The sequence below is a fragment of the Haemophilus parainfluenzae genome, from assembly GCF_014931275.1.
Classification (GTDB): Bacteria; Pseudomonadota; Gammaproteobacteria; order Enterobacterales; family Pasteurellaceae; genus Haemophilus_D.
In genome coordinates this window covers 115,344-173,014 of sequence record NZ_CP063110.1, presented here as the reverse complement: position 1 = coordinate 173,014, position 57,671 = coordinate 115,344, and the positions used below count along the sequence as shown (strand labels likewise).

59 protein-coding genes and 1 riboswitch (1 of these 60 only partly in view) are annotated in these 57,671 nt (G+C 39.7%); of the genes, 34 read left to right on the top strand and 25 right to left on the bottom strand.

The genetic code is table 11. The features are described 5' to 3' along the window. From INQ00_RS00850 to mnmA, 4 genes are all read left to right on the top strand, one after another. Positions 1-381, top strand: the 3' portion of a protein-coding gene (locus INQ00_RS00850; RefSeq protein WP_005695379.1) for an FAD:protein FMN transferase. It extends 660 nt beyond the left edge of the window; 381 of the gene's 1,041 nt are visible here — the last part of the coding sequence; its start codon lies off the left edge, out of view; its stop codon occupies positions 379-381. A gap of 2 nt (positions 382-383) precedes the next feature. Beyond that, the gene (gene nqrM / locus INQ00_RS00845; protein ID WP_049362637.1) at positions 384-644 is read left to right on the top strand and encodes a (Na+)-NQR maturation NqrM; all 261 of its coding nucleotides are present in this window, start codon (positions 384-386) and stop codon (positions 642-644) included. Positions 645-674: 30 nt separating this feature from the next. Next, positions 675-881: a tautomerase family protein gene (locus tag INQ00_RS00840; protein WP_014064153.1), complete on the top strand. Its 207-nt coding sequence runs from the start codon at positions 675-677 to the stop codon at positions 879-881. A 111-nt stretch (positions 882-992) separates the two neighbouring features. Then, positions 993-2,144 (top strand): tRNA 2-thiouridine(34) synthase MnmA, encoded by a 1,152-nt coding sequence (gene mnmA / locus INQ00_RS00835; RefSeq protein WP_197547013.1) that lies wholly within the window; start codon positions 993-995, stop codon positions 2,142-2,144. A 45-nt stretch (positions 2,145-2,189) separates the two neighbouring features. On the opposite strand, the gene rplS (INQ00_RS00830) is transcribed toward mnmA, so the two are convergent. The 4 genes from rplS (INQ00_RS00830) to rpsP (INQ00_RS00815) are packed head-to-tail and all read right to left on the bottom strand — an operon-like array spanning position 2,190 to position 4,171. Then, on the bottom strand, positions 2,190-2,540 hold the full coding sequence (rplS, locus tag INQ00_RS00830) for a 50S ribosomal protein L19 (protein WP_049358025.1): 351 nt from the start codon (positions 2,538-2,540) through the stop codon (positions 2,190-2,192). 36 nt (positions 2,541-2,576) lie between these two features. Next, on the bottom strand, positions 2,577-3,317 hold the full coding sequence (trmD, locus tag INQ00_RS00825) for a tRNA (guanosine(37)-N1)-methyltransferase TrmD (protein WP_197547012.1): 741 nt from the start codon (positions 3,315-3,317) through the stop codon (positions 2,577-2,579). Between the two features lie 37 nt (positions 3,318-3,354). Beyond that, the gene (rimM, locus tag INQ00_RS00820) at positions 3,355-3,882 is read right to left on the bottom strand and encodes a ribosome maturation factor RimM (RefSeq protein ID WP_197547011.1); all 528 of its coding nucleotides are present in this window, start codon (positions 3,880-3,882) and stop codon (positions 3,355-3,357) included. Positions 3,883-3,925: 43 nt separating this feature from the next. Next, positions 3,926-4,171 carry a 30S ribosomal protein S16 gene (rpsP, locus tag INQ00_RS00815; protein WP_111303547.1) on the bottom strand — a complete coding sequence of 82 codons (246 nt, stop codon included), beginning with the start codon at positions 4,169-4,171 and terminating at the stop codon, positions 3,926-3,928. A 310-nt stretch (positions 4,172-4,481) separates the two neighbouring features. On the opposite strand from rpsP (INQ00_RS00815), the gene INQ00_RS00810 reads away from it, so the two are divergent. The 16 genes from INQ00_RS00810 to rplS (INQ00_RS00735) all read left to right on the top strand — a co-directional run bounded on the left by INQ00_RS00810 (position 4,482) and on the right by rplS (INQ00_RS00735) (position 20,702). Further along, a complete protein-coding gene (locus tag INQ00_RS00810) occupies positions 4,482-5,261 on the top strand; it encodes a hypothetical protein (protein ID WP_197547010.1) in 780 nt (259 codons plus the stop codon). A gap of 24 nt (positions 5,262-5,285) precedes the next feature. Next, positions 5,286-7,097: an NAD nucleotidase gene (nadN, locus tag INQ00_RS00805; protein ID WP_049357781.1), complete on the top strand. Its 1,812-nt coding sequence runs from the start codon at positions 5,286-5,288 to the stop codon at positions 7,095-7,097. 345 nt (positions 7,098-7,442) lie between these two features. Beyond that, the gene (locus INQ00_RS00800; RefSeq protein WP_232086619.1) at positions 7,443-8,090 is read left to right on the top strand and encodes a phosphate/phosphite/phosphonate ABC transporter substrate-binding protein; all 648 of its coding nucleotides are present in this window, start codon (positions 7,443-7,445) and stop codon (positions 8,088-8,090) included. Positions 8,091-8,143: 53 nt separating this feature from the next. After that, a complete protein-coding gene (locus INQ00_RS00795) occupies positions 8,144-9,310 on the top strand; it encodes a cobalamin-independent methionine synthase II family protein (protein WP_197547009.1) in 1,167 nt (388 codons plus the stop codon). Beyond that, entirely contained in the window at positions 9,294-9,758 is a 465-nt protein-coding gene (locus INQ00_RS00790) for an OsmC family protein (RefSeq protein WP_197547008.1), read from the top strand. Before INQ00_RS00795 ends, INQ00_RS00790 begins: the two co-directional genes overlap by 17 nt. Before the next feature lie 255 nt (positions 9,759-10,013). Then, entirely contained in the window at positions 10,014-12,041 is a 2,028-nt protein-coding gene (locus tag INQ00_RS00785) for a BCCT family transporter (protein WP_197547007.1), read from the top strand. 64 nt (positions 12,042-12,105) lie between these two features. Beyond that, entirely contained in the window at positions 12,106-14,025 is a 1,920-nt protein-coding gene (locus tag INQ00_RS00780; protein ID WP_197547006.1) for a BCCT family transporter, read from the top strand. A 165-nt stretch (positions 14,026-14,190) separates the two neighbouring features. Further along, positions 14,191-14,421, top strand: coding sequence for a twin-arginine translocase TatA/TatE family subunit (tatA, locus tag INQ00_RS00775; protein ID WP_005695386.1), 231 nt, complete (start codon positions 14,191-14,193; stop codon positions 14,419-14,421). Positions 14,422-14,423: 2 nt separating this feature from the next. Beyond that, positions 14,424-15,029 carry a Sec-independent protein translocase protein TatB gene (gene tatB / locus INQ00_RS00770; RefSeq protein ID WP_111327818.1) on the top strand — a complete coding sequence of 202 codons (606 nt, stop codon included), beginning with the start codon at positions 14,424-14,426 and terminating at the stop codon, positions 15,027-15,029. Between the two features lie 9 nt (positions 15,030-15,038). Then, entirely contained in the window at positions 15,039-15,833 is a 795-nt protein-coding gene (gene tatC / locus INQ00_RS00765) for a twin-arginine translocase subunit TatC (protein WP_111316033.1), read from the top strand. A gap of 56 nt (positions 15,834-15,889) precedes the next feature. Continuing rightward, entirely contained in the window at positions 15,890-16,912 is a 1,023-nt protein-coding gene (gene hemB / locus INQ00_RS00760; RefSeq protein ID WP_197547005.1) for a porphobilinogen synthase, read from the top strand. 231 nt (positions 16,913-17,143) lie between these two features. Next, on the top strand, positions 17,144-18,493 hold the full coding sequence (gene gdhA, locus INQ00_RS00755) for an NADP-specific glutamate dehydrogenase (protein WP_197547004.1): 1,350 nt from the start codon (positions 17,144-17,146) through the stop codon (positions 18,491-18,493). A 226-nt stretch (positions 18,494-18,719) separates the two neighbouring features. After that, a complete protein-coding gene (gene rpsP / locus INQ00_RS00750; protein ID WP_049374354.1) occupies positions 18,720-18,965 on the top strand; it encodes a 30S ribosomal protein S16 in 246 nt (81 codons plus the stop codon). Between the two features lie 44 nt (positions 18,966-19,009). Continuing rightward, on the top strand, positions 19,010-19,537 hold the full coding sequence (gene rimM / locus INQ00_RS00745) for a ribosome maturation factor RimM (RefSeq protein WP_065244522.1): 528 nt from the start codon (positions 19,010-19,012) through the stop codon (positions 19,535-19,537). Positions 19,538-19,574: 37 nt separating this feature from the next. Further along, positions 19,575-20,315, top strand: a complete 741-nt coding sequence (gene trmD, locus INQ00_RS00740; protein ID WP_005634352.1) for a tRNA (guanosine(37)-N1)-methyltransferase TrmD — start codon at positions 19,575-19,577, stop codon at positions 20,313-20,315. A gap of 36 nt (positions 20,316-20,351) precedes the next feature. Then, a complete protein-coding gene (gene rplS, locus INQ00_RS00735) occupies positions 20,352-20,702 on the top strand; it encodes a 50S ribosomal protein L19 (RefSeq protein ID WP_014064141.1) in 351 nt (116 codons plus the stop codon). Positions 20,703-20,762: 60 nt separating this feature from the next. Here rplS (INQ00_RS00735) and rho read toward each other — a convergent pair whose 3' ends face one another. After that, positions 20,763-22,025, bottom strand: coding sequence for a transcription termination factor Rho (rho, locus tag INQ00_RS00730; RefSeq protein WP_014064140.1), 1,263 nt, complete (start codon positions 22,023-22,025; stop codon positions 20,763-20,765). Positions 22,026-22,255: 230 nt separating this feature from the next. Here rho and argH point away from each other — a divergent pair, with 230 nt between their 5' ends. Next, positions 22,256-23,629 (top strand): argininosuccinate lyase, encoded by a 1,374-nt coding sequence (gene argH, locus INQ00_RS00725; RefSeq protein ID WP_197547003.1) that lies wholly within the window; start codon positions 22,256-22,258, stop codon positions 23,627-23,629. A gap of 58 nt (positions 23,630-23,687) precedes the next feature. On the opposite strand, the gene INQ00_RS00720 is transcribed toward argH, so the two are convergent. The 3 genes from INQ00_RS00720 to serB form a co-directional block, all read right to left on the bottom strand. Beyond that, the gene (locus tag INQ00_RS00720; RefSeq protein ID WP_178164080.1) at positions 23,688-24,098 is read right to left on the bottom strand and encodes a hypothetical protein; all 411 of its coding nucleotides are present in this window, start codon (positions 24,096-24,098) and stop codon (positions 23,688-23,690) included. 70 nt (positions 24,099-24,168) lie between these two features. Then, the gene (locus INQ00_RS00715; RefSeq protein WP_005695407.1) at positions 24,169-24,660 is read right to left on the bottom strand and encodes a YajQ family cyclic di-GMP-binding protein; all 492 of its coding nucleotides are present in this window, start codon (positions 24,658-24,660) and stop codon (positions 24,169-24,171) included. Between the two features lie 20 nt (positions 24,661-24,680). Beyond that, complete coding sequence (gene serB, locus INQ00_RS00710) at positions 24,681-25,625, bottom strand: phosphoserine phosphatase (protein WP_197547002.1); 945 nt, start codon at positions 25,623-25,625, stop codon at positions 24,681-24,683. 68 nt (positions 25,626-25,693) lie between these two features. Between serB and INQ00_RS00705 the strand changes: the two genes are divergently transcribed. From INQ00_RS00705 to raiA, 5 genes are all read left to right on the top strand, one after another. Then, the gene (locus tag INQ00_RS00705; protein WP_041918191.1) at positions 25,694-26,371 is read left to right on the top strand and encodes a YtjB family periplasmic protein; all 678 of its coding nucleotides are present in this window, start codon (positions 25,694-25,696) and stop codon (positions 26,369-26,371) included. Positions 26,372-26,456: 85 nt separating this feature from the next. After that, positions 26,457-28,454, top strand: coding sequence for a transketolase (gene tkt, locus INQ00_RS00700; protein ID WP_197547001.1), 1,998 nt, complete (start codon positions 26,457-26,459; stop codon positions 28,452-28,454). A 64-nt stretch (positions 28,455-28,518) separates the two neighbouring features. Continuing rightward, a complete protein-coding gene (locus tag INQ00_RS00695) occupies positions 28,519-29,001 on the top strand; it encodes a pyridoxamine 5'-phosphate oxidase family protein (protein WP_197547000.1) in 483 nt (160 codons plus the stop codon). Between the two features lie 268 nt (positions 29,002-29,269). Then, positions 29,270-29,391: riboswitch (glycine riboswitch) on the top strand. A gap of 88 nt (positions 29,392-29,479) precedes the next feature. After that, positions 29,480-30,850 (top strand): alanine/glycine:cation symporter family protein, encoded by a 1,371-nt coding sequence (locus INQ00_RS00690; protein WP_197546999.1) that lies wholly within the window; start codon positions 29,480-29,482, stop codon positions 30,848-30,850. Positions 30,851-31,091: 241 nt separating this feature from the next. Next, positions 31,092-31,415, top strand: a complete 324-nt coding sequence (raiA, locus tag INQ00_RS00685; protein WP_054419886.1) for a ribosome-associated translation inhibitor RaiA — start codon at positions 31,092-31,094, stop codon at positions 31,413-31,415. 64 nt (positions 31,416-31,479) lie between these two features. Here raiA and INQ00_RS00680 read toward each other — a convergent pair whose 3' ends face one another. Next, on the bottom strand, positions 31,480-33,774 hold the full coding sequence (locus INQ00_RS00680; RefSeq protein ID WP_197546998.1) for a TonB-dependent hemoglobin/transferrin/lactoferrin family receptor: 2,295 nt from the start codon (positions 33,772-33,774) through the stop codon (positions 31,480-31,482). Positions 33,775-33,922: 148 nt separating this feature from the next. On the opposite strand from INQ00_RS00680, the gene INQ00_RS00675 reads away from it, so the two are divergent. Beyond that, entirely contained in the window at positions 33,923-34,945 is a 1,023-nt protein-coding gene (locus INQ00_RS00675; protein ID WP_197546997.1) for a transferrin-binding protein-like solute binding protein, read from the top strand. Between the two features lie 48 nt (positions 34,946-34,993). Here the strand turns inward: INQ00_RS00675 and INQ00_RS00670 are convergent, their stop codons facing one another. The 5 genes from INQ00_RS00670 to pnp all read right to left on the bottom strand — a co-directional run bounded on the left by INQ00_RS00670 (position 34,994) and on the right by pnp (position 41,754). Continuing rightward, the gene (locus tag INQ00_RS00670; RefSeq protein ID WP_014064130.1) at positions 34,994-35,137 is read right to left on the bottom strand and encodes a hypothetical protein; all 144 of its coding nucleotides are present in this window, start codon (positions 35,135-35,137) and stop codon (positions 34,994-34,996) included. Positions 35,138-35,193: 56 nt separating this feature from the next. Then, positions 35,194-36,588, bottom strand: coding sequence for a membrane-bound lytic murein transglycosylase MltF (gene mltF, locus INQ00_RS00665; protein ID WP_070590331.1), 1,395 nt, complete (start codon positions 36,586-36,588; stop codon positions 35,194-35,196). Between the two features lie 95 nt (positions 36,589-36,683). After that, positions 36,684-38,534 (bottom strand): DEAD/DEAH box helicase, encoded by a 1,851-nt coding sequence (locus tag INQ00_RS00660; protein ID WP_197546996.1) that lies wholly within the window; start codon positions 38,532-38,534, stop codon positions 36,684-36,686. A gap of 75 nt (positions 38,535-38,609) precedes the next feature. Beyond that, positions 38,610-39,551: a lipoprotein NlpI gene (gene nlpI / locus INQ00_RS00655; RefSeq protein ID WP_197546995.1), complete on the bottom strand. Its 942-nt coding sequence runs from the start codon at positions 39,549-39,551 to the stop codon at positions 38,610-38,612. 64 nt (positions 39,552-39,615) lie between these two features. Then, entirely contained in the window at positions 39,616-41,754 is a 2,139-nt protein-coding gene (gene pnp / locus INQ00_RS00650; RefSeq protein WP_197546994.1) for a polyribonucleotide nucleotidyltransferase, read from the bottom strand. A gap of 243 nt (positions 41,755-41,997) precedes the next feature. On the opposite strand from pnp, the gene nanQ reads away from it, so the two are divergent. Then, positions 41,998-42,465 carry an N-acetylneuraminate anomerase gene (nanQ, locus tag INQ00_RS00645; RefSeq protein ID WP_054419872.1) on the top strand — a complete coding sequence of 156 codons (468 nt, stop codon included), beginning with the start codon at positions 41,998-42,000 and terminating at the stop codon, positions 42,463-42,465. Between the two features lie 67 nt (positions 42,466-42,532). Here nanQ and INQ00_RS00640 read toward each other — a convergent pair whose 3' ends face one another. From INQ00_RS00640 to polA, 5 genes are all read right to left on the bottom strand, one after another. Beyond that, positions 42,533-42,754, bottom strand: a complete 222-nt coding sequence (locus tag INQ00_RS00640; RefSeq protein ID WP_005631077.1) for a sulfurtransferase TusA family protein — start codon at positions 42,752-42,754, stop codon at positions 42,533-42,535. A gap of 9 nt (positions 42,755-42,763) precedes the next feature. Continuing rightward, on the bottom strand, positions 42,764-43,807 hold the full coding sequence (locus INQ00_RS00635) for a YeeE/YedE family protein (protein WP_115912191.1): 1,044 nt from the start codon (positions 43,805-43,807) through the stop codon (positions 42,764-42,766). Between the two features lie 166 nt (positions 43,808-43,973). Further along, a complete protein-coding gene (locus tag INQ00_RS00630) occupies positions 43,974-45,278 on the bottom strand; it encodes an L-cysteine desulfidase family protein (RefSeq protein WP_197546993.1) in 1,305 nt (434 codons plus the stop codon). 17 nt (positions 45,279-45,295) lie between these two features. After that, a complete protein-coding gene (locus INQ00_RS00625; protein WP_197546992.1) occupies positions 45,296-45,610 on the bottom strand; it encodes a cupin domain-containing protein in 315 nt (104 codons plus the stop codon). 11 nt (positions 45,611-45,621) lie between these two features. Beyond that, positions 45,622-48,420: a DNA polymerase I gene (gene polA / locus INQ00_RS00620; RefSeq protein WP_197546991.1), complete on the bottom strand. Its 2,799-nt coding sequence runs from the start codon at positions 48,418-48,420 to the stop codon at positions 45,622-45,624. A 160-nt stretch (positions 48,421-48,580) separates the two neighbouring features. Here polA and INQ00_RS00615 point away from each other — a divergent pair, with 160 nt between their 5' ends. Then, a complete protein-coding gene (locus INQ00_RS00615; protein ID WP_049362360.1) occupies positions 48,581-48,886 on the top strand; it encodes a cell division protein ZapA in 306 nt (101 codons plus the stop codon). 48 nt (positions 48,887-48,934) lie between these two features. On the opposite strand, the gene INQ00_RS00610 is transcribed toward INQ00_RS00615, so the two are convergent. Both INQ00_RS00610 and ispB read right to left on the bottom strand, forming a co-directional pair. After that, positions 48,935-49,675, bottom strand: a complete 741-nt coding sequence (locus INQ00_RS00610; protein ID WP_049379906.1) for an epoxyqueuosine reductase QueH — start codon at positions 49,673-49,675, stop codon at positions 48,935-48,937. Position 49,676: 1 nt separating this feature from the next. Continuing rightward, positions 49,677-50,666 (bottom strand): octaprenyl diphosphate synthase, encoded by a 990-nt coding sequence (gene ispB, locus INQ00_RS00605; RefSeq protein WP_197547481.1) that lies wholly within the window; start codon positions 50,664-50,666, stop codon positions 49,677-49,679. Between the two features lie 229 nt (positions 50,667-50,895). Here ispB and rplU point away from each other — a divergent pair, with 229 nt between their 5' ends. From rplU to cgtA, 4 genes are all read left to right on the top strand, one after another. After that, the gene (gene rplU, locus INQ00_RS00600) at positions 50,896-51,207 is read left to right on the top strand and encodes a 50S ribosomal protein L21 (RefSeq protein WP_111406854.1); all 312 of its coding nucleotides are present in this window, start codon (positions 50,896-50,898) and stop codon (positions 51,205-51,207) included. 20 nt (positions 51,208-51,227) lie between these two features. After that, entirely contained in the window at positions 51,228-51,485 is a 258-nt protein-coding gene (gene rpmA / locus INQ00_RS00595; RefSeq protein WP_005539872.1) for a 50S ribosomal protein L27, read from the top strand. Between the two features lie 186 nt (positions 51,486-51,671). Next, positions 51,672-52,589 (top strand): DMT family transporter, encoded by a 918-nt coding sequence (locus INQ00_RS00590; protein WP_197546990.1) that lies wholly within the window; start codon positions 51,672-51,674, stop codon positions 52,587-52,589. Positions 52,590-52,616: 27 nt separating this feature from the next. Beyond that, positions 52,617-53,789, top strand: coding sequence for an Obg family GTPase CgtA (cgtA, locus tag INQ00_RS00585; protein WP_005697855.1), 1,173 nt, complete (start codon positions 52,617-52,619; stop codon positions 53,787-53,789). 50 nt (positions 53,790-53,839) lie between these two features. Here the strand turns inward: cgtA and ykgO are convergent, their stop codons facing one another. From ykgO to arcA, 4 genes are all read right to left on the bottom strand, one after another. Next, entirely contained in the window at positions 53,840-53,977 is a 138-nt protein-coding gene (ykgO, locus tag INQ00_RS00580) for a type B 50S ribosomal protein L36 (protein ID WP_197546989.1), read from the bottom strand. A 9-nt stretch (positions 53,978-53,986) separates the two neighbouring features. After that, entirely contained in the window at positions 53,987-54,253 is a 267-nt protein-coding gene (locus INQ00_RS00575; protein ID WP_005695437.1) for a type B 50S ribosomal protein L31, read from the bottom strand. Positions 54,254-54,413: 160 nt separating this feature from the next. After that, the gene (smpB, locus tag INQ00_RS00570) at positions 54,414-54,896 is read right to left on the bottom strand and encodes an SsrA-binding protein SmpB (protein WP_197546988.1); all 483 of its coding nucleotides are present in this window, start codon (positions 54,894-54,896) and stop codon (positions 54,414-54,416) included. 112 nt (positions 54,897-55,008) lie between these two features. Next, positions 55,009-55,722, bottom strand: a complete 714-nt coding sequence (gene arcA, locus INQ00_RS00565) for a two-component system response regulator ArcA (protein ID WP_049374344.1) — start codon at positions 55,720-55,722, stop codon at positions 55,009-55,011. 179 nt (positions 55,723-55,901) lie between these two features. Here arcA and INQ00_RS00560 point away from each other — a divergent pair, with 179 nt between their 5' ends. After that, positions 55,902-57,668 carry a protein-disulfide reductase DsbD gene (locus INQ00_RS00560; RefSeq protein ID WP_197547480.1) on the top strand — a complete coding sequence of 589 codons (1,767 nt, stop codon included), beginning with the start codon at positions 55,902-55,904 and terminating at the stop codon, positions 57,666-57,668. Positions 57,669-57,671 lie beyond the last annotated feature (3 nt).

Sequence of the window (57,671 nt, the reverse complement as noted above, 5' to 3'; positions counted from 1 at the left end):
CCTTGGCAGATCGCAATTGAAAAACCAACTACAACAGGTGAAAGAGCGGTTGAAGCTGTCATTGGATTAGACAATATGGGAATGGCAAGTTCTGGCGATTATCGAATTTACTTTGAAGAAAATGGTAAACGCTTTGCTCATGAAATTGATCCGAAAACAGGTTATCCAATTCAGCATCATTTAGCCTCAATTACGGTACTTGCACCAACTTCAATGACTGCAGATGGCTTATCAACAGGGTTATTTGTGCTTGGTGAAGACAAGGCGTTAGAAGTGGCTGAGAAAAATAATCTTGCCGTTTATTTAATCATTAAAACAGATAATGGTTTTGTGACAAAATCATCCTCTGCTTTCAAAAAATTAACAGAAACAAAAGAATAGTTATGCAAACTTTATTTTTTACTTTAATCGCTTTCGTCGCAATTATATTGTTGATGTCTATCGGATTTATTATCAAAAAACAAAGTTTAAAAGGCAGCTGCGGTGGTTTATCTACCCTTGGTATTGCCAAAGCTTGTGATTGTGATAAACCTTGCGACACGCTTCAATCAAAATTAGATGCGGGCGATAAACAAGCAAAAGCCGAATATGAACAAAAATTTGCGAAGAAAGACGATGATTCGCAATTTTATGAAGTGAAGTAGTTCCATTTAACGTTGTGATGAGAGAACAGTATGCCCTATGTCAATATTAAAGTGACCGGTGGAGCAGAGGCGCCGACAGCTAAACAAAAAGCAGAGTTAATTGAAGGTGTCACCCATTTATTACAGAAAGTGTTAAACAAAAATCCCGAAACAACAGTGGTGGTTATTGACGAAGTCGATATGGATAACTGGGGGATTGGAGGGAAAACGGTAACTTCTCGACGTTCAATGAAGTGATCATGCCGTAACCTGTATGAAAGTGCCCGAAATTGTCGGGCATTTTTACTCTTACTTGATTTGCGGTAGAATGCCCAATTATTTATTTAGTGGAACATTTATTACTAAACTATGAAATCACAAACCTACGAAAAACATTTTCCGAAACTCTCTGCAGAACAACTTGCCGAAAATGCCACTAAAAAAGTCATTTGCGGTATGTCCGGCGGGGTAGATTCTTCGGTGTCTGCCTTTATTCTTCAACAACAAGGCTACCAAGTGGAAGGCCTGTTTATGAAAAACTGGGAAGAAGATGACGATACCGATTATTGTACAGCCGCAGCGGATCTTGCTGATGCGCAAGCAGTATGTGACAAGCTAGGTATTAAGCTACATAAAATCAATTTTGCGGCAGAATATTGGGATAACGTGTTTGAACATTTCTTAACAGAATACAAAGCTGGTCGTACGCCAAACCCAGATATTTTGTGCAATAAAGAAATTAAATTTAAAGCTTTCTTGGAATATGCAGCGGAAGATTTGGGCGCTAACTATATTGCTACCGGCCATTATGTACGTCGTCGTGGTGCAGATGATCAAGCGGAGCTATTGCGCGGATTAGATGGCAACAAAGACCAAAGCTATTTCCTTTACACGTTGAGTAAAAATCAGGTAGGCCAAAGCCTTTTCCCTGTTGGTGAAATTGAAAAGCCGATCGTACGTGCTATTGCAGAAGATTTAGGTTTAATTACCGCGAAGAAAAAAGACTCTACCGGTATTTGTTTTATCGGTGAGCGTAAGTTTAAGGATTTCTTAGCTCGTTACTTACCGGCTCAACCTGGTGATATTCGTACTGTTGATGGTGAAATTATTGGTCGCCATGATGGTTTGATGTATCACACGTTGGGACAGCGTAAAGGGTTAGGCATTGGTGGTTTAAAAAATGCGGGTGATGAGGCTTGGTATGTGGTAGATAAGGATGTTGAAAATAATGAGCTTATTGTCGCTCAGGGGCATGACCATCCTCGTTTATTTTCAAAAGGTTTGATTGCTAGCCAATTACATTGGGTTGATCGCGAGCCAATTCGTGAATTAGTACGTTGCACGGTTAAAACACGTTATCGCCAACAAGATATTCCTTGTGTGATTGAACCGATTGATGATGAAACTATTCGAGTGATTTTCGATGAACCTCAATCAGCCGTCACACCAGGACAATCTGCCGTATTTTACCTTGGTGAAATTTGTTTGGGCGGTGGGATTATCGAAGAACGGATTAAATAACCTAACAAAAAAGGCTTGGGATCCCAAGCCTTTTTCTTTGCGAAATTATTCGCCCAAACGCTCTTTAATACGAGCAGATTTACCTGAACGTTCACGTAAGTAGTAAAGTTTAGCTTTACGTACTGCACCTTTACGTTTAACAGTGATTGAATCTACAACTGGTGAGTGAGTTTGGAATACACGCTCAACACCTACACCGTTAGACACTTTACGTAAAGTAAATGCTGAGTGCAAGCCACGGTTACGAATTGCAATAACCACGCCTTCGAATGCTTGCAAACGACGTTTGCTACCTTCAACTACCCATACTTTAACTTCTAAAGTATCACCTGGGCGGAAGCTAGGTACGTTTTGTTTTAATTGTTCTTGTTCAAGTTGTTTGATAATGTTAGACATTGTTTGATCCTTTATTGATCCTAGATTTAACTGAAACTAACTGTTATATTCGGCTTGCGCCTCTTTTAACAGCTTACGTTGTTCGTCAGTCAGAGCTAGGCCTTCTAAGAGCTCAGGGCGTCGGAGCCACGTTCTTTGTAGCGATTGTTTTAATCGCCATTTGCGAATTTCTTCGTGATGTCCCGACATCAGCACGGATGGCACAGTTAATCCTTCTAACACTTCCGGTCTGGTGTAATGCGGGCAATCTAATAAACCGTCTGCAAAAGAATCTTCTTCTGCGGAGGCTTGTTTGCCTAATACACCGGGAATAAAACGAGCAACAGCATCAATTAATGTCATTGCCGGCAATTCCCCACCGGTCAGAACGTAATCGCCAATTGACCATTCTTCATCAATTTCAGTTTGAATCAACCGTTCATCAATACCTTCGTAACGTCCACATACCAAAATCAATTTCTGATTTTGAGCAAGCTCGGTTACACCGCCTTGATCGAGTTTACGTCCTTGTGGCGAAAGGTAAATCACCTTTGCGCCTTCTCCTGCCGCTGCTTTCGCAGCATGAATCACATCCCGTAAAGGTTGCACCATCATCAGCATTCCCGGGCCACCACCATAAGGACGGTCATCCACGGTTTTATGCTTATCGAATGTAAAATCTCTTGGATTCCAACATTCCACTTGCAGAAGATTATGTTTTACGGCTCTACCTGTAACCCCAAATTCCGTAATCGCTTTAAACATTTCGGGGAATAATGAAATCACCCCTATCCACATAAAAAGCCTACTACATTACGTTTGTGCATACTTGAGATTAGAAACCAGCGTCCCAATCCACTTCAATTGTTTTCGTGGTGAGATCGACTCTTTTAACTACTTGTTCATACAAGAACGGAATTAACCGCTCTTGTTTTCCAAAAGCATCTTTGGTATTGGCTTTTATCACTAACACATCATTAGAACCGGTTTCCATCATCTCTGTTACCGTTCCCATTGTATAACCTTCTAAGTTGACGACTGAACAACCGATTAAATCGTGCCAGTAATAATCCCCTTCTTCCAGTTCTGGGAATACAGATAAATCCACACCAATTTCAACAGTTGCTAAAATTTGTGCGGCTTCACGGTCATCAACGCCTTTTAATTTAACGATGATTTCGTGATTATGATGACGCCAATTTTCTAATTCTGCAGGCTGCCATTCACCTTTGATTTTTAAAAACCAAGGTTGATAATCAAAAATACTTTCAGCTTGTTCTGTTGATGAATAAATACGTAACCACCCACGAATACCGTAGGTTGAGCCTAATTTGCCCACAACTTCAATACGTTGTTGTTCCATATTTTCACCTATCTTAGTTTAAGAACTAAATCAAAAAGCGAGATTATGCTTTTTGAGCTTCTTTTACCAAAGTTGCAACACGGTCTGAAAGTGAAGCACCTTGAGCAACCCAGTGGTTTACACGCTCAAGATCAACACGAAGACGCTCTGCGTTACCTTGTGCGATTGGGTTGAAGAAACCTATACGCTCAATGAAACGACCGTCACGTGGTGAACGGCTGTCAGCTACTACGATTTGATAAAATGGGCGTTTTTTAGCTCCGCCACGAGATAAACGAATGGTTACCATAACCTTCCTCTAAATGTTTAATTACTAAAAGAATATTCCTAAACTCGAAAGCGATTTAAGAATATAGCTTACTTTTTTCTCTGTATATATAGACAAAAAGCCTGCGAGTTTTATACTTTTTGAGCAAAATTGCAAGTTTTGGATGAGCATTCTAATAAGTACGTTATATTCTCTTGAAAAAGTAAACATTATCATTCACATGCAATTTTGTTTTACGTATAATCTAAGAAACTCTCAAATAGTTTTAGGTCAAGTTTACGCGTTAAGCGGTATTTTATATTGATAAAATATCAGTTAAATGAGGTTTATTATGAAAATCAGTTTTCATTCTGTGTTACTTGGATTAGCGTCATGTATTGGCATTCAACAATCTGTGATAGCGAGTCCTCCTTCGTCTTCTCACCAATCAATATCTACTGAGTCCGCTGAGGCTTTAAAGCAACAATTTTCAATCGCTTTAGCTAAACAAGAAAAGCAACAAATTTCTATTTTACAGAAAAAACTCACCGCACTTTTTTCTTTACCTCCCCAATTTATTGATAATCAGATCCAAATAAGCGAAAAAATCCTCACTCGCATTTTTAAAACAGATAAAAATCTCACCCCTAAATTTCTTGATTATTTATACTTTGAACCGATAAATACTGGCGATGCTAATTTAATTCAGGAAATGAAGAAAAACTTACTGGTGTCTTTTTTAGCGAATGAGCAGGCAAAAATTTATATTCGTCAAACAGATAATTCGGAGCAATTTGTTCAGGCTTTAATAGAACGGGGAGCCAAACCAGATCAAATTATATTATTGTCTTTGGATGCTAAAGGCATATTTCAAAAAATTATTGAACAGATGCGTCAAGATTTTCCTAATCAAACAACTTTTTCTATTACTGAGAATCGAGTGAGTTTGATAACCCCTTCTTCTGAAATTAAGCCCCGCCTCGCTCTAGCCAATATGATGTTTGCTCGCCAATTTAAAGGGGTGGAGGTTGATGATTTTTCGTATTTGGATCAAGCACGTGAAAATCTTCAACACAATAACTATGCTATTCGTTATAAGACTTTCCAAGCAATGCTTGAAGGCTTAAATTAATCCGTTTACTCACAAGGAGCCATTATGTTTTTATCTAAAAAATCAGTTACCTTTGCAGTTAGTGCGTTAGCAATGCTTTGCTCAGGTGCAGCCTTTGCTAAAGAAGCGCCGCAAGCACATAAAGCTGTGGAGTTAAGTATCTTACATATTAACGACCACCATTCTTACTTGGAACCGCACGAAGCGAGAATTAATTTAAATGGTCAACAAACAAAGGTTGATATTGGTGGTTTTTCTGCTGTGAATGGGAAACTTTATGAGTTACGTAAAAAGTATAAAAATCCATTAGTGCTACATGCAGGTGATGCGATTACCGGTACGCTGTATTTCACCCTTTTTGGTGGTTCTGCTGATGCGGCTGTCATGAATGCTGGTAATTTCCATTATTTTACTTTGGGTAACCATGAATTTGACGCGGGTAATGAAGGTTTATTAAAACTACTCGAGCCATTAAAAATTCCAGTACTTTCAGCCAATGTTATTCCTGATAAAAATTCAATTTTATATAACAAATGGAAACCTTACGATATTTTCACTGTGGATGGAGAAAAAATTGCCATTATCGGTTTAGATACCGTGAATAAAACGGTTAATTCATCTTCACCAGGTAAGGATGTGAAGTTCTATGATGAAATTGCTACCGCACAAATTATGGCAAATGCGCTAAAACAACAAGGCATTAATAAAATCATTTTACTTTCACATGCAGGAAGTGAAAAAAATATCGAAATTGCTCAAAAAGTAAATGATATTGATGTGATCGTTACTGGGGATTCACATTATTTATACGGAAATGATGAATTACGTGGTTTAAAACTTCCAGTAATCTATGAATATCCGCTTGAATTTAAAAATCCGAATGGCGAACCGGTATTTGTAATGGAAGGTTGGGCTTATTCTGCTGTTGTGGGTGACTTAGGTGTTAAATTCAGTCCTGAAGGTATTGCGTCTATTACTCGTAAAATTCCTCATGTGTTAATGAGTTCTCATAAACTTCAAGTGAAAAATGCGGAAGGTAAATGGACTGAATTAACAGGCGATGAACGTAAAAAAGCGCTTGATACTTTAAAGTCAATGAAGAGTATTTCACTTGATGATCATGATGCAAAAACAGACATGCTTATTTCAAAATATAAAAGTGAAAAAGATCGTTTAGCACAAGAAATTGTTGGCGTCATCACCGGTTCTGCAATGCCGGGTGGTTCAGCAAATCGTATCCCAAATAAAGCAGGCTCAAATCCAGAAGGTTCTATTGCAACGCGTTTTATTGCAGAAACAATGTATAACGAACTCAAAACAGTGGATTTAACCATTCAAAATGCAGGCGGTGTTCGTGCGGATATTTTACCAGGCAATGTAACCTTTAATGATGCTTATACTTTCTTACCTTTCGGGAATACGTTATATACCTATAAAATGGAAGGTTCGTTAGTGAAACAAGTGCTTGAAGATGCGATGCAATTTGCTTTAGTTGATGGTTCTACAGGGGCATTCCCTTATGGCGCGGGCATTCGTTACGAAGCGAATGAAATACCAAATGCGGAAGGTAAACGTTTAGTCAGCGTGGAAGTATTGAATAAACAAACCCAACAATGGGAACCAATTGATGATAATAAACGTTATCTCGTTGGTACTAATGCTTATGTAGCTAGCGGTAAAGATGGTTACAAAACTTTTGGTAAATTATTTAACGATCCGAAATATGAAGGCGTTGATACTTACTTGCCTGATGCGGAAAGTTTCATTAAATTTATGAAAAAACATCCGCACTTTGAGGCTTACACTTCATCAAATGTGAAATTTAATGCTTCTAGTGATGCGTTACCTAAAAAATAAAAGCTAAAATATATTGAAAATAGCGCGTATTTAACACTCGATTTTATACCTCAGGCAAACCCACTTTATAGACCATCTGGTAAAGGTGGGTTTATTTTTTGTCGTTTTATCTCTTTCTATTACATTTCACTTTAGATTGCCATTCAAGCAGTCAGTTTCGTAGAGTTTTTACCATTACCTCATATTAATAAAGTCTGAATTATAAAAAGCGTAAAAAAGCCCATAGCACAAGGGCATTTTCTTGATATTTTGTGCTTGCTTGCATGTGTACTTTCGACGAACCTCTGTAATGGGCATAACTATGTCTATGGTGTTGTTCTGCTTCCGTAAAGTTATGATAATGAAATTGATGTAGCGTGGAACTCTCCCCTAGCTTGGTTAGACGGTTACTTACGTAGTGGTGGAAAAACCTTAAATGGTGCCATGCGTGATACCGACCAAGATCGTCAAAGCTATTTAGTTGTTAATGATCCAACTATCCAATCGATTGAAGATTTAAAAAATAAAACTATTGCTTTTGGTGCAATTGATTCTCCACAAGCGCGGTTAATTCCTATCGAGTTTTTACATCAACATGGCTTGGAATTTGGTCAAGATTATGTAGAAAAACGCTTTGATGTGGGTGTTGGTTTGCATGGCGATCATGTAGGCGGTGAATTAGATGCAGCCAATGCATTAAAAGATCGCCAAGTCTCTGCAACATGGATGTTAGATTTCAACTTTGAACGTTGGACAAAAGATGGCACACTCGATCCAGCAACAGTTCGAGTACTCGCAAAAACACCATCATTTGACCATTGTATTTTTAGTGGGCGCTTGGGATTAAATGAAACCAAATTCAATGCATTCACCGAAACCTTGTTCAAAATGGATTACAACAATCCAGAACATAAAGAAATGATGGATTTGGAAGGATTAAAACGTTGGGTTGCGGGCAGAACAAAAGGTTTTGCTCAATTACAAGCTGCCAATGAATATTTAAAATTCTTTTAAGATTGATATGTCATGATGGGCGTGTAATAAACGCCCATCATTGTGGATTTTCTATGGAACTTTTCATAGGCTCAATGCCTCGTAGCCAAGCACTTTTGATGGCGCGTAAAAAGCACGCACTTGGTAAAATAACCACAACAGAGCTTAAGCAAATCGTTGTTCAAGAAACAAAACAAATTGTCGAACTTCAACAACGTACTGGCATTGATATTATCACGAGTGGCGAATTACTTCGCGACAATTACCTTTCTTTTATTGCACAAAAAATTCAAGGCGCAATCTTGATGAGCATGAGTGAAATGCTCGATCACATTAAAGAAAAGCAAATTTTTGAGTCAATGCTAGAAACCTTGGATGTTCCCGCACTTTCCATAAAAAATGCTATTTGCGTGGGAAAAATCAGCTACAAACAATCTTTAGTAGCAGATGAAATGCTGCTACTAAAAAATCTAACCAGGCAACCAATTAAAGCAACCTTGCCAGGGCCTTACTTAATGGCTCGATCTATGTGGCTTTCGCCTGTGTCAGGGCTACATTATTCATCAAAAGAAGAAATGGCGAAGGATGTTGTATCTATATTAAAGCAAGAAATTGATCATTTATGTGAGCTAGGCGTAAGTGTAGTTCAATTTGATGAGCCTGTTTTGACAGAAGTTATTTTTAGCCATCATCAAACACGTTCATTTATGTGTGCCGCGTTAAGCGAAAAACAAGATTTTGCTGCGGAACTACAGTTTGCGAAAAGTTTAATTACTCAAATCTTTGAGTATGCAAGAAATAAAAATATCAAAACCGCATTACATGTATGCCGTGGTAACTGGAGCAAAGATGAGAGCGTATTACTACGCGGACCTTATACGTCATTAGTGGATTTATTTGAATCGGCATTACCTGATATTTTAATGCTCGAATTTTCTACGCCAAGAGCGGGAGAATTAAGTTCGTTGTTAGAAAGTGAAATCTTAAGACAAAAATGTATTTTAGGCTTAGGCGTCATCAATCCTCGTTCTGATGAGGTGGAAACCGTAGATCAGATTGTTCAACGAGCGGAAAAAGCTTTAAATTACCTTCCACCAGAGCAAATTTGGCTAAATCCAGATTGTGGATTTGCCACTTTTTCTAACCGCCCTTTAAATGGTTTTGATATTATTGAAGCCAAACTTAAGGTATTAAATGAGGCAAAATCAATATTGAGGGAACGTTATGTATCACGTACCTGAAAGTGAATGTTTTACAGCGAAATATCGAGCCGTATTACGCGGAGAAGAAATTAAATTATTCACACCGAATGACAGTATTTCGCTCTATTCACAAGTCAATTTCGATAACCAATCGTTACAAAAAAGTGCGGTAGATTATTTTGCTGTTTCTATTCTAGGTGGCATTTTGAGTAGTGTAAAAGCGCATTTTGCTCAACAACGTACCGATATTGTAGAAATGGAAGGAAAAATTTGGCTCAACCTCGCCAATCCTTTAACCTTACTTGGTGTGCATGGTTATGATGAACCTCCACACATAACCGATTGTAAAATTAAAATTTTTATTTCATCTGATTTAGATGATCAGACGTTTGATAAGCTTACTGAAGCTGCATTAAGAAATTGTTTTATCTACAATACATTAAATAAAACGTTTTCTTTTACTGTCTTGTTTGAGCAAGTTTTGTAATTCATTATATCAGTTAAAAATACGACTTAAATTAAATACCATCAATATTTTCCTAATTTGAAATAATTGGTATTTTTTGATACCATAAATGCACTTTTGGAAACAATCCACTCAAATCCTACTGAGCGTTTTCTTCAAAATCGCACTTCTCCGTGCTATCATTTGCGATGGTTCCATCTCACCATTTAGGGCTTAAGGCCTTATTTTATTTAATCTGATTTTATTTTTATTCACTTAATTTTTAAGGGGGAAGCGTTGTCCTTATCTAAATTTATGGAAAAGCAAACGTCGTTCAATCCTTTAGTGATTGGTGCAACGTTATTTTTTGTGGTGTTGCTTGTCGCGATGATTTTAATCGCACCTGAACAAACACAAACTTTATTAAATGCTGCTAAATCGGGCATTTTTGCCAACTTTAGTTGGTTTTACATCTTAGCATTCTCGGTGTTTTTGGGCTTTTTAGTCATTTTATCAGTCAGTAGCTTAGGTAATATCAAATTGGGCAATGATGAAGAAGAGCCTGAATTCGGTTTTCTCTCTTGGTTAGCAATGTTATTTGCTGCCGGTATGGGGGTAGGGTTGATGTTCTTTGGTGTCGCAGAGCCCTTAACGCATTACTTATCTGATATTACCACAGGTAGCGCAGAGCATAAGCAACAAGAAGCCTTGTTACACACCTTATTCCACTGGGGAATTCATGCCTGGGCGGTGTATGGCACGATTGCGTTGGCATTGGCTTACTTTGGATTCCGTTACAAATTACCTTTGGCATTACGTTCTTGTTTCTATCCGTTATTGAAAGAGCGTATTAATGGCAAGTTAGGCGATCTTATCGACATTATGGCGTTACTTGCCACCTTATTTGGTGTTATCACAACATTAGGTTTTGGTGCATCACAATTGGGTGCAGGCTTACATCAATTAGGCTGGATTAGTGAAAATAGCTTCAGCTTACAAATGGTTGTGATTGCAGTGGTAATGAGTTTAGCGACATTTTCCGCGATTTCTGGCGTAGGGAAAGGGGTAAAAATCTTAAGTGAGCTGAATTTAACACTCGCTTTCTGTTTGTTGATTTTCGTGTTAGTGGCGGGACCGACACTTTATTTGTTATCAGCTTTTAGCGACAACATCGGAACGTATCTTAGCAACTTAGTAAAATTAAGTTTCAAAACCTATGTTTATGAACAAGAACATACTAGTTGGTTTAGCGGTTGGACAATTCTGTATTGGGCATGGTGGTGTTCTTGGGCGCCATTTGTCGGTTTATTTATTGCTCGTATTTCGAAAGGGCGTACCATTCGCGAATTTATTTTCGGCGTGTTGGTGATTCCTAGCATGTTCGGTATCTTGTGGTTTACCGTATTTGGTAATACAGCCATTTGGTTGAATGATGGTGAAGCTGCAGGTACGTTAGGACAAATGATTTCTTCGCCTGAAACGTTGCTCTTTAAGTTCTTAGATTATTTACCGCTTTCTGGCGTGACGGGCTTAGTGAGTTTGGTGGTGATTTCTTTATTCTTTATCACCTCAGCAGACTCCGGTATTTATGTATTAAATAACATTGCATCACGCGATAAAAGCCTTGCAGCACCTCGTTGGCAGGCCGTGATGTGGGGCATATTAATGTCAGTTGTCGCCATTGTTTTGATGCAATCAGGCGGCTTGGCTAATCTACAGGCAATGACGCTATTAGTGGCGTTACCTTTCGCCATGTTGATGTTGTTGATGTGTTTTAGTTTATGGAAAGGCTTGAATGCGGATAAAAAATATTTTGATACCAAAGTTAATCCAACCAGTATTTTCTGGACAGGGGATAAGTGGAAAGAACGTTTGGAACAAATGATGAACCAAACGCAAGAAAAAGATATTTTACGTTTCCTTAAACATACGGTATTACCGGCTATGCGTGAGCTACGCCAAGAGTTAATTAGTAAATATGAATTGAGTGTGCAAATTAACACGTTATTTGATCAAGATGAACCTGCAGTCGAGTTAGTCATTCAAAAAGATTTGATGCGAGACTTTATGTACGGGGTGAAATCTATCGGTCGTGAGGTGTCAGAGCAATTAATTAATGATGATAACTTGCCACATATCCAACATAGTATGACCTATGAGCCATACACTTATTTCTTTGATGGTCGAGTGGGTTATGATGTGCAATATATGGACCAAGATGAATTGATTGCCGATATGTTGAAACATTATGAACGTTACTTAAGTTTGCTAGACGATGTGGGTCAAGAATTGATGGCACATGAGCAAACAGAACTGGCTGAATAATAAGACTAAAGTGCGGTTGAAAATCCTCTTAATTTTTAACCGCACTTTTTATCTTAAAACAAATATGAAGATACAAAATACTTTCAAAGCAAATGTTATTTGGGGCAGTTTAGGTTTTAGTTTAGCGATTATTGCAGCCCTTTTATTTGATACGCAGCAAACGATATCTTATCTTGCTGCGGCGAAAGCCTTTATTTTCTCTCAATTTAGCTGGTTTTATATTTTACTGAGTGCATTTTTTCTATTCTTTTTACTTTTCTTGGCGTTAGGACGATACGGCGATATTAAACTCGGGAGTGATGAGGAAGAACCCGAGTTTAAATTAGGCTCTTGGATTGCATTACTCTTCACCTCTGGAATTGGTATTGGCATTGTTTTTCTTGGTGTTGCTGAACCGCTTTCACATTTTCTTTCACCAATAGGTGAATATGAGAAAGTTCGAACAGCATTATTTTTTAGTATTTTTCATTGGAGTATCAGTGCTTGGGCTATTTATGGATTAATTGCACTTACGATAGCTTACTTCGGATTTCGCTATAAATTACCCTTTTCTTTACGCTCTTGTTTTTATCCCTTGCTGAAAGAAAAGATTAATGGAAAAGTGGGGGATGTCATTGATATTCTCGGGATTTGTACCACCTTATTTGGCGTAGTCGCAACCTTAGGTTACAGTGCGATTCGGTTGGCTGCCGCATTCCACACAATGCATTTATTGGATAACTCACCCTATTTGGTTCCCCTTATTTTAGTGAGTGTTTTTATCATTGCTATCTTAATTTCACTGCAGGGTATCGCCAATGGGTTCCGAATTCTTAGTGAGCTTAATCTAGGCATTACCTTTCTCTTTATGCTATTGGTTTTGCTATTCGGTCCGACAATATATTTAATTTCTGCTTTTACGGAAAATATTGGTACCTATTTAAGCGGTTTAATTAGAGTCGGCTTCAAGGCTTATGCCTATGATGTAGAACATCTAGATTGGTTTATGGATTGGACGGTTTTTTACTGGGCATGGTGGTTTTCATGGGCGCCAGGCTTTGGGATTTTTATCGCACGGATTTCTCGCGGACGAACTTTGCGGGAGTTTATTTTCGGCGTATTGATGGTGCCAAGTTTATTCTTCGTTTTGTGGTTCACGGTATTTGGTAATGGAGCAATTTGGGTGAATGAGCATCTTGCTAAGGGGGCATTAGGTCGAGCTGTAAATGATGTGGGATCACTTCTTTTTGATTTTTTGAGTTATTTACCCTATTCTGGTTTAACTAAAACGTTAGCTTTATTTATTATCACACTCTTTTTTATTGTAACCATTAACTTTGGTATTTATACGCTTAATAATATCGCAATTGAAGACAAAAGCCAGGTTTCACCTCGTTGGCAATCTATGTTTTGGGGTGGTTTATTGTCAGCTGTTACATTTGTTCTTTATCTTTTTGGCGGTATTGAAATACTACAATCAACGATGTTGTTTTTCTCTTTACCTTTTGCTCTGTTGATGTCAGTGATGGCATGGAGTTTGTTAAAAGGTTTACGATTTGAACGTCAATATTATTCCACAGAGGTTTCAGATTTGTGGACAGGTGCAAACTGGCGTAGCCGTTTAAGACAGTTAGTGATTGAACCTAAGCGAGATGACGCCATTTCCCATTTAAAAACAACGGCACTTTTAGCAATGAGAGAGTTACGGCAGTTACTCATTGGTACCTATGGTCTAAATGTGACATTACAGCAACGTTTTGACGTCGATAATAATCAACTGGTCCTTTCTATTGAAAATGGATTAGCAGAAGATTTTTTTTACCAAATTACCTTGTTTGAGAAGCCCGCATCTGAAACAGCACAAGTTCATCATGCATTAATGGTTTCAACCAATATTCAATTGGAAGGTTATCCTTTGAATATCACAAAGGAAGAGGATTTGATCGTGGACATCTTGCAATGTTATGAGCGATACATGAGAGAGCTGGATTTTGTTATTTCATAATTCCTGTCTCATGAGCAAACAGAACTGGCTGAATAATAAGAATAAAGTGCGGTTGAAAATAACATTATTTTTTGACCGCACTTTTAAAATTACCTCTTGAGACAAATGCATAAAAAGAGTATATTCAAGCCCAAATTTTCAATTTAATTCTAACGGAGTTTTTCTATGTTTGGTTTATCCCCAGCACAAATGATTATTTTATTAGTCGTGATTTTATTAGTATTCGGTACAAAAAAATTACGCAATGCGGGATCTGATCTTGGCGCAGCAGTAAAAGGCTTTAAAAAAGCGATGTCTGATGACGAGCCAAAAAAAGATGCGGAGTTTACTCAAATTAAAGACGGCACAACAACCGCTGAAAAAACTGAAACTGTAAAAGATAAAGAACAGGCATAACCGTGTTTGATATTGGTTTTTCCGAACTTGTTTTATTGATGCTTGTGGGCTTAGTAGTACTAGGCCCTAAGCGTTTACCTGTGGCTATCCGCACGGTAATGGGCTGGGTGAAAACGATCCGTGGGTTGGCAGCTAATGTTCAAAATGAATTAAAACAAGAGCTTAAATTGCAAGAATTGCAAGATAGCATTAAGAAAGCGGAACAACTGAATCTAAAACAGCTTTCCCCAGATTTAAGTAAAACCGTTGAAGAGCTGAAAGAGCAGGCTCAAAAAATGCGTGCAGAGCTAGAAGAAAAAGCGGCTGCAGCGGGCACAACGGTAGAAGAGCAAATTAAAGAAATTAAAAGTGCGGCTGAAAATCCTGCTAATTCTGCTGAAAAACTCGTGGTGAATTCACAAGAAACTACAGAAAAACCATCTGAAACAGCATCGATAGAGCATGTAGAGAATGAACTTGCTGAAGTTTCAGAACCTGAAAAAATAGAAGTGGATTTGACCGCACTTGAAGCCCATGAACAAGCTGAATTAACCGAGCGTTTATCTGATTACTATTCGCCGGATGATGTGGAACTGCAACCAGCACCTAAATCTGAAGCTAAGTCCTAGAGAATAATTATGAGCAATACGACGGACGATTCCCAACCGTTAATTACCCATCTTGTTGAACTCAGAAACCGCTTATTACGTTGTGTAATTTGTATTTTAGTGGTTTTTGTGGCGTTGGTTTATTTTTCTAATGATATTTATCATTTTGTCGCCGCACCTTTAACGGCAGTAATGCCAAAGGGCGCAACGATGATTGCAACCAATATTCAAACGCCTTTCTTTACGCCAATTAAATTAACCGCGATTGTATCGGTATTTATTTCGGTGCCTTATTTGCTTTATCAAATTTGGGCGTTTGTTGCACCGGCGCTGTATCAACATGAAAAACGTTTAATTTATCCGTTATTATTTTCCAGTACAGTTTTATTCTATTGCGGTGTGGCATTTGCTTATTACATCGTTTTCCCTTTTGTGTTTAGTTTCTTTACTCAAACCGCACCAGAAGGGGTGGCTATCGCCACAGATATCAGTAGTTACCTTGATTTTGCTTTAGCATTATTCTTGGCATTCGGTGTGTGTTTTGAAGTACCTGTTGCTATTATTTTACTTTGTTGGACAGGTGTAACCACGACGAAAGCATTGGCTTCAAAACGTCCTTATATTGTTGTCGGTGCGTTTTTTGTCGGTATGATCTTAACGCCACCCGATGTTTTCTCACAAACGTTACTTGCCGTACCAATGTGCCTTTTATTTGAATTAGGCTTATTAGTTGCTCGTTTCTATCAACCGAAAGATGATGAAGAAGAGACAACGGATGAAGAAAGTGCGGTAGAAAATCAGGCTGATTTGAATCACAAAGATTAAGAAAATGGGCGTAGGTGATACGCCCTTTTAACATCATAAAAAACAGGAATATTATTATGACTCAACAAATTTTAGGCGGTTTCCCAACCCGTCGTCTTCGTCGCTTACGTAAACATGATTTTAGCCGCCGTTTAGTGGCAGAAAATACTTTAACCGCGAATGATTTAATTTATCCGGTATTTATTATTGAAGGTGAAAATAATCGTGAACCAGTGCCTTCTATGCCTAAAGTTGAGCGTTTAACCATCGATCAGTTATTAATTGAAGCAGGTCTTTTAGTGAAATATGGTGTGCCAGTGATCGCATTATTCCCTGTGGTTGAGCAAGATAAAAAATCTTTAATGGCAGATGAAGCGTTTAACCCAAATGGTTTAGTACAGCGTGCAGTAAAAGCATTGAAAGCCGCGTATCCAGAATTAGGCGTATTAACTGATGTAGCACTTGATCCTTATACTATTCATGGACAAGATGGCATCATTGATGAAGAATGCTATGTCTTAAACGATATCACGACAGATATTCTGATCAAACAGGCACTTTCTCATGCTGAAGCGGGTGCAGATGTTGTGGCACCGAGTGATATGATGGATGGTCGTATTGGCCGTATTCGTCAGGCATTGGAAGAGAATGGCCATATCAATACACAAATTATGGCGTACTCAGCGAAATATGCGTCTAATTACTATGGTCCATTCCGTGATGCAGTCGGTTCTGCGGGTAATCTGAAAGGTGGCGATAAGAAAACTTACCAACTTGATCCGGCAAATGGAAATGAAGGCTTGCAAGAAGTTGCACTTGATTTACAAGAAGGTGCGGATATGGTGATGGTAAAACCAGGTATGCCGTATTTGGATATGGTATATCGCGTGAAAGAGTATTTCGGTGTGCCAACTTTTGCTTACCAAGTTTCTGGCGAATATGCGATGCATATGGCAGCCATTCAAAATGGTTGGTTGAAAGAAAAAGAATGCATTATGGAATCATTGCTTTGCTTTAAACGTGCGGGTGCGGATGGTATCTTGACGTACTTTGCGAAGCAGGTTGCAGAGTGGCTTTACTTAGAAGGTAAAAATAAATAAGGACTTTTTAAGTTGAAGTGTTAGCTTAGATACTGATTTTTAGATCTTATCTAATAGAAACGGGAAAATATTAAATGTTTTCTCGTTTTTTTTTTTTCTTCTTTTTTTCTATAAAAAAACTATTGCTGAATTGATTTTTCTATTGCTATATTGAAGGCACACCGCAAGAAGACGGTGAAATAAAATAATTTTACACACATCATACTCACTCACTACTAGAAGGAAAATCCTATGTCAGCAGTAGCATCCTTAGACGAATTTCTTGAAAAAGTGGCTCAACGTGACGGCCACCAACCTGAATTTTTACAAGCCGTTCGTGAAGTATTCACTTCAATCTGGCCTTTCTTGGAAGCAAATCCTAAATACCGTTCAGAAGCTTTATTAGAGCGTTTAGTTGAACCTGAGCGTGCATTTCAGTTCCGTGTGGCGTGGACTGATGATAAAGGTCAAGTTCAAGTAAACCGAGCTTTTCGCATACAATTCAACAGCGCAATTGGTCCATACAAAGGCGGAATGCGTTTCCATCCATCTGTTAACTTATCGATTTTAAAATTCTTAGGCTTTGAACAGATCTTTAAAAATGCCTTAACCACATTGCCAATGGGCGGTGCGAAAGGCGGTTCAGATTTTGATCCTAAAGGAAAATCAGATGCAGAAGTCATGCGTTTTTGCCAAGCGTTAATGGCTGAGCTTTATCGTCATGTCGGTCCGGATACCGATGTGCCGGCAGGCGATATCGGTGTAGGTGGTCGAGAGGTCGGCTATCTTGCAGGCTATATGAAAAAATTATCAAACCAAGCTGCTTGTGTGTTTACGGGGCGTGGTCTTTCATTCGGTGGGAGTTTAATTCGTCCTGAAGCGACGGGTTATGGTTTGGTGTATTTCGCACAAGCAATGCTCGCTGAAAAAGGGGATTGCTTCCAAGGTAAAACCGTTTTAGTTTCTGGCTCGGGTAACGTGGCTCAATATGCCATTGAAAAAGCGATGGAGCTCGGTGCGAAAGTGGTAACCTGTTCTGACTCGGCGGGTTATGTATATTTGCCAGAAGGTTTTGATCGTGAAAAATTAGCCGCGTTATTAGAACTCAAAAACGTAAAACGTGGTCGCGTAAAAGAATTTGCGGAACAGTTTGGTTTGCAATATGTTGCGGGTAAACGCCCTTGGGAAGTGAAAGCTGATATCGCTCTTCCTTGTGCAACCCAAAACGAATTAGAGATTTCAGACGCTAAAGCCTTAATTGCAAATGGCGTGAAATTAGTTGCTGAAGGTGCAAACATGCCAACCACTATCGAAGCTACAGAGGCATTCTTAGAGGCTGGCGTGTTATTTGGGCCTGGCAAAGCAGCAAATGCCGGTGGTGTAGCAACGTCAGGTTTAGAAATGGCACAAAGCTCACAACGTTTGTATTGGTCGGCTGAAGAAGTGGATAAACAGCTTCATCGTATCATGTTAGATATTCATGCAAACTGTAAAAAATATGGCACAGTCGCAGGTCAAGCAAACATTAACTATGTTGTCGGGGCAAATGTTGCAGGCTTTGTGAAAGTGGCTGATGCAATGTTGGCGCAAGGGGTTTATTAAGCCAATAAATGAATGAAAAAATGACCGCACTTTGTGATGAAGTGCGGTCATTTTTTATAGTGAATTTCTCAAGTTGAAATGGGCTTGTGGCTTGCTTTTTTGCTCAAAAAGTGTAAAATCTTCAGGCTTTTTGTCTATATATACAGAGAAAAAAGTAAGCTATATTCTTAAATCACTTTCGAGTTTGAGAATATTCTTTTAGTAATTAAACATTTAGAGGAAGGTTATGGTAACCATTCGTTTATCTCGTGGCGGAGCTAAAAAACGCCCATTTTATCAAATCGTAGTAACTGATAGTCGTTCACCACGTGACGGTCGTTTCATTGAGCGTGTAGGTTTCTTCAACCCAATCGCACAAGGTAACGCAGAGCGTCTTCGTGTTGATCTTGAGCGTGTAAACCACTGGGTTGCTCAAGGTGCTTCACTTTCAGACCGTGTTGCGACTTTGGTAAAAGAAGCTCAAAAAGCATAATCTCGCTTTTTGATTTAGTTCTTAAACTAAGATAGGTGAAAAATATGGAACAACAACGTATTGAAGTTGTGGGCAAATTAGGCTCAACCTACGGTATTCGTGGGTGGTTACGTATTTATTCATCAACAGAACAAGCTGAAAGCATTTTTGATTATCAACCTTGGTTTTTAAAAATCAAAGGTGAATGGCAGCCAACTGAATTAGAAAACTGGCGTCATCATAATCACGAAATCATCGTCAAATTAAAAGGCGTTGATGATCGTGAAGCTGCACAAATTTTAGCAAATGTTGAAATTGGTGTGGATTTATCTGTATTCCCAGAACTGGAAGAAGGCGATTATTACTGGCACGATTTAATCGGTTGTTCAGTCGTCAACTTAGAAGGTTATACAATGGGAACGGTAACAGAGATGATGGAAACTGGTTCTAATGATGTGTTAGTGGTGAAAGCCAATACTAAAGATGCTTTTGGAAAACAAGAGCGGTTAATTCCGTTCTTGTATGAACAAGTAGTTAAAAGAGTCGATCTCACCACGAAAACAATTGAAGTGGATTGGGACGCTGGTTTCTAATCTCAAGTATGCACAAACGTAATGTAGTAGGCTTTTTATGTGGATAGGGGTGATTTCATTATTCCCCGAAATGTTTAAAGCGATTACGGAATTTGGGGTTACAGGTAGAGCCGTAAAACATAATCTTCTGCAAGTAGAATGTTGGAATCCAAGAGATTTTACATTCGACAAGCATAAAACCGTGGATGATCGTCCTTATGGTGGTGGTCCGGGAATGCTGATGATGGTGCAACCTTTACGGGATGCGATTCATGCTGCGAAAGCAGCGGCAGGAGAAGGCGCAAAGGTGATTTACCTTTCGCCACAAGGACGTAAACTCGATCAAGGCGGCGTAACCGAGCTTGCTCAAAATCAGAAATTGATTTTGGTATGTGGACGTTACGAAGGTATTGATGAGCGATTGATTCAAACTGAAATTGATGAAGAATGGTCAATTGGCGATTACGTTCTGACTGGTGGGGAATTGCCGGCAATGACATTAATTGATGCTGTTGCGCGTTTTATTCCCGGTGTATTAGGCAAACAAGCCTCCGCAGAAGAAGATTCTTTTGCAGACGGTTTATTAGATTGCCCGCATTACACCAGACCGGAAGTGTTAGAAGGATTAACTGTACCACCTGTGCTGATGTCGGGACATCACGAAGAAATTCGGAAATGGCGATTAAAACAATCGCTACAAAGAACGTGGCTCCGACGCCCTGAGCTCTTAGAAGGCCTAGCTCTGACTGACGAACAACGTAAACTGTTAAAAGAGGCGCAAGCCGAGCATAACAGTTAGTTTCAGTTACATCTAGGATCAATAAAGGATCAAACAATGTCTAACATTATCAAACAACTTGAACAAGAACAATTAAAACAAAACGTACCTAGCTTCCGCCCAGGTGATACTTTAGAAGTTAAAGTATGGGTAGTTGAAGGTAGCAAACGTCGTTTGCAAGCATTCGAAGGCGTGGTTATTGCAATTCGTAACCGTGGTTTGCATTCAGCATTCACTTTACGTAAAATTTCTAACGGTGTAGGTGTTGAGCGTGTATTCCAAACTCACTCACCAGTCGTAGATTCAATCACTGTTAAACGTAAAGGTGCAGTACGTAAAGCTAAACTTTACTACTTACGTGAACGTTCAGGTAAATCTGCTCGTATTAAAGAGCGTTTGGGCGAATAATTCGCAAAATAAAAAAGGCTTGGTTTTCCAAGCCTTTTTTGTTTTTAAGTGCGGTCAGAATTAAGACCGCTTCATAATTTCAAAAAACTCATCGTTGGTTTTTGCCACCATAAGTTTGTCGATGAGGAATTCCATCGCTTCCACTTCACCCATTGGGTTAAGGATTTTGCGTAGAATCCACATTTTTTGTAATTCATCTGGTGTGGTAAGTAAATCTTCTTTACGCGTACCAGAACGGTTGAAGTCGATCGCTGGGAACACACGTTTTTCTGCAATTTTGCGAGAAAGATGTAATTCCATATTACCGGTACCTTTAAATTCTTCAAAGATAACCTCATCCATTTTTGAACCGGTATCCACAAGTGCAGTCGCAATAATGGTTAAACTACCACCTTCTTCCACGTTACGCGCCGCACCAAAGAAACGTTTTGGACGATGTAAAGCATTTGCATCCACACCACCAGAAAGAATTTTACCGGATGCTGGTGTCACGGTATTGTAAGCACGTGCTAAACGAGTAATAGAGTCGAGTAAAATCACCACATCTTTTTTGTGCTCAACAGAACGTTTTGCTTTCTCAATAACCATTTCTGCTACTTGAACGTGACGGGTTGCTGGTTCATCAAAGGTAGAGGCAATCACTTCACCTTTTACCGAACGTTGCATTTCCGTTACTTCTTCTGGACGTTCATCAATTAAAAGCACGATTAGCTCACATTCTGGATAATTGTGCGTGATGCTTTGTGCAATGTTTTGTAACAACATGGTTTTACCGGCTTTTGGTGGAGCCACGATAAGACCACGTTGACCTTTACCAATCGGAGACGCTAAATCCAAAATACGCGCGGTTAAATCTTCGGTTGAGCCATTACCACGTTCCATTCTTAAGCGAGAATTCGCGTGTAATGGGGTTAAGTTTTCGAAAAGGATTTTGCTACGAGAGACTTCAGGTTTGTCATCGTTGACTTGGTCGACTTTTAAAAGTGCAAAATAGCGTTCACCTTCTTTTGGTGGACGGATTTTGCCTTCGATTTTATCACCAGTTTGAAGATTGAAACGACGAATTTGACTTGGGGAAACGTAGATGTCATCAGGACCAGCAAGGTAGGAACTGTCTGCGGAGCGTAAGAAACCGAAACCATCGGGTAAAATCTCCAATACGCCGCCGCCAAAAATGTCTTCACCGCTCTTGGCGTGCTGTTTCAAAATAGCAAAAACAATATCTTGTTTACGTAAACGGGCAAGATTTTCCAAACCCATTTGTTCTTCGCCAAGTTTCACAAGATCAGAAACAGGCGTGTTTTTAAGTTCTGTAAGATGCATAATTAATAATGTTGGAACTAATAAGAGTTGATAATACTGAATTGTTTGAATGGTGGGCAATGCCCTTAAGAATGCTGCGTAAATTACCACTAAAATGCAGTACTGTCTAGTTTTTGTTAGAAAAAACAGGGTAAAATAGCGGACGATATAGAGATTATTATTGCATATTGATTAATTATGCGTAATAATTGAATAATTAATCATTTTTATAATCGAGATAAGGATAACTTATGGCTCTCTGGGGTGGTCGTTTTACACAAGCGGCAGACAAACGTTTTAAAGATTTTAATGATAGCCTGCGTTTTGATTATCGCTTGGCAGAGCAAGATATTGAAGGCTCAATTGGTTGGTCTAAAGCTTTAGTGAATGTTGGTGTATTAAGTGCTGAAGAGCAACAACAGCTAGGGGTTGCCTTAAATGAATTATTAATCGAAGTGCGGTCAAATCCACAAGCGATTTTGCAGGATGATGCAGAAGATATTCATAGCTGGGTGGAAAGTAAACTTATTGATAAAGTGGGTAATTTAGGTAAAAAATTACACACGGGTCGTAGCCGTAATGACCAAGTTGCACTTGATATCAAAATGTGGTGTAAACAACGTGTAGTCGAGTTGCAAGAGTCAGTTCGTAATCTTCAACGTCACTTAGTACAAACTGCTGAAAATACGCAAGATGCGGTGATGCCGGGTTATACCCATTTACAACGTGCACAACCAATCACTTTTGCTCATTGGTGTATGGCCTATGTGGAAATGTTTGAGCGTGATTATTCACGTCTTACAGATGCTTATAAACGAATGAATAGCTGCCCATTAGGCAGTGGCGCACTTGCAGGAACAGCCTATGCAGTCGATCGTGAACAATTAGCCATCGATCTTGATTTTGCTTTTGCGACGCGTAATAGTTTGGATAGCGTCTCTGATCGTGATCATATTGTGGAATTACTTTCAACGGCGTCTTTAAGTATGGCGCACCTTTCTCGTTTCGCAGAAGATATGATTATTTTCAACAGTGGTGAAGCGAATTTTGTGGAATTGTCAGATCGTGTGACTTCAGGCTCGTCTTTAATGCCGCAAAAGAAAAATCCAGACGCTTGTGAATTGATTCGTGGTAAAGCGGGCCGTGTCATGGGGGCATTAACCGGTATGTTGATGACTTTAAAAGGTTTGCCGTTAGCGTATAACAAAGATATGCAAGAAGACAAAGAAGGGATCTTTGATGCGTTAGATACCTGGCAAGATTGCGTAGATATGGCGACTTTTGTACTAGATGAATTAAAAGTGAATACCGACCGTACACGCGAAGCTGCCTTAAAAGGTTATTCAAATGCAACAGAGCTAGCGGATTACCTTGTGGCAAAAGGTGTACCATTCCGTGATTCTCACCATATTGTCGGTGAAACCGTGGTTTATGCCATTGAAAAAGGAAAAGCGTTGGAAGACTTAACCATTCCTGAGTTCCGTCAATTCAGTGATGTGGTGGGAGATGATGTCTATGACATTCTTTCACTACAATCTTGTTTAGATAAACGTTGTGCGAAAGGTGGGGTTTCACCACTTCGAGTAGCAGAGGCGATTGCAGAAGCAAAAGCGAGATTGGCTTAATTAGCGTAAATAAAAGAGCGGTTAAAAAATATTGTGTTTTTTGACCGCTCTTTCGTTTTTATGGCGTAGGTGGATCCATTAATTCAAGGATTTTATCGGTAGGCTCTTTTATATCGAAACTCGATCCCATTAATAATGAAAAAGTCTCATCATTTCGTTTGCAAGCAGCATGAGAAATTAGCTTACCTTTCTTATTACGCAAATCGATAGTAACTTGACTGATGCTCGTCTTATCTACTGCTCTTTCTTTTATTATCGTCCACAACTGATTATTTTCTGTTGGTGGAAGAAAAAGAGTCGCTTCTGTGGCATAAGCTTGTAAGTAAGCATTATCTATCGTTTGATCAGCCACATTCACATCGTTTTTCATGTAAGTGAATGTTTTAAGATTATTTAGCGCGACCCAAATCTTTTCACCTTTGGTGGTTTCACATTTTACAACATCAATGACGCTCTCACCGAGATTCATAGCATTCTCATTTGCGAGCGAACATGCTGGAACTGCAGCCAAAAATACCCATAAATATTTTTTCATTAAATTAATCTCTGAAGTTATTAAATTGGAATGGTTGACCTAATTCGGCGCCTTTCACCAATTGAATAACAGCTTGTAAATCATCACGTGATTTACCAGTTACGCGCACTTGTTCACCTTGAATTTGAGTTTGAACTTTGATTTTTGAATCTTTCACTAATTTAGTGATTTTTTTCGCCATCTCCGTTTCAATCCCTTGTTTTAATTTGATTTCTTTGGTGTAAAGTTTACCGTGGTGTTCACTTTCTGTTGGGATATCTAACGAGCTATGCTCAATGCCACGTTTTACAAACGCACCAATTAAGATTTCAATTAACTGCTCTAATTGGAAATCAGATTCGGTCGTCACTTTCACGGTTTCGCTTTTTTCATTTAATTCAATCACCGCTTCCACGCCACGAAAATCATAACGTGTACTTAATACACGGTTTGCATTTTCAACTGCATTACGCACTTCGTGCATAGTAATTTCAGATACGATATCAAAAGATGGCATAAGTTTTCTCCCAAAATGAATTAAATTCGATCATTTGCACTTAAAAGACATAAAAGTGCGGTTAAGTCAGCAAAGTTTACCACAATTTGTGCTTGTTGTTGCACCTTCGGTTTCGCATGAAATGCCACGCCTAATCCGGCGACATTCATCATCGCCAAATCATTGGCGCCATCACCAATGGCGAGGGTGTTTTTGCGTGGAATACTGTATTCCTCAGCGAGTTTTTGCAAGGTATTCGCTTTGTATTGTGCATCGACCACGCTGCCTTTTACATTACCAGTGAGCGTGCCATCAATAATTTCAAATTGATTAGATGCCGCAAAGTCAAGGTTTAATAAACTTTTTAAGTAATCAGCGAAATAGGTAAAGCCACCAGAAGCAATGGCGGTTTTCCAACCATGTTGTTGTAATGTCTTAATGGTTTCAATTAAGCCTGGCATTAAAGGCAATTTTTCACGTACTTGTTGCAAAATACTTTCTGGCGCGCCTTTAAGCGTACCGACGCGACGACGCAAACTTTGTTCAAAATCGAGCTCGCCACGCATTGCGCTTTCAGTAATGGCAGAAACCAGTTCACCCGTGCCAGCCAGTTTAGCGATCTCATCGATACATTCAATTTGAATGGCAGTAGAATCCATATCCATTACCAATAAACCTTTTTCTGATAATTTTGCATCAAAATCCAGTTTGGCGATGTCTAATTGCAGGTCGTGAGCATGGGCAATAAAATCGGCTAGCCATTTGCCTTTTAAAAGGACAACGGTATTTTTTTCAACGTTCCATGCATCAAAACACTGGAAAGATTGACCGCACTTTTGTTGGAATTCGAGTAATTTCGCTAAATTCAGCGTTGTGCCGTATAAAATAAACGCATGTGTTTCATCGGAATGAGGCAAATCAGACGAAAGTGCGGTGGGGAATTGGGGATATTTTTGAGTAATGCTTGCAAGGTTTTGAATTTGCATAGAAAATCCTGTAAATTGTGAATACTCATCTATTCTAGCCGATCTTGGCGAAAAAATGGAAAAACAACGTGCAATTAATTAAAGAAAAACTTCAAAAATCATTGATGTTTGGGCTCATCGTGCTGCTTTGTATCGGTGCCATGGCCGTGATTTTGTTTGGTGTGAAACAATTTAAGATTGGTTCACAGCTTTCAAGTGTGAATCAAGTCGCAAATTTATCGCATACTTTGGTTCGTCAGCAGGCAAATTTATTTTCGGTTTTATTAACTAATAATGCGAAATCCGATCAGCTCGTCGAAAATTTGGATAATTTAGTTAAAGAAAACTTTGTGCTCGATGCAACCATTTATGATTATAACGGCAAGGAATTAGCACAAAGTACCAATACCGGTAATCTTCGTGAGCAACTTGGTCTAGAACATAAAAATGAAGGTGAGTTTTCAACACAGCAAATTGTTGAGCCCATTTATTCTGCTTCTAATAACGCTGTTCGTGGCTTCTTGCGAGTGACGTTTGACGCCCAATATGCTCAAACAACGCAGAGCAAAATTAATCAAGTCTTCCACCGCTTATATGGTGAAATTGTGGTGGTCTTTTTATTAGGTGCTTTATTCGCCAGTTCCATTCATTATTTTTTAAGTCATTATCGTCGAACATATCGAAAACCAGTAGAAACTAAAACGGTGGTAAATTTACAAGGTAAATCGAGTAGCCAACGTTTCCATCAACGTCGTCGAAGAATTTGATCAAGGTAAATAAAATTGCAGATATTGCTCAAGTCAATCAGTAAATAAGGTAGAATACTCAGAATTATTTAGATAGGAGAAAAACATGGCAACTCGTAGACAACTAGCCAACGCAATTCGTGCGCTATCAATGGATGCAGTACAAAAAGCAAAATCAGGCCACCCTGGCGCACCAATGGGAATGGCGGATATCGCTGAGGTATTATGGCGCGATTTCTTAAAACACAATCCAAACAACCCTAAATGGGCTGATCGCGACCGTTTTGTGCTTTCTAACGGCCACGGTTCAATGTTGATTTATAGCTTATTACATTTAACAGGCTATGATCTTTCTATCGAAGATTTAAAACAATTCCGTCAATTACATTCTAAAACGCCAGGCCACCCAGAATATGGTTATGCACCAGGTGTTGAAACCACAACTGGTCCGTTAGGTCAAGGCATCACTAATGCTGTAGGGATGGCGATTGCTGAGAAAACCTTAGCGGGTCAATTTAACCGTGAAGGCCATGAAATCGTAGACCACCACACTTATGTGTTCTTAGGCGATGGCTGTTTAATGGAAGGGATTTCTCATGAAGCTTGCTCTTTAGCAGGCACATTAGGCCTTGGTAAATTAATCGCATTCTACGATGACAATAACATTTCGATTGATGGTCATGTAGATGGTTGGTTCAGCGATGATACCGCAGCTCGTTTTGAAGCTTATGGCTGGCAAGTGATTCGCAATGTGGATGGTCACGATGCAGAACAAATTCGTGCAGCGACTATTCTTGCTCAAGCAGAAAAAGAAAAACCAACGTTGATTATTTGTAAAACCATTATCGGTTTTGGTTCACCAAATAAATCAGGTTCTCATGATTGCCACGGTGCACCATTAGGCGATGAAGAAATCGCATTAACCCGTAAAGCGCTAGGCTGGGAATATGGTCCATTTGAAATTCCGGCTGAGTATTATGCTGAATGGTCTGCAAAAGAAAAAGGTGCTGCAGCAGAAAAATCTTGGGAAGAAAAATTTGCCGCTTATGCTAAAGCATATCCAGAACTTGCTGCAGAATTTACACGTCGTGTAAATGGTGAATTACCATCAAATTGGGCTACAGAATCTAAAGCGTTCATTGAAAAATTACAAGCGAACCCAGCGAGCATTGCAAGCCGTAAAGCATCACAAAATGCAATCGAAGCTTATGCACATGTGTTACCTGAATTTTTAGGTGGATCTGCAGACTTAGCAAGCTCTAACTTAACGTTATGGAGCGGCTCTAAACCAATTCGTGCACACGAAAACGTAGGTGGCAACTACCTTAACTATGGTGTGCGGGAGTTCGGTATGTCAGCGATTATGAATGGTATTGCTTTACACGGCGGGTTCATTCCTTACGGCGCAACCTTCTTAATGTTCTACGAATATGCACACAATGCAGTGCGTATGGCGGCATTAATGAAACAACGCACTTTATTCGTTTATACTCATGACTCGATCGGCTTAGGCGAAGATGGCCCAACTCACCAACCAGTTGAGCAAACCACCTCATTACGCTTAATTCCAAATCTTGAAACATGGCGTCCATGTGACCAAGTGGAATCAGCTATCGCATGGCAACAAGCGGTTGAACGTCAAGATGGTCCAAGTGCATTGATCTTTACTCGTCAAAACTTAGCACAAATGGACCGCACTTCTGCACAATTAGATGCTGTTAAACGTGGTGCTTATGTGTTAAAAGACTGTGATGGCACACCTGAGTTAATCTTCATTGCAACAGGTTCTGAAGTGGAATTAGCGATGAAAGCAGCAGATATATTGAGTGCTGAAGGTAAAAAAGTACGTGTCGTCTCTATGCCAAGTACTAATCGTTTCGATAAACAAGATGCAGCGTACCGTGAAAGCGTATTACCAGCAGCAGTAACCAAACGTGTTGCGATTGAAGCAGGCATTGCCGACTTCTGGTATAAATACGTTGGCTTTGAAGGTCGCGTAGTAGGTATGAATAGCTTCGGTGAATCAGCACCTGCGGATCAATTATTCAAACTCTTTGGTTTCACCGTGGATAACGTGGTGGCAAAAGCAAAAGAGATTTTATAATCCTTAAAATTGAAGGCAGATATTTATCTGCCTTTTTTATTTAATAAGCAAGGGGGAGTATAATATGGAATGTTCTAAGATTAGACGTAAGGATAGGGCGATCACTGATTATCATCGTATGTTAGAAATTATGAATCAGTGTGATATTTGCCGTTTAGGATTACAAGATGATGAAAGTGTTTATATTGTTCCATTAAATTTTGGTTTTAAGGCAGATAATGAAGAACTTACTCTTTATTTCCATGGATTTGTTAAAGGGAAAAAGATTGAACTGATTAAAAAGAATAAATTAGCTGGTTTTGAAATGGACCGTAAACATGAAATTGTAAAAGCAGAAATTGCCTGTGATTATTCTTTTTTATATCAGAGCATTATTGGAAAAGGGAATTTATTCATTATCGAAGATAAAGATGAGAAGATTGATGCTCTACAATATTTAATGGAACACTATACACAGAAAAATGATTGGCAGTTTAGTGAGAATGAGCTAAACAAAATCGTGGTTATTAAGATGAATGTGACTCAATGGTCATGTAAAGAGCACTAATTTTATTGCTGAGAGAAGTGCGGTCAAAAATAAGAAGATTTTTGATCGCACTTTGTTTTTATTTGGCTTCACCTTGTTATCAAAGCCTTTTTTCGTCAATCCATTGAGTTAGCTTTTTAAGTTTGTTAAAATTTGCAGTACTTTTTGCAATAAAAATAAAACGTAAAAAGTGAGTTCGGAAGAAGGTAGCTGGAGAGTAGGGAATTGCCCCTACGCCGACGAGGTAAAATCTTTCAGGCGCAATCGCAAGGTTGCAGGGACTGTTACTGGACGAACCCTTGGAGAGATCCATTGCATTTTATTGATGTAAATGGACGCCGAAGGCGCAAAAGAGCGGTCGATTTTTCGATTGTTTTCCAAACGCTCAGGCAAAAGGACAGGGGCAAAAGACAATCGGTATTATCAAAAATATTTCTATCGGGATTCTTCTTGTCTCCTTGTCGAGTTTATTTGTATTTTAAACGACGAGGAATCATCAATGTCATTACAGACAACCTTATCTGCGATTAGCAGCTTTGTATGGGGACCGCCCCTACTCATTCTATTGTCCGGAACAGGACTTTATCTCACCCTTCGTTTAGGTTTCTTACAAATTCGTTATTTGCCGCGTGCATTGGGCTATTTATTTGCTCGAGGTGCGAATAAAGGTAAGGGGGATGTGTCTTCTTTTGCGGCACTTTGTACGGCATTAGCGGCAACTATTGGTACAGGGAATATCGTGGGTGTAGCGACTGCAGTACAAGCGGGCGGACCTGGCGCAATTTTTTGGATGTGGCTAGTTGCATTATTAGGCATGGCAACTAAATACGCTGAATGTTTACTTGCCGTGAAATATCGTGTTCGAGATAAATACGGTTTTATGGCCGGTGGACCAATGTATTACATCGAACGCGGTCTTGGTATTAAATGGCTAGCCAAATTATTTGCGCTCTTTGGAGTCTTGGTGGCCTTTTTCGGTATTGGTACCTTCCCTCAAATAAATGCCATTACGCATGCGATGCAAGACACATTCAATGTACCCGTTATTATTACTGCAACAGTGGTGACGGTGTTGGTCGCCATGATTATTCTCGGTGGTGTAAGACGTATTGCGACAGCTTCTTCAGTGATTGTGCCTTTTATGGCAATCGGCTATGTGGTGACCTCAATTATTATCTTAATCGTTAATTACGACAAATTGCCTGCTGCAATTGCATTAATTATTCATAGTGCGTTTAACCCACAAGCGGCTTTAGGCGGTGCAGTTGGTTTTACCGTGATGAAAGCGATTCAATCGGGTGTTGCGCGCGGTATTTTCTCAAATGAATCTGGTTTAGGGAGTGCACCTATTGCTGCTGCGGCAGCACAAACTAAAGAGCCTGTTCGTCAGGGATTAATCTCGATGACAGGAACTTTCTTAGATACCATTATTGTGTGTACGATGACGGGATTAGTACTTGTTATTACGGGGGCATGGAGTAATCCTGAGCTTTCTGGCGCAAGTGTGACCAACTACGCTTTTGCACAGGGCTTAGGCACATCAATCGGTGCAACTATTGTAACCGTTGGCTTATTATTCTTTGCTTTCACTACAATTTTAGGGTGGTGTTACTATGGAGAGCGTTGTTTCCTTTACTTAGTTGGTATCCGTGGTATTAAATTTTATCGCTTCATGTTTATTGTTTTGGTCGGGACGGGTTCATTCCTCACCTTAGATTTAATCTGGATTTTAGCGGATATCGTGAATGGTTTAATGGCCTTCCCGAACTTGATAGCATTAATTGGTTTGCGTAAAGAGATTATTTCAGAAACTAAGGATTACTTTGAACGTTTAAAAGCGACGCAACATGATCAAGATGAATTAGCCTAATTCATATCGTAAAAAGAAAAGGGAAGCTGAGCGCTTCCCTTTGTTGTTTACAGCTTTATATCATAACAAGTTTGCACAGAAAGAAAATTATATTTTTTCAGAAATTAGATCCCGATCATATTTTTGAACATTTGTTTTTTTATTTGACTAAAAGCACTTGAAAAAGCAGTGCAAGGTCGATATGTTGTTATTAAAGATGAACTGAACCGAAGGGTTCATTTAACCAAAAGAGGTAAATGCTATGACACTCAATATCACAAGCAAACAAATGGAAATCACCCCTGCAATCCGTGAACATGTGGAGGGAAGACTTGCAAAATTAGAGAAATGGCACACTCAACTGATTAGCCCGCACTTTGTGTTAAATAAAGTGCCAAACGGCTTTTCTGTAGAGGCTTCAATTGGAACCCCGTTAGGTAATCTGTTAGCCAGTGCAACAGCAGAGGATATGTATAAAGCGATCAATGAAGTTGAAGAAAAATTAGAACGCCAATTAAACAAACTTCAACATAAAGGTGAATCCCGTCGAGCAGATGAACGTTTGAAAGATTCTTTTGAAAAATAAGGGATAGTGAATAAATAAAAGGGCGAACATGATGTTCGCCCTTTTTTATTAAGGAAATAATGAGTTAAAAACGAATTTCAACAGATGCTGCGAAATTACGCCCAGGCGCATAAAAACGCTCTAAACCTTTCCCTTCTTTATCAACTGAATCAGTCGTACTTATTTTGTTAATGCCACGTAAAGTATCCCAGGTGTGATATTTACGATTAAATAAGTTATAAAGCCCTGCTCGTAGTGTGATATTTTTATTCACTTTATAGAAACCATATAGATCGAATAAGACAGCTGAATTATTGAGATAAGGGTAGCTTTTGACTTCTCTCTCAAAGTTAGCCGTGTACTGTACTATTTGTGCATCTTTAGCTTTCTTCGCACCAAGGTAACTAGCTTTCGCATTAATTCCCCAAAGGTCATTTGGATCTTCATAGCCGATACCTAAAATCACTTTAATTGGCTGAATAGAAAGTAAGCTTGCTTCAGTGCCACTTAATTTTCCTTTGGCATAACCAAGATTAGCTAAGAATTTCCAACCTTGTGGAATGGTCGAAGAAACTTGTTCCAAGTTAACTTTACTGGTGAATTCCACGCCTGAAATTCTAGCGCGATCAATATTTACTGCTTGTTGTGCGATAGTTGTGTAATAAGGTAACTGTCCATAGCCAGCACTATATGGATCATAGAATTGATTCCGCTTTTTATAGGTTGATTCCTGTTCATAGAGGAAGTTTTTATAACGAGTATGATACAGATTTAGACCGAATGAACCTAATTGGTGTTCTGCTTGAAGATGAATAGATTGATTAAGAGCCTGTTCAGCTTCTAAATCAGGATTCGCTAGCCAGTTACCCGCTGCATGGTTATAAGTAAAATACATCTCTGAGGCTGTTGGAATACGGAAACCAGTAGAAATGTTATAACCAATTTTCCAAATATCATTAAGTTGGGCATCTAATCCTAATGAACCACTGACACTTTGGAATGTATTTGATGGAGGAGTGCTACTACAAGCACGACAGGTTGCATTTAAATCTTGTGGCACCAATTCATCCCAATCATAACGAATACCAAGTTGGCTAGAAAAAATGTCATTCCAAGTTACGTTATCTTGTAACTGAGTGAAGAATGAACGTGTTCTTACTGGATGTTGAATAGATTCGCTATCTTTTGCACTAGATCCATCGGCATTTATATTTAGATATTCATGATTATTGCGGTTATCAAAATCTTTTTGTGAAATACCGGTTTTTATAGTGAATTGATGGCTACCAAAACGACTTTCCCACGGCTGAAAATCAGCACGTAACGATCCACGCATAAATCGAGTATTCATGTGTGTATCTTGGATTTCATATAAACGTTTTTCCGATGGTTTGCTAAAATCAGCATTATAATTATGCCCACCTTTGTAGTTATTTGAACCAACATTCGTTTTTTGCCAATCAAAGTCAGTTTTCACATAACTTAACCAACGATTATTTTCCGGAAAATATTCATAGGCAAGGTTGGCATTATAGCGTTTACCAATATCTTCAGATTCTCGCCAAATACCCGCTAGTTGGTAAGATTTTTCATCAACAAAATTATCGGCCTTTTGCCCATTAAATGAAGCACTTACACGATGAGATGGCGTAATAAAGTAGCCAATTTTCGCTAAATAACTGTTATTTTTATGATGTGCAGGATCTGGGATGCCGCGAGCATTACCAAAAATATCTTCGCCGTTACCACGACTTTTCATTTCATGTCCGTTACGGCGAGAATAGAGTAGCGTTGCATCAAATTTATCATCTTTATAAGCAACACCTAAAGTGTGTGTCCATTCGCTATTTTTACTTGCGTAACCGTTTTTAAGTAATACACCCCATTTTTTATTTGGCAGAATAATATCATCAGCACCTAAAGTGCGGTAATTTACTGAACCGCCTAATGATCCACTTCCTGCATTGAAGGAATCTGAACCACGCATAATGTCAATACCTTGCACTAATTCTGGATCAATACTTAATCGTGAGCTATTAAAGTTACCATAACGTGCATAAAGTGAGTTTTCTTCTGATTCAGGCAAATTAACGCCATCAATACTAATACCAACTCGATTTCCTTCAACGCCACGCATTGCAAAGCCTTTATTGCGACGACCATTATCGCTAATGCCTACATCAGTTGCATAACGCACTAAGTCATAATTATCAGCCACCAATTCTTCTTGAATGACCTTACGAGTTTTTTTAATTTGACTCGCTTTGATTTCAGTATCGGTTACCGTGATGGTATCTAATGTTGTTTGTTCTTCTGCGTAAGCTTGTAAGGCTACCGCTACACAAATTGCACCTAAAGAAGGAGGAAATTTAAGAGCCATATATTCACCTAAAATTTAATTTGATTTATAAACTTTGGAGTGAATTTTACAAAAGTTAAATAATTTTGACAATGCTATTGCAAATTATTTTCATTTTCTGTAAATTGTGCACATCTATTTATAAAACATAAACAATAAGGATTCTCCTATGAGTAAAATTAAACTTTCAATCATTGCTCTTTCTTGTGTTATGGCATTAAGTGCTTGTTCTTCTAGCTCGAAAGGCGGTACAGATAATTCAGAGCAAATTCGCCAACTCGAAAGCGATTTAAATCAAAAAATAGCTGAGTTATCTAAGAAAGCAGAAAGCAACGCTTCAAAATCAAGTACTAACAGTACTCAAAGTCTAGGTAGTCAAAATCAAACTAGCCAAAGTAGTCAAAATCAAACTAGTCAAACTGGAACAAAGGGGTCGTACACATATACATCATCTTCAGACACAGATGCAAAACTAAAAGAACTTGAAAAATTACTTGCGGATGAAAAATCTAAAGTTTCATTAGGCGATAAAATTTTTGGTGGGACTAGTGGTGAGATGACAGATTATATTTCAGGTGGAGTGCTAGTTGGAGAGAAAAATGATGCTTCCCGCCCACAAGCACGAGATATCCGTGATCTGACGATCACTGATGAAAATGGTCAATTAGTGGATATCAATATTTTAAGAAGAGCAGGAGATATGGATCCTGAGAGTTATGAGCCATATGACGATCAATATAACCTTCGTAAAGAACGTCAAACGATTTTAAGTAATAGTAATTTTAAATCTAGCGCATTTGGTGCCTATTACGACACATTAACAGGTAATCGATATTTCTTTGCGCAAGGCTTACCAACAGCTGTAAGTCAAATTCCAACCGCAGGTCAAGTGGAGTATAAAGGTGGTGCTGTTTATAAGAAAGATGGTGAGCAAAATTACAGTGAACTAAGCCAGATGACAGCAACAGCAGATTTTGCTACAAAAGTGATTGATATCAATATTGCAGGAAAAACAAATGCCTTACCAGGAATGAATTTTGGCGGTAAGATCTCTGGTAACAGTTTTGCCGGAAATGCGAATGGTATTAAAACCCAAGGTGGTTTCTTTGGTGAAAATGCACAAGAAATGACAGGTCTATTCATTAACGAAGCAGACCAAGCTCGTGGTGCATTTGGTGGTATTAAGCAATAATATCTAATAATCAATAGTAAAAAGGCGAACATGATGTTCGCCTTTTTATTAGATATCTTGAACCACAAGTTGTAATGCGTGGCGTTGGAATTGTTGTGCTTTACGGTGTTTAAAACGTCTTAGACGTAAATTACGTGAAGCTGAAATATCTCTTGATGCTTTTTTCTTTAAGAAGGTTTTTCTTTTTAACATTTTTTTCTCCTTGTTTTCTTTCTATTTAATAAAAGCTCTATTTTTTCTGACCGCACTTATTCTGTTGCGGTCGCTTGGTTTTCTTGAACGCGATGATAATTCACAATGCTGTTCATGTAGCGGCGAATATTCTCGACATATTGGTAAGCCTCATAGCCGCGAGCGTAACCATATTTTAAGTTTGAATAATGGCGCTTTTCCGATAATAGTTGAAGATTATTTTTTACATCTAACCAGTTATCAGGATTGCCGCCTAATTTTTTAGTTAGGCGACGAGCATCTAAAATATGCCCTAACCCCATATTGTATGCCGCTAAAGAATACCAAATTCGGTCTTCTTCTGGAATACTGTCAGGCATTTGGTCGAGTAGCCAATGCAAATATTCCGATCCCGCTTTTATACTTTGTTCGGCATCTGTGCGATTATTAATATTCATCCGCACAGCCGTATCTTTGGTAAGCATCATCATCCCGCGCACACCTGTTGGAGAGGTGGCATAAGGGTCCCAATGCGATTCTTGATAGGCTACAGCGGCTAATAATCGCCAGTCTAAATTTCCTTTGTATTTTTCAAAGAGCGGTTGATATTGAGGGAGAATTTTCTCAACTGCCTCTAAATAAGCCTGAGTATCTACATAGTCAAAGGCAGTAATATGGCGGAAATATTTCTCCTCAATGCGATCAATTAATCCCGTTTCAATGGCATTATTCATAAAATCTAACAAGCCTGCTTGCAACTCATTATAGGATTTATTGGAGAGATACCAATGCACAGTCATTTCATCCGTTAGGTCAAATGCAATCGCTAAGTTAGGGCGAATTTGTTGTGCCGCAGCCACATCAATACTATTTGCAATGGTGTAAGGAATTTTCCCTTCAGCTACTTGAATCAATAATTCTTCTTGGGTTAATTGCTTGTTATTCTGCCATTTAAGTGCAGGAAGTTTTTTCTGTGCAAGGGATAATAATTTTTCTAAGTCTTCCCCCGCAGAAATGATAATTTCTTGCTGTACTTGCGCTAAATCTTTCGGACGATTTTCACCTTTTTTATACACAAGCTGCCAAGAGGCAGAAGTATAAGAGGGCCCTAACTGAAATTTTTCTGCACGTTGAGGCTGGAATAAAAGATTCGCAGCTGCAATATCAATATTGTTGTTCTCTAATTCGTTAAAAAGTTGATCGTTATTTTCTAAAGTTTTAATTTGTAAGCGAACCCCTAAGTAATCAGCAAAGTTTTTTGCTAATTCGTATTCCAAGCCAGATTCGCCCTCATTCCCAATAAAATAGTAAATGGGATTGTTAATGGTGCCGACAATAAGGCTACCGCGATTTTTGATCGCAGTGTAAGGGTTTTGCTCCGATTGCATAATTTTTTGCCAAGGGAACACCATATCCACTGCCCAAAGTAATAATGCAAAGGCAGCAATAATACGTAAAAATAGACCTTTCAATAGATAAACCTTATAAATTGAGATAAGAGACGATTGTAACGAGAATTAAGACAATAAAAAAGCCCCTTTTACTTCAAGGGGCTGTTAAATAAGGATTAACGTTGGCGATCTCGGCGACCACGTTCATTAAAAGTGCGGTCGTTTTTATCGTTAAATTTACGCTGACGACGTTCACCATTACGTTCACCACGGAAGCGATCTTGACCACGATCTCCACGCTCATTACGACGACCATCGCGACGGCCTTTTCCGCCAAAATCGTTACTACCACGTCCGCTGTCTGATTGTGTCGCGCCCATAAAGCTCATTTGCATTTGTTTATTTAAAACGCGAGTTTTAACGAATTGTTGAAGCAATTCTTTTGGCATGCCTTGTGGTAATTCAACGGTAGAGTAGTCATCATAAAGTTTGATATGGCCAATATAACGGCTGTTAATATCACCTTCATTGGAGATAGCACCTACGATATGACGCACTTCTACACCATCCGCACGACCCACTTCGATACGATATAAATCCATCGGTTGTGGTGTGCCGTAGCCTTTACGTTCACCACGACGTTCAGCCGAACGAGGATTTTCACGGCGATCACCACGATCATTACGGTCACGACGACGTTTATCCATTGGTGGATCCGGTGGAAGAATCAGTTTTTGTTTGCCTTGAAGCAACATCAACATTGCAGCAGCAATATCTTCTTGATCCTGATCTGCCGTGAATAAATCTTCTAATAAGCTACGATACATTTCCAGATCGTGATGTTCCAATTGCTTGGTAATTTTGTCTTGGAATTTTTTACGACGACAGGCTTGTAACACTTCATGATTTGGTAATTCAACTTCGTTGATTGGTTTTTTCATTAAGTGTTCAATATTACGAAGTAAACGGCGTTCACGTGGTTCAACGAATAATAATGCACGACCAGAACGACCTGCACGACCAGTACGACCGATACGGTGAACGTACGACTCTGCATCAAGTGGGATGTCATAGTTAACCACAAGACTGATTCGTTCAATATCGATACCGCGCGCAGCAACATCAGTTGCAACCACAATATCAAGGCTACCATTACGTAAGCGATCTAAGGTTTGTTCACGTAATTGTTGTGTCATATCACCGTTTAAAGCTGCAGCACGGAAACCGTGTTTTTCTAATAATTCAGTCACATCAAGTGTGCCTGTTTTAGTACGGGTAAAAATGATTGCCGCATCAAAATCTTCCACTTCTAAGAAGCGTAATAATGCATCATTTTTACGGAAACCTTGAACATACCAACAATTTTGCTCAATATCAGGCGCATTATCGTTATTTACTTTAATTTTCACTTCTTGCGGATTGTTCATGAAGCGTTTTGTGATGCGACGAATTGGCTCAGGCATGGTTGCTGAGAAAAGGGCTGTTTGGTGCTCTTCCGGTAATTCAGCCATAACGGTTTCTACATCATCAATAAAGCCCATACGAAGCATTTCATCGGCTTCATCAAGTACGATTGCTTTTAATTCAGATAGATTTAATGTGTTACGACGGATGTGGTCCAAAATACGACCCGGTGTACCTACAACAACTTGTGCACCTTGTTTTAATGCACGTAATTGAATGTCATAACGTTGGCCACCATAAAGGGTCACGATATTGATGCCTTTGGCATATTTCATGAAGTGTTCGCAAGCATCGGCAACTTGAATTGCAAGTTCACGTGTTGGTGCCATCACCAATAATTGTGGATGTTTTGCGGCTGGATCAATTTTAGCCAAAATAGGTAAAGAGAATGCGGCAGTTTTACCACTACCGGTTTGTGCCATACCAAGTACATCTCTGCCTTCTAGAAGAGCAGGAATACAAGCTTGTTGGATTGGCGAAGGTGTTTCAAAACCAAGGTCAGAAACGGCTTTTAGAATGAATTCAGGCAAGCCTAAATCATTAAAAGTGATTTTGTCTGTCATTAAAATGCTCGAATGTAAGTAAGGAAAGCTCAATTTAGCTTTCAGGTTTATTTGTTACACAAGAAAGAGGCAAGTCTAAAAAACAGCTGTTTTTGTGACCGCACTTTTTTCTTCTTTTTCGTCTTCAGTTTGAGCCGGTTTCAATTTCATCAGCTCTAACACGGCAAAACGATACTCAACAAAGTTATACACCTGATTCGCAATAGCAAGTTTGAATAAAGCCGCAGCTTCATCAATTTGCCCCAAATTGAGTTTTTGTTTTGCTAGATAAAAGTAGGTTTCGGTTAATATTTCTGCATATTGTTGCGAGTTTTCTGCAAATTTGGTTGCCCGCTCTTGCAAATCACTCACAGAAATATTACCTAAATAGTATTGAACGATATTTGTTCCCCAGAAGTCCTTAGATAGCCCTTTAGCTCGTTCAACAAGGTTGGCATGGGCTTCTTGTGGTTTTAATTTTTGTTCGTTCAAATAGAGCCAGAGTACGCGATAAGGATCTTTGGTATCGGCTTCATAAAACTTCATAAAATCGTCTTCAGCAAGATTATAGCGTTCGACGTAATAAAAATTTAAACCACGATTAAGATGGGTATAGTCATAACTTGGGTCCAATTCAAACACCGCATTAAAGGTTTCTAATGCACTGTCGTAATCTTCTTCAAGCAGTAAGTAAAGCCCTAAATAATTGTAAACGGAAGCCATCTTTGGCTGTAACGCGAGGGCTTGTGTAAAGTCATAACGTGCGAGGCCCCATAAACCGAGGGAATCGTATAATACTCCGCGTTCAAAGTGAAGCGTCGCCCGTTCTTCATTACTCATTTTTCCAACTAATAAAACCTGCCCGATTCGGGTAATCATCACTTCTTGTTCGAAGTGCGTATTCGGGTTCTGATCCGCTAGCACGACTTTATTTGGTGCGACAAACACGTTTCCCGATTGTACACAACCGGAAATAAATAAAATCACACTTAGGCTAGACAACGAAACTAGAAAACGGAATAACCGAAAATACTGCATTGTTTTATAAGTTAGTTTGATAATCAAAATGGGTGTGTAAACTGTATTCACACACCCTGTGAGATTATTCTTGTTCTTCTGAAATGTCTTCTGCTGGTGCAGATTCTGCTTCAGTTTCTTGTTTTGGTGCAAGATCTTTCATGGTTAAGCGGATACGACCTTGGCGATCGATTTCAACCACTTTAACCGTCACTTCTTGACCAACTTGAAGATAATCACTCACTTTCTCTACACGTTCTTCAGCGATTTGAGAAATATGAACTAAACCTTCTTTATTTCCAACGATAGCGACGAATGCACCGAAGTCAGCAAGACGAGTTACTTTACCTTTGTAAATTGCGCCAGCTTCAACTTCAGCAACGATTTCTTCAATACGTGCCATCACGTTTTTCGCTGCACTGCTATCTACTGCGGCGATTTTCACTGTACCATCATCATCGATATCGATAGAAGTACCGGTTTCTTCAGTTAATGCACGGATAGTTGCACCACCTTTACCGATAACATCTTTGATTTTCTTCGGATCAATTTTCATGGTGTGAATACGCGGCGCGTAGTCAGAAATATCTGCACGTGGTGCAGGGATTGCTTGTTCCATTACGCCAAGAATGTGCATACGAGCACCTTTTGCTTGGTTTAATGCAATTTGCATAATTTCAGGGGTGATACCTTCAATTTTGATATCCATTTGAAGTGCGGTGACACCTTCACGTGTGCCCGCCACTTTAAAGTCCATATCACCTAAGTGGTCTTCATCACCTAAGATATCTGAAAGAACCACGAATTTCTCTTCTTCTTTCACTAAGCCCATAGCGATACCTGCAACAGCAGCTTTGATTGGAACGCCCGCATCCATTAATGCTAAAGACGCACCACATACAGACGCCATAGAAGAAGAACCATTGGATTCAGTAATTTCAGATACAACACGCACGACATACGGGAATTCTGCAAGACTTGGCATAACCGCAGCGACACCACGTTTTGCTAAACGACCGTGACCGATCTCACGACGTTTTGGTGAGCCGATCATACCCGTTTCACCTACAGAGTATGGAGGGAAGTTGTAGTGGAATAAGAAGTGATCTTGACGTTCACCAGTTAATTCATCAATGATTTGTGCATCACGTTCAGTACCTAACGTTGCAACGGCTAATGCTTGTGTTTCACCACGGGTGAAAATTGCAGAACCGTGAGTACGTGGTAGTACACCTGTGCAAATATCTAATGCACGAACGGTATCAACAGTACGGCCATCAATACGTGGCTCACCTGCAATGATACGGCCACGAACGATTTGGCTTTCAAGTGCGGTGAAAATATCCACGATTTTACCTTCGCTGATCTCTTCATCTTCTGCTGTGATTTGTGCAATCACATCCGCTTTAATTGCATCGATTTGTTCGTAACGTGCTTGTTTTTCAGTAATGCGGTATGCATCGCCTAAACGTGCTTCTGCAATCGCTTTTACTTTGTTGATTAAATCTGTGTTTGGTTGTGGAGCAACCCAATCCCAACGTGGTTTGCCAGCTTCTTTTGCAAATTCTTTGATTGCTTCAACCACAACTTGTTGTTGTTGATGACCGAATACGACAGCCGCTAACATTTGTTCTTCAGTTAAAACGTCTGCTTCAGATTCAACCATTAATACGGCTTTGTCAGTACCCGCAACCACTAAGTCTAAACGGCTTTGTTTTTGTTCAGCCATAGTTGGGTTTAATACGAATTGGTTGTCGATGAAACCAACACGTGCTGCACCGATAGGGCCATTGAAAGGCACACCAGATAAGGTTAATGCTGCAGAAGCACCAATCATTGCTACTAAGTCTGGGCTGATTTGTGGGTTTACAGAAACTACAGTTGCCACAACTTGGATTTCGTTGAAGAAACCTTCTGGGAATAATGGACGAATTGGACGGTCGATTAAACGAGCAATTAAAGTTTCGCCTTCAGATGGACGACCTTCACGTTTGAAGAAACCACCAGGGATTTTACCTGCCGCATAAGTACGCTCTTGGTAGTTTACGGTTAATGGGAAGAAGTCTTGACCTTCTTTCACATCTTTTTTAGCCACAACAGTCACGAATACCGTGGTATCGTCCATGCTTGCCATAACCGCAGCGGTCGCTTGACGTGCAATCGCGCCGGTTTCTAGAGTAACGGTATGTTGACCGTATTTAAATTGTTTAACAATTGGATTCACAATGTTTTCCTTCAAAATAATATTTAAAACAAAGCTTTATTTTCCAGATTGCGACTAGCAAAAGAAATCTTTCAGAAAAAATGACCGCACTTTGGGCGTTTAAAAATTTCTTTTGATAGCCGCACGCTAATGCAGAAAATAAAGCTCGCTTATTATACAGAGTTTTAAATTTATTGGTAACTTTATTTAATATAAGCAACTTGTTATCATATTCTCATACAAATACATACGTAAGGAGACACTATGATTATCAGTGCATTAAATAACCCAAATTTCAAAGTGGGTTTACCAAAAGTTATCGCGGACATTTGCGATCATCTCAACACGTTAGATCTTGAAGCATTAGAAAATGGTCGTCATGATTTAAGCGAGCAAGTTTATATGAATGTCATGGAATTTGATACGGTTGACGCGGATAGCAAACAAGCTGAACTTCACCATAAATATCTAGATATTCAATTACTTATTCGTGGTGAAGAAAATGTTGAAGTAAGCGCGACTTATCCAAATCTCAGCTTATACGATGAATATCGTGATGCAGATGATTACCAACTTACTCCACAAATTGAAGATAAAAGCACCGTAACACTTTTACCAAAAATGTTTGCGGTCTTTTTCCCTTATGAACCACATAAACCAGGTTGCACCGTGAACGGCAAATCAAGTTTTGTGAAAAAACTAGTGGTGAAAGTACCAGTTGAATTGATTTAATTATTTCGATTCATTAAAGCAAAAGTGCGGTCAGAAATTTATATATTTTTCTAACCGCACTTTTTTATTATTTAATCACTGTAATTGACCATTTCGCATCATCAATTTGCTCAAAGTTTGTGACTTCATAACCTTCTTCAGCCGCCCAAGCGGGAATGGCTTCAGTGGCTTGTGTGCAGTCGAATTCAATTTCTAGGCCATCGCCTTTGTTTAACTTAGCCATAGCTTCCTTTGCTTCAACGAGAGGAAATGGGCAAACAAGGCCGAGTGTTGGTAATTTAACGATCATATAAACTCCTTATGATGCTTTTGCTAATTTTAAACGTTGTGGACGGATAATGGTGAAGTAGGCGGCTACCCAAGTGCCGAGAATCATCAATGGCAATGAGACCCAACCTTGCCAAGAGAAAAAGGCAGTTTCGACTAAACCGTTACCGATAGAACAGCCACCCGCAAGGGTTGCGCCAATACCCATGAGAATACCGCCGAGTCCGCTGCGTAGAATCGTGGTGGCATCCGGTACGCGAACACGAAATTCATTGCTTGCTTTCGCGCCGATGAATGACCCGATAAAAATCCCTAAGACTAAGAATACGCCCCAGTTAATAAATTTACCGTCGCCAGTAACGAGGAATTGCATGATATTAGCGGATGGACCAGTGATCCCAAGTCCAAACTCACGACCCGTAGCGACACTGAGTGGCCAAGCCGCAAGCGCGATTAATCCGATTAATACAGCAGAGAAAAATGGGTGCCAGCGTTTTTCAAATAATAAGTGGGCAAGCCCTGTTTTCTTCGGTTTTAATGCCGCAACTTTTACGCTGGGTTTACTGAGATGTTTGTACACATAGAAAGCTGTCACTAAAGTTAATAATGCGACTAACCACCAAGGTGAGATACCGAATGTATCGTAAATGTTGCGTTGTTCAATATTGATGCTGCGTAAAGTTTTATTGAATTCGCCTAATGGGCCAGTACGCATGATGGCACTTAACAACATATAAGTGAATAACGCAACCCAACTGCCGACTAAGCCTTCCGCAGCACGGTACCACGTACCTGTCGCACAACCGCCAGCAAGAACAATACCGATGCCAAATACAAAGGCACCGATAATCACCGCTAAAAAGGCAAAATTTTCAGCCGGATCGACATTTAATACACCGATTTCTTTTAAGAGAAAGAAACCGATGGATTGCACGGTAATCGCCAATAGAAGGGCTACAAACATTTTGTTATTTTTGGTGACATACATATCGCGAAATGCGCCAGTAATACAAAAGCGCCCACGCTGCATCACAAATCCGAGTAAAATTCCGCAAAGTAATCCGGTTAAAAGCATAAATATTCCTTCTCTTTTAGAACTAAGTAGGTCGGTATTTTCTAAAAAAATAAGAAGGTAGTGCCAATAACTTTTAGCTAGAAAATATGTTTTTTTGATATAAAAAAAGTGCGGTCAGAAATTTGTGTGTTTTTCTGACCGCACTTTATCGTAAGTTATCTTGATATTAAGGGCAAGGTTTACTCACCATAATTTCAATCACTTGGCGATCAATATGATGCATACTTTTAGAAGCAATTGAGCATAGATTGTCGATAGTGCGATCGAGATCATGTTCAACAATACCTTCATTACCCGTAACATGAGTTTCATCCATTGCCATAAGCACCGATTTATAGCCAGATGCTACGCTGGTGGACACTTTCATGGCACAGCTATTGGATGCGCCATCGCAGATGATTCCGCTAATATCACCAATCATGCTGCAAATCCCCATGCTCACGGTTTCAAATTTACCTGTAAGCAAATAGGCGATACCCGCACAGCTTCCCATAGAGGCAGTTGTTACCGCACAAAGGGCAGAAAGTTTGGGTAATTTACTGTGGATATAAATGGCCATTAAATGTGATAAGAAGAGGGCACGGAGACGTTTTTCTTCACTCACGTTTAAATAATCGGCGACCACAACCACGGGCATAGTCGCAGCAATACCTTGGTTGCCAGAGCCTGAATTACTCATTGCTGGTAATGTAGCTCCACCCATACGCGCATCGGAGGCTGCAGTAGTTTCGATCATGATTTTGCTGAGTAAATCATCTGACATTAAGCCACTACCAACTTGTTTGCGTAACGTTCTGCCAATGTGTAAGCCGTAATTTTCACGTAATCCTTCGTTAGACAGCGCTCGGTTTAGAGCGGCAGCTTGTCCGATAAAGCGGATTTTATCGAGCTCAACTTCACAAGAAAATTCAAAGATTTCACGTGCGCTCACCTGTTTGAAAATATCATAAGGATCGCAATCAGCACATTCATCATGTTCTTTCTCAAAAACAACTTCGCCATTTTTTTCAATTAAAATGATGTTTGTGTGTTGATCTTGAATGGCTACTTTCACTCGGTCATTATCGGCAAACAACATGGCTTCTGAATATAAGATATGATCGGTTTGATGAATATCCACATTAACGAGCTTTTTATCAAGCATCGCTTTGGCTTGTGAAACTTGTTCTGGCGTGATGTGTTTTAACACTTCCAACTCACCCTCAGGATCGCCGCCTAAAGCACCAATTGCTGCAGCAATAGGCAAGCCGACCATGCCCGTTCCCGGTACTGCAACGCCCAATCCATTTTTCATTAAGTTTGGTGATACTTTAGCTTCAATACGTTCAGGTGTTTTGCCTAAATATTTAGCCGCTGTTGCTGCGGCAAGCGCTAAAGAGATAGGTTCAGTACAGCCAAGTGCGGGAACAACATCACGTTCCACAAGGTGAAGTAATGATTTTTCGATTTTGTTGAGTCTTTCTTGGTTCATAAAATTCTTTTAATTTATTAAATACTGTCTTCTTTCTCTATGACTAATATGCGCGCTTCGCCTTGTGGATGAGCAACGTGTTCGGTACCGATACCCGCATAAAAAATATCACCTGTATGGAGCAATACGGCTTTATCTTGGCCTTCTTCTTTGTAGCGCATTTCCACTGTACCATCCATGACAGCAAAGACTTCTTCACCGTCATTGATATGCCATTTGTAAGGTTTGTCTGTCCAGTGAAGACGCACGGAAATACCATTCATATTGGTAATATCAAGTGCTCCCCAAGCACGTTCTGCCTTAAAGTGCTGACTTTGAATAACTTTATTCATGACTATATTCCTTAGTGCGCCTCATCCCAGTTAGTGCCTTGACCTACTTCTACAATCAGTGGTACGACTAAATCAGCTGCGCTTTCCATGTGTGTTTTGATGAGCTCGCTATAAAACGCGACTTTTTCTGACCGCACTTCAAACACCAATTCATCGTGCACCTGCATAATCATCGCAATATCGGGATCGTTTTGTAGTGTTTGATCCAATTGAATCATGGCTCGTTTGATAATGTCTGCGGCAGTGCCTTGCATTGGTGCATTGATCGCGACACGTTCGGCTGCTTTACGGCGCATACCGTTAGAGGAGTTAATATCCGGCAGATATAAACGACGGCCGAATAGGGTTTCCACATAGCCTTGGGCTTTAGCTTTTTCACGAATATCATGCATAAAAGTTTGTACGCCTGGATAGCGTTTGAAATACAAATCCATATAGCTCTGGGCATCTGCACGGCCAATACCGAGTTGACGCGATAAGCCAAAGGCTGACATACCATAAATTAAACCGAAGTTAATCGCTTTAGCATTGCGGCGTTGTTCGGATGTTACTTCATCTAGTGCGACACCAAAGATTTCTGCTGCGGTAGAGCGGTGAATATCTTTGCCTTGGGTAAAAGCATTAATTAAGCCCTGATCTTGTGATAGGTGCGCCATAATGCGCAGCTCGATTTGCGAATAGTCAGCTGCCACAACAGTAAAGCCTTCGCGCGCAATAAATGCCTGACGAATACGGCGACCTTCTTCATTACGAATCGGAATGTTTTGCAGATTCGGATCACTTGATGAAAGACGACCGGTAGCTGTCACCGCTTGATGATAGGAAGTATGCACTCGACCCGTTTGCGGATTCACCATTTGCGGCAATTTGTCGGTGTAGGTCGATTTTAGTTTGCTTAGCCCACGATGTTCTACCAACACTTTCGGCAATTCATGGCTAAATGCCAGTTCTTCCAACACTTCCTCGTTAGTGGATGGCGCACCTTTTGGTGTTTTTTGAATAACGGGTAAACCTAATTTATCAAATAAAATTTCTTGTAATTGTTTGGTGGAAGCTAAATTAAATGGTTGCCCCGCCAAGGCGTAGGCTTGTTCTTCTAATTCACTTAAACGGTTAGCGATTTCGTTAGATTGCAGGAATAGTGCATCGCTATTAATTAAGACACCACGACGTTCCATACGGGAAAGTACGCCTAACAATGGCAATTCCATTTCTTTAAAGAGTTTTTCAAGAGTGGGTTCTTTCGAGAGTTTTTCCCATAGCACTTGTTGCAGTTTCATTGTTACATCAGCATCTTCCGCCGCGTACTCAGCGGCTTGTTCTAATGGAATTTGGTTAAAGGTCAGTTGATTTTTACCTTTGCCTGCAATCTCTTCAAAACTGATGGTTTGATGTCCTAAATAACGTTTCGCCAGATCGTCCATATTATGACGACCAGTGCTGTTGAGCACATAGGACTCCAACATGGTATCGAAAGCTACACCTTGCACATCAATGCCATTACGGGCGAAAATAGTGAGGTCGTACTTGAAGTTTTGCCCGACTTTTTGAATGGCTGGATTTTCTAAAACCGGTTTTAACAGCGAAAGTGCGGTTGTTTTTTCAAGGGTTTTTGGCGCACCTAAATAATCTAATTGCAACGGTAAATAGGCCGCTTCACCGTTTTCTAGCGCAAAGGAAATCCCCACTAAGTTGGCAGCCATATAATCTAAATTATCGGTTTCTGTATCTAAGGCAAAAAGTTTGGCTTGCTTGAGTTTTTCCACCCAACGATTTAAATCCGCTTCGGTGAGCAAGGTTTCATAACGGCTACGATCAATTTGAATTGCCGGCAATGTTTCATCGCTATTGTTTTGAGCGAGTGCTGGCGTAGCTTGATAGTGATTAATCTTGGTCGGTTGTTCGTTATTATTAGTAATGGAATCAGCGCCATTCATCACTTCATTGAGCCAACGTTTAAATTCATAACGGCCGAAATATTCAGTGAGTTGATCGTTATTGCTTGCGCCAAGAGTGAGTTGCTCTGGTGTAATATCGAGAGCGACATCAGTTTTGATCGTGGCAAGGCGATAGGATAAATCCGCCATTTCTTTTTCCGCCAATAATTTATCACCTAATTTTTTTGCCCCACGAATTGGCAATTCAGCCACTTTGTCTAAGTTGGCATAAATTTCTGCCATGCTGCCGATACCTTGCAAGAGACCAAGTGCGGTTTTTTCACCGACACCCGCCACGCCTGGAATATTATCGGCGCTATCGCCCATTAGCGCTAAGTAATCGATGATGAGTTCTGGTGGAATACCGTATTTTTCAATCACGGCCTCGCGATCTAATAGGGTATTATTCATGGTATTGATCAACATAATGTTGTCATCCACTAGCTGTGCCATGTCTTTATCGCCGGTGCTGATCAAGACTTTTTGATTAGCTTTGGAAGCCGCTACCGCTAAGGTACCAATGACATCGTCCGCCTCCACGCCTTCAATGACTAAAAGAGGAATGCCAAGGGCACGGATAATATCGTGTAACGGCTGAATTTGTTTACGCAGATCGTCGGGCATCGGTGGACGATGGGATTTATATTGTTCAAACATTTCATCACGGAAAGTTTTGCCTTTCGCATCAAAGACTACCGCAATATGGCTCGGTTGCACTTGCGAAATCAGGCTTTTGAGCATGTTCAATACACCGTACATGGCGCCAGTCGGTTCGCCGGCTGAATTGGTGAGTGGCGGAAATGCATGGAAAGCACGATATAAATAAGATGAACCGTCCACTAGGACTAATGGATTAGGAGCGATAGTTGGCATAAATATTCCGTTCAAAAATAATGAAAAGTGTCGCATTATAGCGTAAATTGCGAAATGGGGCGAACGGATAAAGAGCGGTCAATTAAACGTAAAAATTATGACGAAGGCATTTGGCTGTGGCATAATAGGAACACTTGAGCATTCAACATAAGGGAATAACATGTCATTAAAACTGGTTGAAGTTGTTGTATTAGGGCAAGTGCTGCGCTTGAATGTCCCTGCTGAACAAGAAGAGATTTTGCGTCAAGCAGCGCGCAATTTAGATCTTCAAGTGTCTGAAATGAAAGAGCGTACAGGTTTATTGCAATTAGACCGTGTGCTTTCTATTGTTGCCTTGAATTTAAGTTTTGAATTAACCCAAGAAAAGAATAAAAATGCCCAGATTGAAAACGTGTTATGTACGCGAATTCAACAATTAGATCATTCTTTAGAGAATGCATTAGGTGGGCGCCTTATCGTCGATTAAATAAAAAAGAACCGCATGTTGAAAGTGCGGTTCTTTTTTTATGAGTTTTTAATCGGGCGTGTAATAGAGTTTACCAATTTCAATTTTTTGTCGCCCTGTTTCTTCACGCCATTTATTGCTGTCTCGTAAAGAATAAACGCAGCCACAATATTCTTGCTGATAAAAACGTTCACGCTTACTGATTTCGATCATGCGTTGCGATCCGCCAGCTTTACGCCAGTTGTAATCCCAATAAATCACATCATCATATTTTTCAGCCGCACGGTGACCGCAACCGTTGATTTGATCCATGTCTTTCCAGCGAGAAATACCAAGGCAACTAGTAAACACAGGAAAACCATGCTCATGAGCATATTCAGCGGCTTTTTCAAAACGCATATCAAAACACATGGTACAACGAATTCCACGTTCAGGTTCCCATTCCATGCCTTTTGCGCGATCAAACCATTGTTGGCGATCGTAGTCAGCATCAATAAACGGAATCCCAAATTTTTGGGCAAAGCGGATATTTTCTTCTTTACGAATTAAATATTCTTTTAATGGATGAATATTCGGGTTGTAAAAATAAATCGTAAATTCAATACCCGAGGCCAAAATGGCTTCCATCACTTCACCTGAGCAAGGCGCACAGCAAGAGTGGAGAAGCAACTTATTATGTCCTTCGGGTAATTCAAGTTTTTCACGAATAAAAGGCGCATTGGGATCCTTGCGTACTTTTTGTTTACGCGGTTTTTGAAATTTAGGTTGAGAATCGACCGCACTTTGCGGTTGAATTTGTTCTTCAGTCATATTAATAAGTTCGGTCTACCGATAAATAAGCCAGTGAAATTAAGGCTTTTTTGTATTCGCTTTCAGGTAATAAGGCAATAGAATCAACCGCTTTTTTGGCTTCTTGTTTCGCACGATCCATCGCATAATCAAGGGATTTATGTTCAGCCATAATCGCAAGCACTTCATCGATCGCATCACGTTTTCCGCCTTGTTCAATGGCTTCGCGAATAAGCGCGGCTTGTTGTGGATTACCGTGACGCATTGCGTGTAATAAAGGAAGAGTCGGTTTACCTTCAGCGAGGTCGTCACCCACATTTTTGCCTAATGCTGCAGCGTTTGCGCTGTAATCTAGCACGTCATCCACTAATTGGAATGCAGTACCGAGATAGCGACCATATTCTTGAAATGCGGTTTCAATTGATTTTTCAGCACCCGCAACAATCGCAACAGATTGTGCCGCCACTTCAAATAAGCGTGCTGTTTTACTATAAATCACGCGCATATAACTTTCTTCTGTGGTATCCGGATCATTCACGTTCATTAATTGTTGAACTTCACCTTCTGCCAACACGTTGGTGGCATCGGCCATAATGCGAAGAATATCTAGCGATTGTAACTGCGCCACTAATTGGAATGCACGAGTATAAATGAAGTCACCTACTAATACGCTAGCGGCATTACCAAAAGCAGAGTTAGCCGTTGCGCGACCTCGACGCATATCAGATTCATCTACCACATCATCGTGTAATAAAGAAGCAGTGTGAATAAATTCTACAAAGGTCGCACAAGTTGCTACTTTATCGCTTTCGTAGCCTAATGCACGCGCCGCTAAGACCGCAATAAGTGGTCGAATACGTTTTCCGCCACCTTGTACAATATAAAAACCAAGCTGATTAACCATCGGCACGTCTGAGTTAATTTGTGCTAAAATAGCTTGGTTGACTTTCTGCATATCCGCATCGGTTAATGCTTGGATTGAATGCATATCCATTAAATCTTGTTTGTTCATCTTCATTTGGTTCGATGGTTGTGTATATAAAAGAAAAGTGCGGTGAATTTTACCCGATTTTTCAAGGTTTCTGAAATTAAACTCGAGGAAAAGCGCTTTTTTTTATTTTATTGCAAATAAGTGCTTGCGATCGAGTTGTTTTTTCCGTAGAATTTGCGACCTATTTATATGAATTTTGAAGTGCGGACCGAAAATAGTAACGGAGAAGCACAATTATAGCGGAGTATTTATGTACGCAGTTTTCCAAAGTGGCGGTAAACAACACCGTGTGAGCGAAGGTCAAGTAGTTCGTTTAGAAAAACTTGAACTTGCAACTGGCTCAACAGTTGAGTTCGACTCAGTGTTGATGGTCGTTAATGGTGAAGATGTTAAAATTGGTGCACCAGTAGTAGCTGGCGCGAAAGTAGTGGCTGAAGTTGTGGCACAAGGTCGTGGCGATAAAGTTAAAATCGTTAAGTTCCGTCGTCGTAAACACAGCCGTAAACAACAAGGTCATCGTCAGTGGTTCACAGAAGTGAAAATCACTGGGATTCAAGCATAATTTCAGAGGAGATCAAGTAGATGGCAACTAAAAAAGCTGGTGGTTCAACTCGTAACGGTCGTGATTCTGAAGCTAAACGCCTTGGTGTTAAACGTTTCGGTGGCGAATCTGTATTAGCAGGTAGCATCATTGTACGTCAACGTGGTACTAAATTCCACGCAGGTAACAACGTAGGTATGGGCCGTGACCACACCTTATTTGCTACCGCTGACGGTAAAGTAAAATTTGAAGTGAAAGGCGAGAAAAGCCGTAAATACGTAAGTATTGTAACTGAATAATTTTACATCTGATTTGATAAACGCCCCGCATTATCTGTGGGGCGTTTTCTTTGTTTTCTTACCTGTGATTTACAATCATTAATCAAATCTGTTATCTTGGCACTATCATTCATTCTCTTTAATATTTCTTAGAATGAAATTTACCTGAATTCCTAACTGTGCTTTAGCCAAATAAAGGAAGACATCATGAAACAACAACCTCTTTTAGGATTTCTATTTGCTTTAATTACAGCGATGGCATGGGGATCTTTACCTATTGCGTTAAAACAGGTTTTATCCGTGATGACGCCACAAACGATCGTGTGGTATCGCTTTATTGTGGCATTTCTAGCGCTCTTTATTTTGCTTGCCTATAAGAAAAAATTGCCACAATTTTTGAAAGGTGGTCAATTTATTTGGTTGGTAGTAATTGGTGTCATAGGGTTGTCAGGTAACTTCTTCTTATTTAATAGCTCACTTAAGTTTATCGATCCTTCTTCGGCTCAAATTTTTATTCACTTTTCCTCTTTTGGCATGTTGATTTGTGGTCTTTTTGTCTTTAAAGAAAAGCTCGGATTACACCAAAAAATAGGTTTAGTCTTATTACTTGTAGGATTAGTGCTTTTCTTCAATGATAAGCTAGATGGGTTTCAAGGGGAAAGCCGCTATTTAACGGGCGTATTATTAAGTCTGGCAGGCTCGTTAATTTGGGTTGCTTATGGTATGGCACAGAAATTAATGCTTCGCCGTTTTAGTTCACCACAAATTTTATTAATGATTTATTTCGGTTGTCTTTTGGTATTTACGCCTATTGCTGAATTTTCCCAAGTGAGAGAGCTCAGTCCGTTAGCATTTGGTTGTTTGGCTTATTGTTGCTTAAATACCTTATTTGGTTATGGCGCTTATGCTGAAGCCCTTAATCGTTGGGAGGTATCTAAAGTAAGCGTTGTGATTACTTTAGTACCACTATTTACCATTTTCTTTGCTCATCTTGCGCATTATGCGAGCCCTGATAATTTTGCCGCGCCAGAATTAAATATGATTAGCTATATCGGGGCGTTTGTTGTAGTATGCGGAGCAATTTTGTCGGCAATCGGACATAAGTTATTACCGCAATCAAAGTAAAGTGCGGTTAAATATTGGAGAGTTTTTATGAAATTTATTGATGAAGCCCTGATTCGTGTGGAAGCAGGGGATGGTGGAAACGGTTGTGTAAGTTTCCGCCGTGAAAAATTTATCCCCAAAGGCGGCCCAGATGGCGGTGATGGCGGTGATGGCGGTGATGTTTATTTGGTTGCAGACGAAAACTTAAATACCTTGATCGATTATCGTTTTACGAAACGTTTTGCTGCAGAACGCGGTGAGAATGGTCACAGTTCAGATTGTACCGGTCGTCGCGGTAAAGACATTACGTTACGTGTGCCGGTGGGAACGCGTGCAATTGATAATGACACCAAAGAAGTACTTGGCGATTTAACAAAGCATGGCGCCAAAATGTTAGTGGCGAAAGGTGGTTATCATGGTTTAGGGAACACACGTTTCAAATCTTCAGTGAACCGTGCGCCTCGCCAAAAAACCATGGGGACACCAGGTGAAAAACGCGATTTATTATTAGAATTAATGCTTCTTGCGGACGTCGGGATGTTAGGTTTACCGAATGCGGGTAAATCCACCTTTATTCGCGCCGTTTCAGCTGCAAAACCAAAAGTTGCTGATTATCCATTTACCACTTTAGTGCCAAGTTTAGGCGTAGTGAAAGTGGATGAGAGTCATAGCTTTGTAGTAGCAGATATTCCTGGATTGATTGAAGGTGCATCGGATGGTGCGGGTTTGGGTATTCGTTTCTTAAAGCACTTAGAACGTTGTCGTGTGTTAATTCATTTAGTGGATATTAACCCAATTGATGAATCCGATCCTGCTGATAATATTGCGATCATCGAGTCAGAATTATTCCAATATAGTGAAAAATTGGCAGATAAACCGCGTTGGTTAGTCTTCAATAAAATTGATACGATGACAGAAGAAGAGGCGCATGAACGTGCACAAGAGATTACTGAACGTCTTGGTTGGGAAGAAGGGTATCACCTTATTTCTGCCGCAACCGGTAAAAATGTGCCACCACTTTGTCGTGATATTATGGATTTCATTGAAGCAAATCCACGTGATGCGGAAGTAGAAGAAAATAAACCAGAAGAAGTGAAATTCAAATGGGAAGACTACCATCAAGAACAGCTCGCTGAACATCAATTTGATGATGAAGATGACGACTGGGATGATTGGGATGAAGAAGATGAAGAAGGCGTTGAGTTTATTTATAAACCTTAATGCCTAAATGAAAAAAAGAGCGGAAATTTGACCGCTCTTTTTTATTGGGGTTAACCTTTCTTTTTCCCACCTTGACGCGCTTTAAAGCGAGGGTTGGTTTTCGAAATGACATAAACGATACCGTGGCGACGAACAATTTTGCAGCCAGGACGGTTTTTTGCGCTTTTGAGTGAAGATAATACTTTCATTGAACATTCCTATTTTGATTTAAATGCGCCAAATTTACCGTAGCGGTTTGCAAATTCACTTGCACGACCTTCGTTACCAATTTGACGAGTTTTACCAGTATAAAATGGGTGAGAGGCTGATGAGGTATCGCACATAAATACAGGGTATTCATTACCATCTTCCCATTTCATGGTGTTGTTGGTTTTAGCACAAGAACGGATGAGAAAGCCTTGTTTCGCGTTGGAATCGTAAAATAAAACGGTACGATAATTTTCAGGGTGAATGCCTTTTTTCATTAGAGCTCCTTATATAACGAAAAGAATTGGGCGAAGATACTAATTCAAAAGAGAATGATTATCAATATAATTTTATTCATGGCTATGAGAATTTTTTTCATATTGAAAAAAAGAAAAATGCCTTTCGGTTGAGAGGCATTTTGTCAGTTTAGAGGGAGAGTTATCCACGATGTGCGTTTTTCATAATACGCTCTTTCGCTACTTTCCATTCACGCTCTTTAATATCATCACGTTTATCATGTTGTTTTTTACCTTTCGCAAGACCGATTTTGATCTTTGCCCAAGCACCTTTCCAATAAAGAGAAAGGGCAACAATGGTAAAACCATCACGGCTTGATTTACCGAAAAGATTATCCAGTTCACGTTTATTCAATAAAAGCTTACGTGTACGCGTCGGATCGCAAACCACGTGGGTAGAAGCCAAGCTTAATGGTTGAATGGTCGCACCAAATAAATAGGCTTCACCGTTTTTAAAAATGATATAACTGTCGCTGATATTGGCTTTACCTACGCGCATTGATTTTACTTCCCAACCTTGTAATTCAAGGCCGGCTTCAATTTCATCTTCAATAAAATATTCGTGTCGAGCTCGTTTATTTAAGGCAATTGTGTTGGAGCCGACTTTGACTTTTTTCTTGGTCATTGTTATCCGTTGTTCATTAATCGTAAATTGGCGTTGATTTTACCGAATCTCGCCGTGGATAGCAAAAAACAAAAGGCTGATTTGACTCAGCCTTTTATTACTTAATGATCGATTATTCTTCTAATTCACCACAGAAACGATAGCCTTCACCATGCACGGTAGCAATGATTTCTGGGGTATTAGGATGATCTTCAAAATGTTTGCGAATACGACGAATTGTTACATCCACAGTACGATCTTGTGGTTTTAATTCACGTCCTGTCATTTTTAGCAATAATTCTTCACGAGTTTGCAATTTTCCAGGGTTTTCGCAGAAGTGCAACATGGCACGGAATTCACTACGAGGCAGTTTAAATTCAACGCCTTCAGGTGTGATTAAATTGTGGCTATTTAAATCCAGTGTCCACCCATTAAAACGATAGTTCTCACGTTGTAAATGGGTTTCTTTGCCATTTAGTGTCATGGTGCGATGCAATAAATTTCGTGCACGAATGGTGAGTTCTCTTGGGTTAAATGGTTTAGTGAGATAATCATCTGCCCCAATTTCCAAGCCTAAAATTTTATCGACCTCGTTATCTCGTCCCGTGAGGAAGATTAATGGAATTGCAGCTTTCTCACGTAACTCACGCCCTAGTAATAAACCATTTTTACCAGGTAAGTTGATATCTAATACGATGAGATTGACCGTTTCTGAGTTTAACTGACGATACATTTCTGCACCATCTTGTGCTTGTAATACCTCATAGCCCTCAGCTTCAAAAATTCCTTTTAACGTATTACGGGTTACCGCTTCATCTTCCACGATGAGAATTTTTGGGGTAGCCATTCATTGCTCCTTGTTATATTTTGTTATGAGCGTATTCTATAATTGTAACATTGCTGTAACAACAGAAAAGTGCGGTCATTGTTTAAATTACATTTAATTTTATGATCTAAGTCATAAATTATTAACATTCTGCTTATCTATGCTAGAATTTCAGCAGGAACAATAGTTGGAACTTTATGATGAAGCGAATTCTTCTTTTTTTATTTTTTATTTTTACCGCACTTTCCACTCAAGCCGGTCTTTTTGATAAGAAACCGGCTTTCTTACCTGTGGATGAAGCTTTTCAATTTTCAGCTGCGAAAAGCGAGAATCAAGAAAATGTGATCGTTAATTGGTCGATTGCAGAAGGGTATTATCTCTATCAAGAGAAAATTTCCGTGAAGCTCAATCAAGAAGAAAAAGCATCATTTGATGTAGCTACATTTTCTATTTCACCCGAAGATTATAACGATCCTTATTTCGGCTTGATGAAGATTTTCAAAAAGCCCGTGCAAGCTATTTTTAAAGCGAGTCAGCCGCCATTAAAAGCAGAAGATGTGGTTGAAATTGCTTACCAAGGTTGTACTGAGGGCTTTTGTTATCCGCCTGAAGTGAAAGAAATTAAAGTGGCAGATTTGCCTATTGCACAGGTCGCTAATACTGAAAAAACATCGGAAAACTCGACCGCACTTTCAGCACAACCCAAAGCAGAACAAGACCGTTTAGCGGAAAGTTTATTTAACAGCAAATATGCAGTATTTGGTTTCTTCTTGTTAGGATTAGGTTTGGCCTTTACCCCTTGTGTATTGCCAATGCTACCACTGCTTTCAGCGATTGTTATTGGCCAAAATCAGCGTCCTAATATGTGGCGCGCTTTTGCATTAAGCTTTGTGTATGTGCAGGGGATGGCGCTGACTTATACCTTGCTAGGCTTGATTGTCGCCGCAATTGGTTTACCGTTCCAAGTGGCTTTACAACATCCTTATGTGATGATTGGTTTATCAATCATCTTTGTCTTGCTAGCATTGTCGATGTTCGGTGTATTTACCTTACAGCTCCCAAGCTCCTTACAAACCAAACTGTCTTTACTTAGCCAACAGCAAAAAGCCGGCGCTTTGGGTGGCGTGTTCTTAATGGGCATGATTGCGGGACTTGTGGCTTCACCTTGCACATCAGCACCGCTTTCTGGCGCGTTGCTTTATGTGGCGCAGAGTGGTGATTTATTTACTGGTGCGATCACGCTTTATTTGCTCGCATTGGGAATGGGCGTACCACTGATTTTAATCACTTTATTTGGGAATAAAATCCTGCCTAAATCAGGCATGTGGATGGAAACCGTTAAAAAGCTCTTTGGCTTTGTGATGCTCGCATTACCGGTATTCTTAATTTCTCGTATTTTGCCAGATGAATGGACACCAAGATTATGGGCGATGCTCGGTACCGCATTTTTCATCTGGTTTGCTTTCCAAATGCCGAAAAATGGTACAGGTTGGGTATTCCGAATTCTCTTTTTAGTCGCAGCAATGATTAGTGTTAAACCGCTTCAAACTTGGGTTTGGGGCGAAACCTCAACACCAAGTGCGGTCGAAAATAAAGTGGTTTCCCATGTTGAATTTAAGAAAGTGAAAAGCGAAGCTGAATTGCAACAAGCACTGTCAGAAAATAACAAATCACTTGTGATGCTTGATCTTTATGCGGATTGGTGTGTTGCTTGTAAAGAGTTTGAAAAAGAAACATTTAGTGATCCAAGTGTACAAAAAGCCTTTGGTGACATGCTGCTTCTTCAAGTCGATATGACGAAAAACTCCGAAGAAAACCGTGCTTTAATGACAAAATATAAAGTGTTAGGTTTACCGACAATTTTATTCTTTAACCAAGATGGAAAAGAAATTGAAGGCAGTCGTGTTAATGGATTCATGCCAGCTGTTGAATTTTTACAATGGATTGAGAAAATCAGCAAAGCGTAAGAT

Coding starts and splice junctions, on each gene's coding strand:
- nqrM (WP_049362637.1), top strand. CDS start 384: ATGCAAACTTTATTTTTTACTTTAATCGCTTTCGTCGCAATTATATTG.
- INQ00_RS00840 (WP_014064153.1), top strand. CDS start 675: ATGCCCTATGTCAATATTAAAGTGACCGGTGGAGCAGAGGCGCCGACA.
- mnmA (WP_197547013.1), top strand. CDS start 993: ATGAAATCACAAACCTACGAAAAACATTTTCCGAAACTCTCTGCAGAA.
- rplS (WP_049358025.1), bottom strand. CDS start 2,540: ATGTCTAACATTATCAAACAACTTGAACAAGAACAATTAAAACAAAAC.
- trmD (WP_197547012.1), bottom strand. CDS start 3,317: ATGTGGATAGGGGTGATTTCATTATTCCCCGAAATGTTTAAAGCGATT.
- rimM (WP_197547011.1), bottom strand. CDS start 3,882: ATGGAACAACAACGTATTGAAGTTGTGGGCAAATTAGGCTCAACCTAC.
- rpsP (WP_111303547.1), bottom strand. CDS start 4,171: ATGGTAACCATTCGTTTATCTCGTGGCGGAGCTAAAAAACGCCCATTT.
- INQ00_RS00810 (WP_197547010.1), top strand. CDS start 4,482: ATGAAAATCAGTTTTCATTCTGTGTTACTTGGATTAGCGTCATGTATT.
- nadN (WP_049357781.1), top strand. CDS start 5,286: ATGTTTTTATCTAAAAAATCAGTTACCTTTGCAGTTAGTGCGTTAGCA.
- INQ00_RS00795 (WP_197547009.1), top strand. CDS start 8,144: ATGGAACTTTTCATAGGCTCAATGCCTCGTAGCCAAGCACTTTTGATG.
- INQ00_RS00790 (WP_197547008.1), top strand. CDS start 9,294: ATGTATCACGTACCTGAAAGTGAATGTTTTACAGCGAAATATCGAGCC.
- INQ00_RS00780 (WP_197547006.1), top strand. CDS start 12,106: ATGAAGATACAAAATACTTTCAAAGCAAATGTTATTTGGGGCAGTTTA.
- tatA (WP_005695386.1), top strand. CDS start 14,191: ATGTTTGGTTTATCCCCAGCACAAATGATTATTTTATTAGTCGTGATT.
- tatC (WP_111316033.1), top strand. CDS start 15,039: ATGAGCAATACGACGGACGATTCCCAACCGTTAATTACCCATCTTGTT.
- hemB (WP_197547005.1), top strand. CDS start 15,890: ATGACTCAACAAATTTTAGGCGGTTTCCCAACCCGTCGTCTTCGTCGC.
- gdhA (WP_197547004.1), top strand. CDS start 17,144: ATGTCAGCAGTAGCATCCTTAGACGAATTTCTTGAAAAAGTGGCTCAA.
- rpsP (WP_049374354.1), top strand. CDS start 18,720: ATGGTAACCATTCGTTTATCTCGTGGCGGAGCTAAAAAACGCCCATTT.
- rimM (WP_065244522.1), top strand. CDS start 19,010: ATGGAACAACAACGTATTGAAGTTGTGGGCAAATTAGGCTCAACCTAC.
- trmD (WP_005634352.1), top strand. CDS start 19,575: ATGTGGATAGGGGTGATTTCATTATTCCCCGAAATGTTTAAAGCGATT.
- rplS (WP_014064141.1), top strand. CDS start 20,352: ATGTCTAACATTATCAAACAACTTGAACAAGAACAATTAAAACAAAAC.
- rho (WP_014064140.1), bottom strand. CDS start 22,025: ATGCATCTTACAGAACTTAAAAACACGCCTGTTTCTGATCTTGTGAAA.
- argH (WP_197547003.1), top strand. CDS start 22,256: ATGGCTCTCTGGGGTGGTCGTTTTACACAAGCGGCAGACAAACGTTTT.
- INQ00_RS00720 (WP_178164080.1), bottom strand. CDS start 24,098: ATGAATCTCGGTGAGAGCGTCATTGATGTTGTAAAATGTGAAACCACC.
- INQ00_RS00715 (WP_005695407.1), bottom strand. CDS start 24,660: ATGCCATCTTTTGATATCGTATCTGAAATTACTATGCACGAAGTGCGT.
- serB (WP_197547002.1), bottom strand. CDS start 25,625: ATGCAAATTCAAAACCTTGCAAGCATTACTCAAAAATATCCCCAATTC.
- tkt (WP_197547001.1), top strand. CDS start 26,457: ATGGCAACTCGTAGACAACTAGCCAACGCAATTCGTGCGCTATCAATG.
- INQ00_RS00695 (WP_197547000.1), top strand. CDS start 28,519: ATGGAATGTTCTAAGATTAGACGTAAGGATAGGGCGATCACTGATTAT.
- INQ00_RS00690 (WP_197546999.1), top strand. CDS start 29,480: ATGTCATTACAGACAACCTTATCTGCGATTAGCAGCTTTGTATGGGGA.
- raiA (WP_054419886.1), top strand. CDS start 31,092: ATGACACTCAATATCACAAGCAAACAAATGGAAATCACCCCTGCAATC.
- INQ00_RS00680 (WP_197546998.1), bottom strand. CDS start 33,774: ATGGCTCTTAAATTTCCTCCTTCTTTAGGTGCAATTTGTGTAGCGGTA.
- INQ00_RS00675 (WP_197546997.1), top strand. CDS start 33,923: ATGAGTAAAATTAAACTTTCAATCATTGCTCTTTCTTGTGTTATGGCA.
- INQ00_RS00670 (WP_014064130.1), bottom strand. CDS start 35,137: ATGTTAAAAAGAAAAACCTTCTTAAAGAAAAAAGCATCAAGAGATATT.
- INQ00_RS00660 (WP_197546996.1), bottom strand. CDS start 38,534: ATGACAGACAAAATCACTTTTAATGATTTAGGCTTGCCTGAATTCATT.
- nlpI (WP_197546995.1), bottom strand. CDS start 39,551: ATGCAGTATTTTCGGTTATTCCGTTTTCTAGTTTCGTTGTCTAGCCTA.
- nanQ (WP_054419872.1), top strand. CDS start 41,998: ATGATTATCAGTGCATTAAATAACCCAAATTTCAAAGTGGGTTTACCA.
- INQ00_RS00640 (WP_005631077.1), bottom strand. CDS start 42,754: ATGATCGTTAAATTACCAACACTCGGCCTTGTTTGCCCATTTCCTCTC.
- INQ00_RS00635 (WP_115912191.1), bottom strand. CDS start 43,807: ATGCTTTTAACCGGATTACTTTGCGGAATTTTACTCGGATTTGTGATG.
- INQ00_RS00630 (WP_197546993.1), bottom strand. CDS start 45,278: ATGAACCAAGAAAGACTCAACAAAATCGAAAAATCATTACTTCACCTT.
- INQ00_RS00625 (WP_197546992.1), bottom strand. CDS start 45,610: ATGAATAAAGTTATTCAAAGTCAGCACTTTAAGGCAGAACGTGCTTGG.
- polA (WP_197546991.1), bottom strand. CDS start 48,420: ATGCCAACTATCGCTCCTAATCCATTAGTCCTAGTGGACGGTTCATCT.
- INQ00_RS00615 (WP_049362360.1), top strand. CDS start 48,581: ATGTCATTAAAACTGGTTGAAGTTGTTGTATTAGGGCAAGTGCTGCGC.
- INQ00_RS00610 (WP_049379906.1), bottom strand. CDS start 49,675: ATGACTGAAGAACAAATTCAACCGCAAAGTGCGGTCGATTCTCAACCT.
- ispB (WP_197547481.1), bottom strand. CDS start 50,666: ATGAACAAACAAGATTTAATGGATATGCATTCAATCCAAGCATTAACC.
- rplU (WP_111406854.1), top strand. CDS start 50,896: ATGTACGCAGTTTTCCAAAGTGGCGGTAAACAACACCGTGTGAGCGAA.
- rpmA (WP_005539872.1), top strand. CDS start 51,228: ATGGCAACTAAAAAAGCTGGTGGTTCAACTCGTAACGGTCGTGATTCT.
- INQ00_RS00590 (WP_197546990.1), top strand. CDS start 51,672: ATGAAACAACAACCTCTTTTAGGATTTCTATTTGCTTTAATTACAGCG.
- cgtA (WP_005697855.1), top strand. CDS start 52,617: ATGAAATTTATTGATGAAGCCCTGATTCGTGTGGAAGCAGGGGATGGT.
- ykgO (WP_197546989.1), bottom strand. CDS start 53,977: ATGAAAGTATTATCTTCACTCAAAAGCGCAAAAAACCGTCCTGGCTGC.
- INQ00_RS00575 (WP_005695437.1), bottom strand. CDS start 54,253: ATGAAAAAAGGCATTCACCCTGAAAATTATCGTACCGTTTTATTTTAC.
- smpB (WP_197546988.1), bottom strand. CDS start 54,896: ATGACCAAGAAAAAAGTCAAAGTCGGCTCCAACACAATTGCCTTAAAT.
- arcA (WP_049374344.1), bottom strand. CDS start 55,722: ATGGCTACCCCAAAAATTCTCATCGTGGAAGATGAAGCGGTAACCCGT.
- INQ00_RS00560 (WP_197547480.1), top strand. CDS start 55,902: ATGAAGCGAATTCTTCTTTTTTTATTTTTTATTTTTACCGCACTTTCC.